The sequence below is a fragment of the Cupriavidus sp. Agwp_2 genome (genome assembly GCF_040784895.1).
Lineage (GTDB): Bacteria > Pseudomonadota > Gammaproteobacteria > Burkholderiales > Burkholderiaceae > Cupriavidus.
This window is the reverse complement of record NZ_CP088085.1, coordinates 801,960-847,469: the sequence shown is the minus strand read 5'-3', so window position 1 is coordinate 847,469 and position 45,510 is coordinate 801,960. Positions and strand designations below refer to the sequence as shown.

Annotated in this window: 32 protein-coding genes, 2 tRNA genes and 7 pseudogenes (1 of these 41 cut by a window edge); 12 read left to right on the top strand and 29 right to left on the bottom strand. The window is 61.2% G+C overall.

Annotated elements, in window-relative coordinates; translation table 11 throughout:
* Positions 1–1,685: 1,685 nt before the first annotated feature.
* Positions 1,686–3,239, bottom strand: a complete 1,554-nt coding sequence (locus LPA45_RS34215; protein WP_317924302.1) for a phage integrase family protein — start codon at positions 3,237–3,239, stop codon at positions 1,686–1,688.
* Between the two features lie 242 nt (positions 3,240–3,481).
* On the opposite strand from LPA45_RS34215, the gene LPA45_RS34210 reads away from it, so the two are divergent.
* Complete coding sequence (locus LPA45_RS34210; RefSeq protein WP_367395307.1) at positions 3,482–6,928, top strand: adenylate/guanylate cyclase domain-containing protein; 3,447 nt, start codon at positions 3,482–3,484, stop codon at positions 6,926–6,928.
* 39 nt (positions 6,929–6,967) lie between these two features.
* Here LPA45_RS34210 and LPA45_RS34205 read toward each other — a convergent pair.
* The 4 genes from LPA45_RS34205 to LPA45_RS34190 all read right to left on the bottom strand — a co-directional run bounded on the left by LPA45_RS34205 (position 6,968) and on the right by LPA45_RS34190 (position 12,672).
* Positions 6,968–7,045, bottom strand: a tRNA-Ile gene (locus LPA45_RS34205).
* A 2-nt stretch (positions 7,046–7,047) separates the two neighbouring features.
* A tRNA-Gly gene (locus LPA45_RS34200) sits at positions 7,048–7,121 on the bottom strand.
* A gap of 2,588 nt (positions 7,122–9,709) precedes the next feature.
* The gene (locus tag LPA45_RS34195; protein ID WP_367395306.1) at positions 9,710–10,699 is read right to left on the bottom strand and encodes an ATP-binding protein; all 990 of its coding nucleotides are present in this window, start codon (positions 10,697–10,699) and stop codon (positions 9,710–9,712) included.
* A gap of 41 nt (positions 10,700–10,740) precedes the next feature.
* Positions 10,741–12,672 carry a hypothetical protein gene (locus tag LPA45_RS34190; protein WP_317925895.1) on the bottom strand — a complete coding sequence of 644 codons (1,932 nt, stop codon included), beginning with the start codon at positions 12,670–12,672 and terminating at the stop codon, positions 10,741–10,743.
* Positions 12,673–13,380: 708 nt separating this feature from the next.
* On the opposite strand from LPA45_RS34190, the gene LPA45_RS34185 reads away from it, so the two are divergent.
* From LPA45_RS34185 to LPA45_RS34175, 3 genes are read left to right on the top strand one after another with little or no spacing between them, the layout of a single operon-like run.
* Positions 13,381–14,541 carry a Mu transposase C-terminal domain-containing protein gene (locus LPA45_RS34185; protein ID WP_367395305.1) on the top strand — a complete coding sequence of 387 codons (1,161 nt, stop codon included), beginning with the start codon at positions 13,381–13,383 and terminating at the stop codon, positions 14,539–14,541.
* 5 nt (positions 14,542–14,546) lie between these two features.
* On the top strand, positions 14,547–15,416 hold the full coding sequence (locus LPA45_RS34180; RefSeq protein WP_367395304.1) for a TniB family NTP-binding protein: 870 nt from the start codon (positions 14,547–14,549) through the stop codon (positions 15,414–15,416).
* Complete coding sequence (locus LPA45_RS34175; RefSeq protein ID WP_367395303.1) at positions 15,391–15,897, top strand: TniQ family protein; 507 nt, start codon at positions 15,391–15,393, stop codon at positions 15,895–15,897. The genes LPA45_RS34180 and LPA45_RS34175 overlap by 26 nt, the downstream gene beginning before the upstream one ends.
* A gap of 71 nt (positions 15,898–15,968) precedes the next feature.
* Here LPA45_RS34175 and LPA45_RS34170 read toward each other — a convergent pair.
* The 4 genes and pseudogenes from LPA45_RS34170 to LPA45_RS34155 form a co-directional block, all read right to left on the bottom strand.
* Positions 15,969–16,694: pseudogene (locus tag LPA45_RS34170) on the bottom strand (ArnT family glycosyltransferase); the annotation flags it as partial.
* A 623-nt stretch (positions 16,695–17,317) separates the two neighbouring features.
* A complete protein-coding gene (locus LPA45_RS34165; RefSeq protein WP_367395302.1) occupies positions 17,318–18,403 on the bottom strand; it encodes an IS630 family transposase in 1,086 nt (361 codons plus the stop codon).
* A 368-nt stretch (positions 18,404–18,771) separates the two neighbouring features.
* Positions 18,772–19,083 (bottom strand): hypothetical protein, encoded by a 312-nt coding sequence (locus LPA45_RS34160; protein ID WP_367395301.1) that lies wholly within the window; start codon positions 19,081–19,083, stop codon positions 18,772–18,774.
* Positions 19,084–19,537: 454 nt separating this feature from the next.
* Positions 19,538–19,753, bottom strand: a pseudogene (locus LPA45_RS34155) (tyrosine-type recombinase/integrase); the annotation flags it as partial.
* Between the two features lie 196 nt (positions 19,754–19,949).
* Between LPA45_RS34155 and LPA45_RS34150 the strand changes: the two are divergent.
* From LPA45_RS34150 to LPA45_RS34140, 3 genes and pseudogenes are all read left to right on the top strand, one after another.
* Positions 19,950–20,408 (top strand): tyrosine-type recombinase/integrase, encoded by a 459-nt coding sequence (locus LPA45_RS34150; protein WP_367395300.1) that lies wholly within the window; start codon positions 19,950–19,952, stop codon positions 20,406–20,408.
* Positions 20,399–20,665, top strand: a pseudogene (locus LPA45_RS34145) (transposase); the annotation flags it as partial. The gene LPA45_RS34150 and the pseudogene LPA45_RS34145, both read left to right, overlap by 10 nt.
* 955 nt (positions 20,666–21,620) lie before the next feature.
* Positions 21,621–22,241 (top strand): annotated as a pseudogene (locus LPA45_RS34140) (MFS transporter); the annotation flags it as partial.
* A gap of 275 nt (positions 22,242–22,516) precedes the next feature.
* Here LPA45_RS34140 and LPA45_RS34135 read toward each other — a convergent pair.
* The 7 genes from LPA45_RS34135 to LPA45_RS34105 form a co-directional block, all read right to left on the bottom strand.
* Positions 22,517–24,115 (bottom strand): TerC family protein, encoded by a 1,599-nt coding sequence (locus tag LPA45_RS34135; RefSeq protein ID WP_367395299.1) that lies wholly within the window; start codon positions 24,113–24,115, stop codon positions 22,517–22,519.
* Between the two features lie 141 nt (positions 24,116–24,256).
* Complete coding sequence (locus LPA45_RS34130; RefSeq protein WP_367395298.1) at positions 24,257–24,637, bottom strand: hypothetical protein; 381 nt, start codon at positions 24,635–24,637, stop codon at positions 24,257–24,259.
* A gap of 49 nt (positions 24,638–24,686) precedes the next feature.
* Positions 24,687–27,791 (bottom strand): efflux RND transporter permease subunit, encoded by a 3,105-nt coding sequence (locus tag LPA45_RS34125; protein ID WP_367395297.1) that lies wholly within the window; start codon positions 27,789–27,791, stop codon positions 24,687–24,689.
* A gap of 10 nt (positions 27,792–27,801) precedes the next feature.
* The gene (locus LPA45_RS34120) at positions 27,802–28,923 is read right to left on the bottom strand and encodes an efflux RND transporter periplasmic adaptor subunit (RefSeq protein ID WP_367395296.1); all 1,122 of its coding nucleotides are present in this window, start codon (positions 28,921–28,923) and stop codon (positions 27,802–27,804) included.
* Between the two features lie 2 nt (positions 28,924–28,925).
* Positions 28,926–29,489: a hypothetical protein gene (locus LPA45_RS34115; protein WP_367395295.1), complete on the bottom strand. Its 564-nt coding sequence runs from the start codon at positions 29,487–29,489 to the stop codon at positions 28,926–28,928.
* Positions 29,486–30,691, bottom strand: a complete 1,206-nt coding sequence (locus tag LPA45_RS34110) for a TolC family protein (protein ID WP_367395294.1) — start codon at positions 30,689–30,691, stop codon at positions 29,486–29,488. The genes LPA45_RS34115 and LPA45_RS34110 overlap by 4 nt, the downstream gene beginning before the upstream one ends.
* A 97-nt stretch (positions 30,692–30,788) precedes the next feature.
* Complete coding sequence (locus LPA45_RS34105; protein WP_367395293.1) at positions 30,789–31,142, bottom strand: hypothetical protein; 354 nt, start codon at positions 31,140–31,142, stop codon at positions 30,789–30,791.
* A gap of 140 nt (positions 31,143–31,282) precedes the next feature.
* Here LPA45_RS34105 and LPA45_RS34100 point away from each other — a divergent pair.
* Positions 31,283–32,375, top strand: a pseudogene (locus tag LPA45_RS34100) (DMT family transporter).
* Positions 32,376–32,659: 284 nt separating this feature from the next.
* Here the strand turns inward: LPA45_RS34100 and LPA45_RS34095 are convergent.
* Positions 32,660–33,022 (bottom strand): annotated as a pseudogene (locus LPA45_RS34095) (SPFH domain-containing protein); the annotation flags it as partial.
* 1 nt (position 33,023) lies between these two features.
* Positions 33,024–33,350: pseudogene (locus LPA45_RS34090) on the bottom strand (transposase); the annotation flags it as partial.
* A gap of 115 nt (positions 33,351–33,465) precedes the next feature.
* Between LPA45_RS34090 and LPA45_RS34085 the strand changes: the two are divergent.
* Complete coding sequence (locus LPA45_RS34085; RefSeq protein ID WP_367395292.1) at positions 33,466–33,876, top strand: CzcE family metal-binding protein; 411 nt, start codon at positions 33,466–33,468, stop codon at positions 33,874–33,876.
* 216 nt (positions 33,877–34,092) lie between these two features.
* Here LPA45_RS34085 and phbB read toward each other — a convergent pair whose 3' ends face one another.
* The 3 genes from phbB to LPA45_RS34070 form a co-directional block, all read right to left on the bottom strand.
* Complete coding sequence (gene phbB / locus LPA45_RS34080; protein ID WP_367395291.1) at positions 34,093–34,836, bottom strand: acetoacetyl-CoA reductase; 744 nt, start codon at positions 34,834–34,836, stop codon at positions 34,093–34,095.
* 163 nt (positions 34,837–34,999) lie between these two features.
* Positions 35,000–35,566: a TIGR01841 family phasin gene (phaP, locus tag LPA45_RS34075; protein ID WP_367395290.1), complete on the bottom strand. Its 567-nt coding sequence runs from the start codon at positions 35,564–35,566 to the stop codon at positions 35,000–35,002.
* A gap of 237 nt (positions 35,567–35,803) precedes the next feature.
* Positions 35,804–36,001, bottom strand: coding sequence for a hypothetical protein (locus tag LPA45_RS34070; protein WP_367395289.1), 198 nt, complete (start codon positions 35,999–36,001; stop codon positions 35,804–35,806).
* A 790-nt stretch (positions 36,002–36,791) separates the two neighbouring features.
* Between LPA45_RS34070 and LPA45_RS34065 the strand changes: the two genes are divergently transcribed.
* Positions 36,792–37,439, top strand: coding sequence for a hypothetical protein (locus tag LPA45_RS34065; protein ID WP_367395288.1), 648 nt, complete (start codon positions 36,792–36,794; stop codon positions 37,437–37,439).
* A 2-nt stretch (positions 37,440–37,441) separates the two neighbouring features.
* Here the strand turns inward: LPA45_RS34065 and LPA45_RS34060 are convergent, their stop codons facing one another.
* Positions 37,442–38,488, bottom strand: coding sequence for an IS110 family transposase (locus LPA45_RS34060; protein WP_367395287.1), 1,047 nt, complete (start codon positions 38,486–38,488; stop codon positions 37,442–37,444).
* 221 nt (positions 38,489–38,709) lie between these two features.
* On the opposite strand from LPA45_RS34060, the gene LPA45_RS34055 reads away from it, so the two are divergent.
* Positions 38,710–39,018, top strand: a complete 309-nt coding sequence (locus tag LPA45_RS34055; RefSeq protein WP_367395286.1) for a DUF4148 domain-containing protein — start codon at positions 38,710–38,712, stop codon at positions 39,016–39,018.
* 431 nt (positions 39,019–39,449) lie between these two features.
* Here the strand turns inward: LPA45_RS34055 and tnpB (LPA45_RS34050) are convergent, their stop codons facing one another.
* Complete coding sequence (gene tnpB, locus LPA45_RS34050) at positions 39,450–39,755, bottom strand: IS66 family insertion sequence element accessory protein TnpB (RefSeq protein WP_367395285.1); 306 nt, start codon at positions 39,753–39,755, stop codon at positions 39,450–39,452.
* A 103-nt stretch (positions 39,756–39,858) separates the two neighbouring features.
* Here tnpB (LPA45_RS34050) and LPA45_RS34045 point away from each other — a divergent pair, with 103 nt between their 5' ends.
* Positions 39,859–40,119: a hypothetical protein gene (locus LPA45_RS34045; RefSeq protein ID WP_022540430.1), complete on the top strand. Its 261-nt coding sequence runs from the start codon at positions 39,859–39,861 to the stop codon at positions 40,117–40,119.
* A 74-nt stretch (positions 40,120–40,193) separates the two neighbouring features.
* Here LPA45_RS34045 and LPA45_RS34040 read toward each other — a convergent pair whose 3' ends face one another.
* The 6 genes from LPA45_RS34040 to LPA45_RS34015 form a co-directional block, all read right to left on the bottom strand.
* Positions 40,194–41,786 carry an IS66 family transposase gene (locus LPA45_RS34040; RefSeq protein WP_367395284.1) on the bottom strand — a complete coding sequence of 531 codons (1,593 nt, stop codon included), beginning with the start codon at positions 41,784–41,786 and terminating at the stop codon, positions 40,194–40,196.
* A 57-nt stretch (positions 41,787–41,843) separates the two neighbouring features.
* Positions 41,844–42,197, bottom strand: coding sequence for an IS66 family insertion sequence element accessory protein TnpB (gene tnpB, locus LPA45_RS34035; protein ID WP_367395283.1), 354 nt, complete (start codon positions 42,195–42,197; stop codon positions 41,844–41,846).
* Complete coding sequence (locus LPA45_RS34030) at positions 42,197–42,673, bottom strand: transposase (protein WP_367395282.1); 477 nt, start codon at positions 42,671–42,673, stop codon at positions 42,197–42,199. Before LPA45_RS34030 ends, tnpB (LPA45_RS34035) begins: the two co-directional genes overlap by 1 nt.
* A gap of 145 nt (positions 42,674–42,818) precedes the next feature.
* Positions 42,819–43,304: a transposase gene (locus LPA45_RS34025; protein ID WP_367395281.1), complete on the bottom strand. Its 486-nt coding sequence runs from the start codon at positions 43,302–43,304 to the stop codon at positions 42,819–42,821.
* A 165-nt stretch (positions 43,305–43,469) separates the two neighbouring features.
* Positions 43,470–43,889 (bottom strand): MerR family DNA-binding protein, encoded by a 420-nt coding sequence (locus tag LPA45_RS34020; protein WP_367395280.1) that lies wholly within the window; start codon positions 43,887–43,889, stop codon positions 43,470–43,472.
* Positions 43,890–43,893: 4 nt separating this feature from the next.
* Positions 43,894–45,510 carry the 3' portion of an FTR1 family protein gene (locus LPA45_RS34015; protein WP_367395279.1) on the bottom strand. The gene runs 309 nt beyond the window's last position, so 1,617 of the gene's 1,926 nt are visible here — the last part of the coding sequence; its start codon lies off the right edge, out of view; the stop codon is at positions 43,894–43,896.

Below are 45,510 nucleotides of genomic sequence, written 5' to 3'. Positions count from 1 at the left end.
AAGGTCTCAAGCAGCATCACCCGACAAAGGCGCGTCTTCGGGGGCCGGGTTCTGACTTGGAACGCAACTGAGCTCGTCCCGTCGATACCTCAGGCGAGCGCATTATGGGCGTCGATGGAGATCGCTCACAGGGACCTTGTAGGGCAGGCACTGCAAAACGACAGCAACAATAGCTTTGCGGCGCAAGATCGCGCTGATGTCCGGGGACACGTCGCCAGAAGGAATGCGACATGATAAAGGCGGACGCCGACCGCCGGCCCTCATAGCGGGATTCGAAGTTGTGGGTGCGGCCTTCCCAACGGGACTGGTTGCCGTCAATTACCTCATTGGCTGCAAGCGGTACGCCACAGGTTCCGCGTGCCCAGCGCCAACAGCTACCAGATGTCTCCTGCTCCATGATGGATTGAGTCCATCGCTCGATGCGCTTGGCGCCTCAACCTCCAGAACCCAGAGCAGGGAGTTCGCCTTGTCCATTGCCATTTCAAAGTCCTTTACTTCCAGCTGCTGGTCGTGACAGTCGCCCATGGATCTTTCCCCTGTATCACACGTGGACGGCCAATCTAAGACGGAGCACTTGATTGGAATAGCGCCCGTCCAGGACTGGAGAGACTGCGGCCCTTCGAGCTGGACGCAACCGCCGCGAACTACGCACAATTCTGACTTGGTCCAGTCGGGGCAACGGCGTTGCCGGAAGGCTCTTGAAGTCCTAGCAATCTTTGCGCGTACGCTCGCTAACACTATCCGCGCGGGCTGCCTCCTCGAGACTGAACGACGGTCGCTATCGATAAAAATGGACCGTGACAGTGATAGCCTGCGTAGCCTGATTGACAGCGAACCACCGAGTCGAACGCGAGTGCCGGACATGGCGCAAGCTGCGGAATCGGACTATGCCACCCGCAGCCACACCTCCAAATGAGTTGCCTCACGTCACACAGAGCGTGCATGCCCCCGGCTTCGTCTCGCCGATTAGACACATACCTTCGTGCGATCCCGCGACGCGATGGCGCAAGGGCCAACAGAAAGGTCACAAAGATTGTACGAATCCTAGTTGCAAGTCTTCCCGGAAGACCTGTGCGCGGCGTGTTTAGCGCCGGACTCTCCCGCTAACGGACAATTGCCGGTGACTTTGCCTGTTGGGGAGCAACGGAGCGGAACAATATTGGTGACCTTACGAGAGGCTGCCTACCGAGCTGCATACAATTTGGTGACCTAGCTACAGCGAGAATGGGCAATGAGGGCAGGCTACAAGGCCACCTTTTCGATGGTCGCAGGCAAAACTGACGGTCGTACAATCTCGGTGACTTTGCCCTTGGCGCAGGCTTGACGTTCGGCGACTATTGGTGACATTGGCCATCTCGCCATACTCGGCGAAGCCGCATTCGGATGATGAAGGGCTGCGGAGCTGAATGCGCGAAAGCGAAGAAAAGACACTTCGGGAGGGGGCTTGGAATTGCAGCCGTCCGTTCACTAGGTAGTGGTCGGAGAGTCTCCGCTACAGCCGAGGATGAAGCAGAATCCGGTGGCGCTGAGGGCGATTATCAGCGCGATTGGGCGGCTTCTTTAAGGAAACCGTGGTGTCGAACTCAAGGGCCTTCCATCAAGGTCCCGGCCGAGCGAGAGGGAGGAACGCCGCCGCTTCGCGCAACGCTAAGGTCGGTTGGCGTTGGCGTACCGGCGTTAGCAGCTCAGGCCTGGCTGGCACGGGTGCGAAGCTGTCCGGGGGCAAAGCCGTCCGATGGCAGCCCACGCTGATCGCAGAAGCGCCGCCACAAAGCACGCAGCAGCTGATCCAGGCCGCTGGCGGAATAGCCCGCCGCCACGCCCGCAAGCTGCTTGTTACGCCCGCGCGCCGTGGCCGGCTGTGATGTCGGGGCTAATAGCGCTGCGTGTGCCGGCGGCGTCATGTTTGGCCAACCCCGGTCGGTCCAATGCGCCTTTAAGGCCTGTTGGACGGCGGTATTAAGGCTTACCAACTGTTGGCGCGAACCTTGGCGTTGCAATACCGTGCCGTCGGCGCTGGACTGCACGCTGGCGCAGCGCAGCACCGCTAGCTCGCTCAGTGGCAAGCCTGCGCTGCGCATTAGTTGGGCTGCAACCAGCGCAGCACGATGTCGCGGACCGTGCCGTGCTTCTCCCAGCCAGGCAAGGAAGGCCTCCACGTCGGGTTGGCTGGACGGTGCGCGCAGCGCAGTGGGCGCAGCGGCGGGGGCTTGCCTGGGGATGAGCGGGGCGCTCGCCAGGTGGCCGGCCTTGACCAATGCGCGAAGCAGCGCTCGAACCACCCGTAGGGCGGCCGCCACCGAGCTGGTCCCCAGCGGCCCTTCGAAAGGCCGCCAGTGCATTCTGTCGCGCGCGCCGCTGGGGCCGCACCAGAACGCCGCCGGCTGAGGATTCGCTAGAAATTCCTCATATGCCTCGAGATCGCAGGTCTCCAACGCCTTCAACCCCTTCTTGCGCGCCGCATTCCACAACAGCAGCCGCTCGGCCTCGCGCCGATAGCTGTTGCGGGTATGTGGCGCCCGGTCCCCTAGCCAGGCGCGTACGAACGCCAGATCGGCGGCGAGCGCCGGCCCTGCCGCGGTATTTGAGACTGGCACCAGCATATGCTCGAGTGGCACCGGATACGGCATCCCGGGGGCCAAGGTCAACGGCACCAGCGCGTCGCGGTGGGCATGGGCGGCAGGCGGCAGCACATAGGCATTGACCGCCGTGGCGCCCATGACTGGGCGCTGACGCACCAGCCAGTGCGTGATGACCTCGGCCGACTGCGCGCCAATGCGTGGCACCGCGCGCCACCAACTGCTGCCGCGCCGATTCGCCAAGGACGTCAGGTCCTCAATCCGCCGGATGTTGGCCGCTACCAGCCGACGTGCCAGACTCGGCTTGAACCAAAGTGACACATCGTGCTGTGGCTGGGGGTAGCTCTGTCCAAGCTGCTCAAGCGCCGACACGGCGTCTACCCGCCGGGTCATGCCGACATCCGAACGCGCGCGCAGTGCTTCGAACATGCCCGCGATCTCGGGCTGGCCATGCTGCAGGGCGAACTGCACGAGGCGGTCGCGCAAGGCCAGGATGCGCTGGACCGCCTGGGCCTCGCTCAGGTGCTCGTCCTCATCCGGGTCCACCAAGTAGCGGTTGGCGATATCCACCGGCCGCATGCCTTGCGCGTAGGCACGGACCACGGCAAATTCGGTGCGGGTGAGTTTTGTGACGGCGTGCGTAGTGGGATCCTGGGCCATGGAGACAGCGCTAAGTGCTTGACCTATAACAAAATTCAACACACTCTATCTGGAGCCGGACGGAAATGCTGACTAAAGCGCAATGTAAATTATTTTTGTGCCGGGCGCTACGCCTATTCGGATGACGTACCGAGGGCCTGTTTGGCTCAGGGGAGTCATCGGCTCACGCTGAGCCGCCTTGCCAACCTCCGCGAATGCGCCTGTAATGGCTGCGTGGCAGGCACAGGCAGTCGGGAGACGAAATGCGCTGCACGAATTGCCAGTTCGAGAATCCTTCGGGAGCCAAGTTCTGCCAGGAGTGCGGGCAAAGGCTTGTGCTAATTTGCTCGCAATGCGGCCACGCATCCAGTCCCACTGAAAAATTCTGCGGCGCGTGCGGCGCGCCGCTGGCGGACACGGCGGCAGCCTCCCCGCGCCAATCGCCCCCGGTGTCGTCTCTGCCGGCACCGATTCTCTACACACCGCCCCATCTGGCCGAACGGATCCGCGCCGAGCAGGCCGCCATGGAGGCAAAGGGCGGGGCTGCTGGCGGCGAGCGCAAGACCATCACTGCCCTGTTCGCGGACATGGCCGGCTCGACGGCATTGATCCAGGACCTGGACCCCGAGGAAGCCCGCAGCCTGATCGATCCGGTCGTGGCGCTGATGATGGAAGCTGTGCATCACTACGAAGGGTACGTGGCCAAATCTCTCGGCGACGGAATCCTTGCCTTGTTCGGCGCTCCAATCGCCCACGAGGACCATGCGTTGCGGGCGCTGTTTGCGGCACTGCGCATGCAGAAGGCCATGCGTGGCCATAGCGACAAGGTGCGGCTGGAGCAGGGTATCCCACTACAGATCCGGGTTGGGGTCCATACCGGCGAAGTGGTGGTGCGCTCGATCCGCAAGGATGACTTGCGCACGGACTACGACCCGGTGGGCCACACCATCCATATCGCGGCGCGGATGGAAGGGGTCGCGACCCCGTCATCGATCCTCGTCAGCGAATCGACCCACAAGCTGGCCGAGGGGTATTTCGAGTTCAAGGCGCTCGGTCGCACCCAGATCAAGGGGCTGCGCGAGCCTCTGGCGGTGTATGAGGTGCTCGGGCTGGGCGCCTTGCGCACGCGCCTGCAGGTGGGGGCGCAACGTGGCCTGGCCAGGTTTGTCGGTCGCGAGGCCGAACTGAAGCGCCTGGGCGAGGCGCTCGAACTGGCCCGCGCAGGGCAGGGGCAGATCGTCGGCGTGGTGGGCGAGGCGGGCGTAGGCAAGTCGCGCCTGTTCCATGAGTTCAAGGCACGTGCGCAGCAAGACTGCATGGTGCTCGAGACCTTTTCGGTGTCGCATGGCAAGGCGTTTCCTTACTTGCCGCTGATCGACCTGCTTCGCAACTATTTCCAGATCACGGCGCAGGATGACGAGCGCCGCTATCGCGAGAAGGCCACTGGCCGACTCCTGATTCTGGACCGCGCCTTGGAGGATCAACTGCCTTACTTGCTCTACCTGCTGGGTATCGTTGAGCCGGGCTCGGCATTGCCGACGATGGATCCGGCCATCCGGCGTCAGCGCACCTTCGGGGCGATCGCGCGCTTGCTGGTGCGCGAGAGCCAGAACCAGCCGCTCATGGTCCTGTTCGAGGATCTCCAATGGCTGGATAGCGAAACGGAAGCTTTCCTGAATGTGCTCATCGCCGAGGTGCCGCGCGCCAAGATCCTGCTGCTGGTCAACTACCGCCCCGAATACCGGCATGACTGGGCTCAACACACCTTCTACACCCAGTTGCATCTGGAACCACTGGGTCAGACGGAGGCGCAGGGATTGCTGACTGCGCTGCTGGGCGCAGACCCGTCCCTTGCGTCACTGAAGCAGCTGATCCTGACAAAGACCGAGGGCAACCCGTTCTTCATGGAGGAAGTTGTTCATACCCTGGCCGAGGAAAACGCGCTGCGCGGCCAGCCCGGAAACTACAGCGTCGAGAAGGCGCCGTTGGCACTTCATATTCCGACGACCGTGCAAGGCGTGTTGGCGGCGCGTATCGACCGGCTGCCACTGCCTCAGAAGGAACTGCTGCAGACGCTGGCGGTCATTGGCGCGGAGTTCCCGTCCAGTCTGATTCGGCATGTCACGGGCCAGTCCGAAGCATCGCTTCACCCGCTGCTGGCCGACCTGCAGATCGGTGATTTTATCTATGAGCGCCCTACCTTCCCTGAGGTGGAGTATTTGTTCAAGCATGCCCTGACCCAAGAGGTAGCGAGCAACTCCCTGCTCTCGGAACAGCGAAGCTTTCTGCATGAGCGTACCGCCCAAGCCATTGAGGCGCTCTTCCCCGACAGGCTGAGCGAATATTGCAGCGAGCTGGCGCACCACTACAGCCAGAGCGGCAATGTGCCGAAGGCGGTCGAGTACCTGAAGCTGGCGGGAAAGCAGGCGCTGCAGCGCTCCGCCCAGTCCGAGGCTATTACACATCTCAGCGCCGCCCTCAATCTCCTGAAAAACCAGCCCGATACCCCCGAACGCAGTCGCGAGGAACTCACGTTGCGGCTGACCCTTGGACCGGCCTGGATGGCCGTGCGAGGCTATGGTTCACCGGAAGTACAAGCGAACTATACCCGGGCCCTCGTCCTCAGCGAGCAAGGCGGGGAAACCTCGCAACTCTTCTCTGCACAACTCGGTTTGTGGTCGTTCTATCTGTTGCGCTCCGAACTCGAGACGGCGCAGACGCTGGCCGAGCGGCTGCTTGGTCTCGCGCAGGATGCACAGGATCCGGAGCAGCTTGCGGAGGCGCACCGGGTGCTTGGCACCACAGTATTCCGCCTGGGCAAGATCCGCCTGGCCCGCACTCACATGGAGCAGGCGCTGTCATTGCACCGCCCTGATCGACAGTCTTACGGGCATTTACTGCGCTATGTGCGCAATCCCGCGCCCCATATGCGTAGCAGCCTGAGTTGGAGCCTCTGGTATCTCGGCTTGCCGGACCAGTCTCTGTCCCGAAGCGAAGAGGCGCTGGAAATGGCCAGGAATGCGTCCGACCCGTTCGGCCTTGCACTCGCCCTGATTTATGCGGCAGAACTGTATCAGCGTCGCGGCGAGCCCGAAGAGACGCTGGAGTTCGCCAATGCCGCGCTCCAACTATCGAGCGAGCAGGGGTTCTCAATGTACTTGGCATGGGCAACGATCCTGCGGGGTTGGGCCGTGGCCAGGCAAGGCAACCACGCGGAGGGCATCGCACTTATCCACCAAGGTCTTGGCGCACATGAAGCGACCGGTGCCGCATTGGGACGACCATCCCTCTTAGGACTACTCGGCGATGTCTATGGCAGGGCAGGGCAGCCTGAAGCCGCGCTTCGCGTCCTGGATGACGCGCTGGCGCTAGTGGGCAAGACGGAAGAGCGCTTCGATGAAGCGACGTTGATTCGCCTACAAGGCGAATTGATGCTGCAGTTGCCTGGCCAGAATGCGGGCACTTCGGCCTCGCCCGCCGTGGATGAGGATGCCGAGGCGCGGTTCCAGAAGGCCATTGCGCTCGCGCGTAGCCACGACGCCAAGTCAATCGAGTTGCAATGCGTGCTGAGCCTCGCGCGGCTATGGCTACGCCAAGGCAAGGATGCCGCTGCGCGGCAACTACTCCTCGAGATCCGGGCAGCATTCACGGAGGGGGCAGACACCGTGGATGCGCGTCAGGCAGGAGAGTTGTTGGCGTCGTTGTCGTAGGAGGGGTCTACCAATTTCGCCATGCCGGCAAAGGAAGAGTGGTGGGCCTGGCAGGACTTGAACCGGCGACCAATCGGTTATGAGCCGACCGCTACTGGACAACTGAGCTACAGGCCGTTTGGAGCGGGTGAAGGGAATCGAACCCTCGTCGTAAGCTTGGAAGGCTTCTGCTCTACCATTGAGCTACACCCGCGAAGGCACGGATTTTCGCACAAATAAGCGACGCGCGCGGGGAGACCATCGCTGTCTAAGCCTGCTGTACGGTTCGCGGGGCACCTTGTCCCGCCTACCGTCGTTGGAGTAACCAACTCCACGGTACTTATGTGCGCAGGCTGTAGACTAGGACAGGTATAAATACAGCACGTTGTGGGAGCACCTAGATAAAATCTGGTACTACCTCAGGAACAACTCACCTACGTTGGTCAACTACGGCGCTCGGCATCGAAAAGGCCTGCCGATCACGTGAAGAGTAATAAGGATAGTACGTCAGGGGCTGAGAGCGAACATATAGAAATCAATTAGTTATGAATTACTGTGTGGACGTCCGTATTAACATTGCGACGATTTTTCGAGTAGTAATGTTGATCCTCTCCGGCGGCGAGTAGTAATGTTGGAGCTATCGCTGGTCCGTCACTTCGTGTCATCTTTACTACTTTTCGCTCTGACTAATGCGGTTTCGCACTGGTTGATTAAAAGGAGCGTTTGCGCGAAACATGCCGAAATAGGGCTGCAATCACAGTCGAGAACCGAATGCGAGGTGGCCTTGCCGCAGAGTGAGAGTAGTCGAGCAGGGGACACGATCTCTCCGAACTGCAGAAGTAAAGATGATACTTTTTGCGTGATTGAGCGCGCGGAGCAACATTACTACGAATAGGTACCGCGATTACTACTCTTCACGACATCGCTGCAGGTTGCCAAGGCTCTTTGATTCGTAAGCGAAATTCGTCCTAAAGTACGCTGCACGGCAGTTGCCGAAAAGCAACGTCAGCGCATGGATGCTCAACATCCTTGAGAATGCGCCGAAATGACCCTAATGTAGGACGAGGAAAAATCCTCCGGCGCTTGCATACCTGAAGTTGTATCTACTTTCACCTAAATTTGTGGCTTGCTAATGGGGCGGGGCAAGGAACCTCAATCGAAGAAGGGCCATTCGCAGCGCCTTGATGGCTGTCCGCGGCGACTCGCCTATCCCCTGTACGCGTCCGTCGCATAGACGCGCGACCAACGCCCCGCCCGTTTCCCGGTAAATCCAGAACATCGCGCCGGCATCCTGCTGGCCGAGTAGGCGTCGCTTGCGAATATCGGCGTTGGCGGGGGTGAAGGTGGTTGCGACTGTCCAGCCCCTCTCTCGTGAGAACGTCAATCCGGGGCCTTGGCTATGCCATTGCGCAACGATAGCTCGCCTGCGACGGTGGCGACGGCGAGCGACGCCGAAAAGGCGCGCCGCTTTGCTGGTCCTCGACATGTTCCCCCACGCCTCGCCGCAATCAATAACCGGTTCGACAAAGCGGGTGATGTCACAACGTCGCTTCGCACCCCACCACGGACGAAGCGGGCAACCGTCAATTTCGACATGCCTCAGCGCATTCCCGCGGCCAAGGAGAATCTCGTGGACAGCCTTGTCCGCGTATGCCCACACCTGGAGCAACGCGGTGGCCGCCGCATGGTATGCGATCCAGGTGTGAGTCGCGGAGAATTCCCGACTCGGGGGGCTGATGGAGGCATGTAGCATTACCTGATCGCTCAACTCCGCAGACACGCCAGCCGGTGGTGCACGATAAGGCCAACGGCGAAGGCACACATAAGGTTCAACGCTTCGTGCCCACAGGCCCTCTGTGATCACCAGCGCTGCCTGGGGATGGTGCGCCAGCGTCTCGGCGGCGATCGCGGCAGTCGGAGCCTCCAACCACTTGGTGGCCCGCCGGGCCACATGACGTCGAAAGTGTCGCGCCATGGCGCGGTAGACCGAGAAAGCTGGTGCGTCGGACCAGTAGGACGACGCTTGCTCTGTTAGATCCAAGTTCGCAAACGCCTGCTGATGGCAACTGTCATTGTGCAAAATTGTGTTCGGCCCATGCACGACGCGCAGTGCGTCCCTCGTTGGATGTGGCTGTATGCCCGGTGGGCAAGGGCGTCCCATCGCCTCACTCAGGGCCAGAATTTCCTCCGGCTCGAGTCGTTGCGTCCAAAAGCACTGGTATGCAACGGCTTCCGAATGGGCGAGACATGTCATGCCGTCGAGCCACGCGACCAATTGATCCATGGCTTGCATGCTGGCTGAAGTCATTCGCGGGCGGCGACACAGCTCTGGGGTAAAGAACCGAAGCCTATCGCACGGACAGCTACCGGGCGGGCCGTCCGGATCCGACAAGATCATCATGAACGCGCGGCCGCAGCGACAGTGCGACCGCAGCGGGACGGCGTGGACAGGGCAGGTCTGCAGGAAGCGGAGCGCAAACAAATCGGTGTGATAACCCTCTGCCAGGCAAAGTGAACAGATCCTGGTGTCGTAGCCGAAAAGCGCAGGCCGCAACCACTCCGGTGCATCGTCAACGGTTGCCCACCGAAACTTCATCGCCGGCTCGCCCAGCAATGTCGCGAGCCGTTCCCGGTCAATCCCCCCGAATGGCTGGGGTGCCTCGTGCCGATCACGGGCTTGAGTCATGGCAGCAAGCTGGCGCGGCCGGAGCCCATTGAGCTCACATGCGCGGAGCAGCGTGTGATACAAGGACGCGTAGGGAAGGACGCTGCCGCGATGCCATGTCAGACGCGGTGGCTCAGTCATGTCTGTATCGGACTGCGATCGTTGCGTTGTCGCGCTGCGGTGGCTGACACCACTGCCATTAGCCTTCTATGTCCTGATGCCTCTACTACCTGCCGCCAAGAGGTCGGCGAAGTCACCTTCTCGACGTCCGCGCCAGAAGCCAGTCGCAACAAGACGTGGCGGCACGCGTGGGTTACCGTCTTCATCGGAAAGTTGATGGGGCCTGCGTACCGCGCGGGCAGGCAATCCGTCATGGCCTGCATCAGCGTAGCCGCGAAGTCGGCGAGTCGGAATCCCTGAGCCCAGGCATTGGGCACCAGGCTCGCAGTGAATGACAGGCCTGACCCCGGAGGCCATTCACTGCCGCTGTCATAGCCGGCCATGACATAAGCGAGTTCCTGCTCACTACGAATGCCATCGAACGCCTTGGTGGCCAGCATGAAGCGAGCCGCAGCATGCGCGCCGCCGGACAAGGCCATGGTGATTGCTTCGTCAAAAAACTGGAGCGAGGCCACCGAGATTACGCATAATCGAATTCGTTGCCGCTCGAGTTGACTGTGCAACTCCACGAGCCATAACCACTCTCGCTGCGACATACCCTGGGCTTCATCAATAACTAGCACCAGAAAGCGCCCACCGCCTTGGCTGGCCAGTTCGATCCAGCGTTCCAGCAACATATGGTGGCGCGCAAGCGGACTTCTCACGAATCGCGCCAGCGAATGGGAACTGGCTTGTAGCAATTCCGCATAGAAGCTGCCGACTGAATACAAACCGCCGGGGTCGGTGTGGCTCCAAACCACCATCGGCACATAGCCACCGCAGCGCTCCGAGAGCAATCGCTGTAGCCAGTGATTGACGCCGCTGGACTTGCCAAAACGCGAGGGGCCATAAATGGTGGCGCCATCGACCTGGTCATCGATCCAACCGGCTACTGTGTTCACCATCTCCTCAATCGCGACGGTATAAAGGGAGTAATCACTTGTCACAATAGGATGGTCGCGTGGCACATGACTCGGTGCCAGGGGAGGCGGGGGATTGTATGTAGACGCTACCATAGCTGGGCCTTTCGCATCGGAGGCAGGGATGGAGGCGACGCCGGTCCGGCTGGCATGGGATCGGCGGCAACTTCACTCGGCAGCGCTTGGCGTGCCAAGGTGACCATGGATTCTCCCGCAACCAGTTCGGCATACTGCTGAAGGATCCGCCGTGCCTCCAGATAAGCGGGGTGAGGAGGGAGCCGCTTGCCGGGCGAGCCTTCTGCATATTGCAGCAAAGCCTCGACCGCGTCGCAGCCGCTGGACAGGAAGAGCAATCGCCTGCGTTCGAGGGAGCGAATAGCCTGTCTGACATAAAGGGAGTGCGGGGTGCGGTGCCACGGAGGTGAGGCACGAACGACGCCGAGAAAATGTCCCTCTCGCGTTGACACTGCGGCGAACCGGGCATCGTCCTCGTTTTCTATCGTCAGCCATAATTTCTTGCCGAGCAGATCCCCGCGCAGGCCAAGCCACTCTGCGGCGTAACGGGCATTGGCGAAGCAGAAATGGGGTCGTCTACCTGTATGGCTGCCGCCCAGTAGCGTACAGAGCTTGCGCACACCCACCATTTTGCTTACAGCAATCGGATCCGCCGTGGGTAACGGTCGATCTTCCTGATCGGCCAATAATTCAAGCTGGTCAAGCGGACTGCGATACCCAAGGCCGGAATGTGGTGTGGCGTTGTAGTTCGCGATCAGGACGTCGAGTAGTTCCTGCGCAAACTCCAATTGGAAGTTAGTGTCCGTCGCCGTCTTCTCCGGGTCGGTGCCACGCTTCTGATCTGGTGAGTTGCCGGTGGTGGTCGCCAGGCGATGGAAGCCACCCGCAGCCAGACAGCGGAAGAATGCCTCGATGAAGGGGCGGTCGTCTTTGCTACGCCGGTGGCTAAAGCTGGCGGGATCCTGAGGCTTCAATATGCGCGCACCTACGACGTCTTGCAGGGCGGCTTCAACCCGATTGCAAATGTTCGCCAGCGCCCCATCGACGCTGAATTCGTCCCAGCAAGCTCCCACGAACCGTGGAGCCCGAAATGAAGGCAGGCCGGCGCCCTTGGCATAGGCGTTGTTGCTGAACAGAATGTCTCGCGGTGTCCACAGTGTCAATGCGCAACGTATGGCACGCAAAACATCCTCGGCACCGCACTCGCGGCGCAGCGACAAGCTGTAGCCGAGAACCGCGCGTGAAGCCACTTCAATCAGCACGACGACCCAGAGACGGTGAATGACACGCGGCTCGTGACCGCCGTGGGGTGAAGGGACGAGAATCACCATCCGCGCGTCGAGCTTGTGCGCATCGCATTCAACCCGCTCGAACAGCCGCAATGCTGGACGGCGTGTCCCATCGCCTGTGCGTGTCTTGCGCAGGGCCTCCGGGCCTCCAAGTAATGCGCTACGGGTCCGTAGCGGCGCCTCCGCGATGACGTCGGCGATGAAACGGCATATGGCCTTGTAACCTTGCTTCGCAACGTTGAACGGCCATTCACCGCGCTGCTCGAAGCCTCGTTCCCGCAACGCGTTAAGGAACCAGCGGTAGAGCACTGCCCGAGGTTGTCGGGTCGACTCGAGCGTCTTTCGATGACCAAGGATCTGCTGGCGAAACTCAGCTTCCAGGCCTTGACCTGCAGCGCTTCGGAACACGGCTTGAAGCGCTCCGGCTGCACCGCCGCCCCAGGGATTCACTGCAATAGGAGCAGTACGCGTGTAAGGCCGGACGCGTGCGTGCGGCAACAATCCGCGCCAGCCGTAGATTTGTCCGTCAGGATGCGGTGCAAGGCAACGCTCAGTGATCAAGCGGTACACCTGGGCGCGGCCGATTCCCGCATTGGTCCTTATGTCCCTGCCGCTAGCGCCATCCAAATAAAGCCGCACCGCGCAAACGCGTGCGCGGAAGTTGGCACGCTGAGCCTCGGGCAAGGCTTGGTCGTCGACCGCGGGCCACGTCGCCAAGTTGATCTCGACGTCTGACGCATCGGCAGCAACGGTTCGGGCTCGCAGACGTAATCTTGCGCGCACTCTACGGCCCTCCATCCCGCTCCAACTAGACACAACATTAGGTGAAATCGCTTCCCCGGAACACAACTTTCCGTGGGAAAGGCAACGCACCTAGCGAGGTAGAGCCTTAGCAACGCCCTGATTTGATGGGACTTCCCGAGTCTCGGTGTCGATTGACCGGAGTCACAACTTTAGGTGTGCGAGCGTGCAACGAAGCGCGAACTGGCGATTGCGAGAGTCTTACGTCCGCTTGGGAGGGCTCCTCTCTCGCGTAAGCAAGCTGAGAACGCGGGCAAATTGCTTGGACTCCATTGGGCTACGGTTTATCACTTGCGCCGGCGCTTCCTCGCGGATCCTGTGGCGAGCGCGTTGATACCTTATGACCGAGGTCCCAAAGTGGGAAAGCCGCGTCTAGCAGAGACTGTCGAGGAAATCGTGAGTGAGGTGCTGACCGATTGGCTGCCGCGACAGCCTCATCTCGCTCATCCGCTCTTCGAGCTTGACTTCGAAATCCGGAAGCGATGCGCAGGGGCGAGTGTTAGTCCGCCAAGCAGATCTACCATTTCGCGACGATGGGCCGCCCATCGGAAAGAGGAGGCCCTTCGGCTCGCAACGCAGCCGGGCTCTGAGATTCCCCCAGGTCACCTTGTGGCGCGCTGTCCGATGGATATTGTGCAGATTGATCACACGCTGGCCGATCTGATCCTGGTTGATGATGCGAGCCGACGCCCAATTGGCCGGCCATGGCTAAGCATAGCCCTCGACGTTTCGACAAGATGCGTCGTCGGCGTATATGTCGGGATGGACCGCCCCAACGCAGCAACGGTCGCGTTGCTATTGACCCGCGTTGTCTTGCCCAAGGATGGCTGGCTTGCCAGTCTCGATATTAGCGTCGATTGGCCTATGCACGGCATTCCACGGCTACTTCACCTCGATAATGCGGCCGAATTCAAAAGCAGGGCATTGCGAACGGGGTGTCGGGAGTATGGTGTTGAACTGATGTATCGACCTGCGGGAAGGCCGTACTTTGGAGGACATATCGAACGCCTGATGAGGACCATCATGGAACGTGTCCACAGCCTGCCAGGATCGACCGGATCGTCGCCCAAGGGGCGCAAGGCCCGACCGCCGGAAAAGGAAGCCTCCTTAACGATCCGGGAATTCGAGCGGTGGCTAGTTCTGGAGATTGCCGAGCGCTATCACCACAACGCTCACCGCGGGTTGCAGGGAGCCACTCCTTTTTCGCAGTGGGCAACGGCAGGTAGGACGGCGCCTCCACGCTTACTTCCCAATGCGGCGCCTGAACCCTTACGCTTCCTAATCCAGTTCTTGCCGATGGCCTATCGGACCGTGCAGTCATATGGGCTGACGCTGTTCTATCTTCGATACTGGCACCCAATATTCGCAGCCTGGAGGGCGACAAAGCAGAAAGTTATTGCAAGGTACCACCCTGAGGATCTCTCCAGAATCTTTGTCAGTGTCGACGGGAAGCACTACGTTGAAGCGACATTTTCGGATTTGCGCCGTGGCCGGGTGTCATTGTGGGAGCAGCGCAGTGCGTTACGGCGCTTACGATCCCAAGGCAAGGAATTTGTCACAGAAGCAAAGGTATTTGACGCGATTGATGAGCAACGTCGGATTGTTTCCCGCGCTAGATCGCAAACGTTGGGGGCAAACCGTCAAGGCGAAGCTCTGAAGGAACTGGCACCACAGATCCTTGGCGAGGCGCCAAACTTGGTACGTGCAAACGCGTTGGACAAGCGATCTGAGCCGGCAGTGGATTACAACAAGCCGCCCCCAGTGTTCAATGTCGAGCCGCTGTAATTGCGATGCGCCCGCTGCTAACACATCTGCTCCCGGCCGCGAGAGAACTGGCTCTGTGCGACGATGGTGTCAGAATTAAAGGCTTGGCACGTAGCCATTGGATAGATTATCCGCGCGCAACCCAGGCGCTGGAGATTCTCGAGCGTCTCCTGCAAACACCTCAGCGGGAGCGTATGCCGTGTCTACTGCTGCACGGAGATTCCAACATCGGTAAGACGCAGATTGTCTCCAAATTCCAGCGTCGTCATCCACCCGAGTATGACGAAGGGAAGGGCGTCGAGTTGCGAAGAATCGTTGCCATGCAGATGCCACCGACACCCGAGCAGCCCCGGTTCTATTCCTCATTGCTTTTCGAACTGGGCGCTCCCTTCAACGCAGCGGCAAGGCTATCTGCGCTTGAGAACCTGAGTCGCGCACTGCTTCGAAAAGTTTCGGCGCGCATGCTGATCGTTGACGAGGTTTATCACTTGTTGGCAGGCAACTATCGGGAGCAGCGTGCATCCCTGAATCTGCTGAAGTTCCTCGCCAATGACTTGAAGATCGCGGTTGTCCTCGTTGGCACTCAAGACGCCGTCATGGCGCTCCAAACGGATCCCCAGATGGTCAGTCGATTCGCCCGTCTCGAGGTGCCGAGATGGCAGGAGACGGAGGCATTTCGTTCTCTTCTCGCTGCCTTCGAGATGATTTTACCGCTCCGACGTCCGTCGAATCTCGCACGCCGAGAAATGGTACATGCCATTCTGACTGCAAGTGGAGGGCTAACCGGGGAAGTGTCGCGCCTCCTGACTGTCTCCGCAGAACTCGCGATCCGGGATGGGCAGGAGGCCATCGACCTTGGTCACATAGAGAATGCAGCACAAACCTTGCTCTCCTGAGGGTGTCAGGCCTTGGCCTGTTGCTCCGCGCCCATTCGATGACGAAGCGTTTGGCGGTTGGCTCGGTCGCCTGGCCGCAAGGTATCAGATCAGTGTTGACCAGTTGTGGCAGATTGGCGACCTTGGGGCGTTTCCAGCGTTGACCAATAGTGGCTGGCTTCTATTCCCCCCGATGGACGAGCAGGCGCTGTGCCGCCTTGCGCTGCTGACTCACATTGGCATCCAAAGGCTCGAAGCACTTCAAACACCTATGGCCTGGGTGTCAGACCGAGATCAGCTCCCATACTGCTTCGACTGCCTGGTTCTGAATCCCGTCGACGTTTTCTCGCCTCGCTGGAAGCGGGATTGGCTGGATCCGCACACGGCTGTCTGCCAAGTCCCTGGCCATAGGCTGAATACGCTCCCGCCATGCACGCTACGCTTCTGCCGCAACCTCACTGCGGTCCTCCGTGCGATCAGCAAGCGACAGCGCAAGGGGTAGGTAAAAGCGTTGAGATTTCGATATTGCCGGAAATTGTGACCGCCATTGGCGGAATTAACGATCTGCAACACAGACACCAGCCAGAACCACGGCACCGTCACCACCAGCATGACGACGATGCCGGCCGTCAGATGCAGGCGGCGCCACAGCCCGAAGTCGCGCGTCACCAGTGTGTAGACCACCAGCACCAGCCCCGGCAGTGCCAGCCCGATCAGGCCCTTGACCAGCACCGCCACGCCCATCGCCGCCCAGCACGCCAGCATCCAGTTACGGCGTTGCGCTGCGCTGGCATCGGGGTGTTGGGCCAGCAGCATGAAGGCTAGTACGCAGGCCATGACGCCGGACAGCGTCATGTCCAGCGAATTGAAATGCCCGGCGACATTCCACATCGGCGCCGAGACCAGCACCAGCCCGGCCAGCAGCGCGGCGCGGTTGCCGAACCAGCGCGCCGTGGCCAGCATCGACACGCCCAGGCCCAGCAGTCCCGACAGCGCAACGCACAGCCGCGCCTGCCAGTCGCCCACGCCGAACAGCGTGTACGACAGCGTGGTTACCCACAGGTGGAAGGGCGGCTTCTCGAAGTACTTGAGCCCGTGGTAGCGGATCGTCACCCAGTCGCCGGTGACGAACATCTCGCGGGCAATCTCGGCATAGCGGCCTTCATCGGCGCGCAGCAGGTGGCGCATGTCGAGGGTGCCGAACCAGACCAGCAGGACCAGCAGGCTGACCAGGATGGCGGCCGTGGTGGTGGTCCCGGCCGATAGCCCGGCATACCGCGAGGTCGATGAACTACGCATAGAACTCCTGGAAAAGCGCGACGAACGGATGATCCTGCGTGGTGCGCGGTGACGGGAAGCCATCACAACGCATGGCGCCGCCCAACGGGGTGACACAAGGACGGAGCCCTCGGCCAATAATCACTCCAGGGCCGGCCGATGGCCGCCGCCGACGGGCAGAAGCAGCGCCTGGGACGCCAAAACTGCCTCACGGGCCCGCGAGGCGGGCAATGGTAGCACGGCCGCAGGGCAGCCCCGCTCGCTGGCGGAGTGGACGACCGGCGCCGGCCGGGGCCAATTGTGCAGCCAGTCCCAGGCTGCCCGCCATATGGGGTTCGGGTCACGCCGGACATGATGTCGTTCGTCAACCGCCGGCATCTGAGCCTTCTAATGAGGGCAAGGATGTCACCCCCTTAGTATTGGATTTCACGTAGGCATGTCGGGGTCGATACGCTTTCCATGCAAGCCATTAGCTTTCCTTCGCGTACTGACGCGGCGGCGAAACCGAGATCGGGGTGCTCAATGTCCGGGCTATTGGCCCGGACTACCTTCTATCCGTCCGACGCGGGGCCGGGGCCACAAACCACATGCGCAAAGTGCTGGGACTACCCCTGTTACCTGCGCGCCCCATCTAGTGGTGTGCGTCAAACGGATTGCATCTTATTCAGCTTTGCCCGGGCACGCGTGACTTTCGCCAAGATGTCAGAAGCTTTGGCGGTCCAGATGAACGGTTTCGGATCACGATTGTGCCTCTCCATGTATTGCTCGATGGTGCTGACCAATTCGGGTACTGAGTGAAAAGCCGAGCGCCGCAATTGGTTCTCTGAGAGGTCACGAAAGAAGCGTTCGACCATGTTCAGCCAGGAGGCGCTGGTGGGGGTGAAATGCATGTGAAATCGTGGGTGTTTGGCGAGCCACGCTTGTACATTGGGGTGCTTGTGGGTTGCATAGTTGTCAGCGATCAAATGGAGCTCGCGGTCCTTGGGCGTACTTCGATCAATCTGCCGCAAGAAGCGCAGCCACTCTTGGTGTCGATGCTTTGTCATGCACTGACCAATGACACTTCCGTCGAGGGTGTTCATCGCCGCGAACAAGGTCGTCACGCCATGACGCTTGTAGTCGTGAGTCATCGTTTGACAGCGACCTGGCTTCAACGGCAGGCCTGGCTGGGTCCGGTCAAGCGCCTGAATCTGGCACTTCTCGTCGCAAGAGAAGACCAATGCGTGTTCGGGTGGATTGAGATACAGCCCGACGATGTCTTCCAGCTTCTCGGTAAAGTGTTTATCGTTCGACACCTTGAAGCTCACCACCCGATGCGGCTTGAGTCCATGCGCCTGCCAGATGCGCCGCACGCTCGCCGCACTGACGCCGGCCTTCGCTGCCATACTTCGCGTACTCCAATGCGTCGCGTTATCCGGACGCTGTTGGGTTGTCAGTGCCACGATGGCCTTGACCTTGCGCGCGGAAATCTTCGGCTTTCGTCCCGGCCGCGCCTCATCTTGCTCGATCCCCGCGAGTCCGTTGGCTATAAATCGCGCTCGCCAGCGTGCTACTGTGCCGCGCCAGACACCGAGCTCTGCGCCGATCTCTTTATCCATTTTGCCCTGCGCTGCGAGCAAGATCATCTTGGCGCGCTCCGCAAGCCTCACCGCGATCGTCCGGCTCGTAGCCCACGTTTCTAGTTGTTTGCGCTGTGCTTCACTTACCTCAACCTGTGCCGCGATTCTCATGAGTTCGCCCTCCATATAAAGCAGACTCACTGATCGCCATTAAGTTGCATTATTTATGACGCAGATCACTAGAAGGACGGCTACCCGATGAAAACGCTTTCGACCCGTCGCTCGCACGCCGTGTACTCCTAGCCTCGGCACCTCGATCCTGGCCAGCGTCGCACAGGCTTGTACCGTCTTGTAGGCACCATCGTGCGTGAGCGCCACGTCGGCGGGTAGGCGGTACGCTCGACGGTGGCCATACAGGATCTCGGCAATCTCTGAAGGGCCAGCCAGTCTAGCCGAGGACGGTGGCAAAATTCCCAAGCACCCGCTTGGTGTCTTGGAATGCACGCTGATTCGCGTGAACACTTCGGCCTATGGCAAGGCTACTTGCATTCGACCTTTTTCACGTACTCCCCATCGCTCTTCCATTCTCGCTCGATTAGGCAAGGACCGTCCCGAAACTTCTCTTTCTGTCCATAGCCACGCGGCCCACCCTTGCATTTGTGTTCTTCCTTGAATTCTCCGTTGTGTTTGCCTTCGCGCTCGACCTGGCAGCGGCGACTGTGGAATCTCTCCTTGTATTCCTTACCGCCGGCGCGATAGTAAGAATCATCGGAAAAGGCAGGGCTGGCCCAAAGCGCGGCGGCCAGAGCCAGCCAGTACGTCTGTGTGCGTTTCGACTGCATGCTGAGCATATAGGTATCGTGATGCCTGGCGGCAGCATAGCATCGGGCCTCGGCGCGATGCTGTATCAAAGGGTTACCAGGGTGCCATGGTACGTCGCTGGGAGTGCTCTATGACCGCGCCGGGAACCACAATGTGCCGATACGCGCGGGGAACCGAGCCCGGTCATCTGAGGGTGCGGAGAAGAAGCGGGGCTGTCGTGAAGTCGTGCTGCAACGGCTCTGCGGGTGACCATCGCCGGATTTCACGCGGAAGGTGCGACTACTCATTGGCGTGACAGACCTCAACCGCATTTGTCGGATTGAGCGGCCTGCCGCTTATAACTAACGGAAATGTTTTTGGTTGTCTATATAACCGCAAGGCTTATGATAGCCGATTGGCTGTTTAGGCACAGTTGCTGGTTATGCTCAGCTGATCGGCCGACGACTGCTAATGCCGGATCGCCGGCAACGAGACTGCACATAATCAGAGCTGCTGCAGGAAGGCGAGCACGCTGTCGGAAGGCTTGAACCGGAAGGTAGCCGCCTCGGCTGGCGCTAGCTTCTCCAGAGCCCGCTCCTTGGTGGCGAGATCGGCATCAATGTAGACGTGGGTTGTTTCGATACTCTCGTGCCCAAGCCAGAGGGCGATGAGGCTGATATCGACGCCCGCCTGCAGCAGATGCATGGCCGTCGTATGTCGGCTATGTCTTGAACGACATAGCCGACATTGTACTAAACCGCTGACGCGGTAGTGGGAGGTAGGCGAACGTTGTTGCCTAGCGGTACGTCGCAGGCGACCTGAAGGTGGGACTGGCGAGAAGAAGGGGTATGGAGACCCGGGAGCAACATGGATAGGCCCAACGGGCATTCCATTCACTGCTTCCAGGAGTTCCGCCATGACACCGCTTCGCGAACGCATGCTGCACGACATGCAGATCCGGAATCTCGCAGACAACACGCAAAAATCCTATCTGCAGCAGGTTTCCAGTTTCGCCCGACACTTCCGCCGCTCGCCTGAACTCCTCGGCCCCGAAGAGATCCGCGCCTGGCAAATCTACCTGACCAACGAACGCAAGCTTGCCCCGAGCAGCGTGCAACTGGCTGTGGGCGCACTGCGCTTCCTGTACCGCGTTACGCTCAGGCGGGAATGGAGCGACGAGGACTTTCCACTGCCAAAGCGACCCGTGAAGCTGCCGGTCATCCTGAGCGCGGAGGAAGTTACCCATTTCTTCGAGTCGGTCCCCAGTCTCAAGCAGCGCACCATCCTGATGACCGCGTATGCGGCTGGCCTGCGCGTGTCAGAAGTCGTCCATCTGCAGGTCACCGATATCGCGCCGCCACAACAAAGACCATGACCCTCGCGGCCGACGAGTTCATCCGCCGCTTCCTGTTGCATATTCTGCCCAGCGGCTTCAAGCACATCCGCAGTTACGGCCTGCTCGCCAATCGTTGCCGGGCCGCCAAACTGGCTACCTGCCGCCGCCTGCTCGGCGTGGCGATGCCCGCTGCCGACGCACCCGTGGTAACCGAAGACTACCGCGACCGTTACCAGCGACTCACCGGCAAGTCGCTTCGCGATTGCCCGGCCTGTGGCAGGGGCCACATGGTCTGAACCTTCCTGCCCGGCGCACTGCCGCGTCCACCACCATGCACTCATCCCGTTCACTGATCCGCATCGGCATGATCACCGACCACGTTTCCATTCACTCCTGCTGGCAACGCGCTCGAGCTTGTGCCACCAAATCTCTCCCGCGTGCAAAGGTATCCGGAAGCTGCCTAATTCATCCTGCCATGTCGACCCTTGCACCCCTATCGCACGATAGCCATCGTCACTCCATCGCAGTCCGGTGCCCGGCTTACGCGTGTGGAGCGCGCCGGATCACCGCAGCGACGATTCAACGCCCATAGACGCACCCGCCTGCGCAGCGGTTCAGCACAAACGGTTTCTTGATGACCGGTCGCGGGCTGACCTCGCCGGGCCCCACTCACACGCCTGCGGCCGCGACCGCTAATCAAAAAACCCTCTGCTTTATGCGTTGCAGAGCATAAGGGCTCATCTTGGCATGACCCCAGATTGGTCCGTTTGGTCAAGTGTGGTGTCTGCGGTATCAGGCCTCGGCGGCGTCTGGCTGGGTGGGTGGCTCACATCCAGACGTGAGTGGACGCGGGAGGAGAAACACAAGGAGAACGAGGCCAACTACCTCGCCATTCTCGTGAGCGCGCTCATCTCGATCGCTTCGTGAGGGGCTGCATGGCTGTCGCGTTCGATGATGGCACCAGCGAAGGCCGCCCAGCCGGCGATGGCCGGAAGACGTATGAGGCGACTGTATCAACACCTACATTCGATCCGCTGGCCCTCGATGTCGATTGGAAGGTGCTGCCTCCCGATTTTGATGCGGCGTGTCCTGACGCTGCCGTATCGCGTCGACGCATTGAACATGCACATCGCCGCAGTGGGGAATTACGATGATCCGCCGGATTACGCCGATTTCTTCTGGGAACGGCAGCATGGCTACGCGGCGCTCGGGCTCGACGTCGTCCACCCGTCGCGGGAGCTTCGGACTCATGTGGGCCTTTCGGTCGAAGCGGTGGGCATTGCCCAGACGCTGGCATGGGGCTCGACGTACTACCTGCCGGCAATGCTTGCAACACCGATGGCTCGAGACCTTGGCGTTTCGACACCCACGGTCTTCGCCGCTTTCAGCGCAGCGCTCATCGCTTCCGCGCTGCTCGGGCCGACTGCCGGCACAGTGATTGATCGCCGGGGCGGCCGATCGGTATTGGTGGCCACCAGCATGATTTTCGCGCTCGGGCTGGCTGCACTGGCTTCCGCGCATGGCGTTGTCGGGCTCTTTGCTGCATGGCTGATCCTTGGCATTGGCATTGGCATTGGCATGGGCATTGGCATTGGCATTGGCATTGGCATTGGCATGGGCGCCGGTTTGTACGAGGCCGCGTTTGCGAGCCTCGTCGCGCTCTATGGCAACCGCTCGCGGGGCGCCATCACCGGCATCACGCTAATTGCCGGCTTCGCCAGCACCATCGGTTGGCCGCTGTCTTCGTTCATGGAATCGCACATCGGCTGGCGAGGTGCATGTCTTGCTTGGGCGGCGCTTCATCTCACACTCGGATTGGTTCTGAACTCAAGCTTGCCGCCGGGGCGCGATCGCGAGTGCTGCGACGAAGGCGACGGCCACGATGCCGGCGGGCGAGCAACAGGTACCCACCGATTCACCCTCGCAACAGTTTGCGCGCTGAACAGCAGTGACGAGGAAGAGAATCACGAAGACGACGGGGGGCCCAAAGGCGGATGATCATTCGCCAGAATGTTGACGTAGACGCCGGCGCGACGGCGCGGATCGAGGCAAGATGCGGTCAGTGAGACTCTACGTCTGCCATGTCTGGCCGAGGGACGCGGGGGACATATCCGATGGTTCATGGCATGGGCAATCCATGACCTGCCTCATCCGGCTCTGTCAACGTCTGGCTCGTCCGCCGAGCGGTGTGATTGATCGCCTTGGTTACCAACAAATTTCACATCGACGCGATCAATACGGCGATCGGAAACCTCCATGACCGTGAAGCGATACCCTTCAAGCTCCACGGTTCCCTGAGGCGGAGGGACCATACCGAAGTGCCTGAGCAGGAGACCGCCGAGCGTCGAGAAGCGGCCATCCGAGCCGACCCAGGCGGCGTCGATACCGAGCGCTTGCGCAACGGCGTGAAGGTCAGCCGAACCGTCCATGATCCAGCGACCCTCTCCGGCCGGGACGATTGCCAGTGTTTCGTCCTCATCTGGAAACTCTCCAGCGATGGCTTCCAGGATGTCGATGGGTGTTACAACGCCAAGGAACCCGCCATACTCGTCCGTCACCAGGACGAGCTGGCCGCGCGAGTCTCGAAGCGTATCCATCAGTCGGAGGACGCCAATGGATTCATGCACGATGATCGGTCGTCGGAGGCTGCGCTCTACGTCGATGGCGCCGTTCTTCACCAGATCCCCGATCAGATCCTTACCGCGGGCCACACCGATAACGTCATCCAATTGACCGCGGCAAACCGGGAAATAGCTATGTGGCGCTTCGAAGATCTGCTTTTGCAGGGTGTTTGCGTCGTCCTCGATATTCAGCCAGGACAGGTCGGCGCGCGGCGTCATGACCGAGCGTACCGATCGCTCCGCCAATGACAGGACGCCGCTTACCATGTTGCGTTCCTCGGGCGCAAAGGCCGGCAAGACTGCCGCTTCCTCACTGGTCTCTTCCCGCTCGTCACGTTTGCTTCCCCGGTGCGCACCGAGCAGCCCCAGCACGGCGTCGGCGGTTCGCTCGCGCAACGGAAGCCGCGCCTCATGCCGGAGGAAGTTGCGGCGCGCCACCTGATTGAAGAATTCGATGACAACGGAAAAACCAATCGCGGCGTAGAGGTAGCCCTTCGGAATATGGAAGCCCAGGCCGTCTGCAATGAGGCTCAGGCCAATCATCAGCAGGAAGCTCAGGCATAACACGACAACGGTGGGGTGCGCGTTCACGAACCGTGTTAGTGGCTTGGAGGCAACCAACATGGCGGCGATCGCGATGACCACCGCGGCCATCATCACACCCAGATGATCGACCATTCCGACCGCCGTGATCACCGCGTCGAGCGAGAACACGGCGTCAAGAATGACGATCTGCGTCACCACCATCCAGAAGCCGGCATAGACCGATTTGCCGCTCTCGGCGTGCGGCATGCCCTCGAGCCGCTCATGGAGTTCGACGGTCGCCTTGAAGAGCAAGAACAATCCGCCTAGCAACAGGATGAGATCTCGTCCTGAAATCGAAATGGGGCCGATGGAGAAGAGGGGGCTCGTCAGGGTGATGAGCCAGGACATCACGGAGAGCAGACCCAGCCGCATCAACAACGCGAGGGACAACCCGACAACGCGCGCTTTGTCTCGCTGGGATGGCGGGAGCTTATCCGCAAGGATCGCGATGAAGATCAGGTTGTCGATGCCGAGCACGATCTCGAGCACGACAAGCGTCACCAGGCCAATCCATATTGAGGGATCCGTCAGCCATTCCATTGTGGGTCTTGAGGGAGTTGAGAAGGAGCCATCTCCACGGCCAACCCGGCAGCCGCAGTTTCTAGGTCATTCTAAGGCAAGGATCCGAGCGAGCTGGAGCTGACCCGCATCGGCGAGATGCGGGTCAGCTCTACATGTGACTCACTTGACCGAAAAGCGCGCCGTCACCGATTTGCCGTCGGCAAACTTGATCACCGCCACGGCCTTGGACCCCGGCGCGACCTGAACCTTATCGGCCGCGACCAGCGCATTGCCGGTACCTGCGGCGAGGGTCGTCTCAGTTTTCTGTGCGCCGGTCAGCACCGTCAGCTTGCCACTGGCGCCGGCCACCGGCTTCTTCGCATCGTGGTCGTCCACGTAGATGGTGATGGCCCCATCCTTGTTGACGAGCTCGAACTGAAGGTCGCCGGCGGTCTGGACTACGCCGCCATACTGGGCCGGCTTAGCGCCGTGCGCCATCGCCAGGCTGGAGAACCCGAGGCTGGCTGCCATCAACATCGTTGCGATCTGCTTCTTCATCATGTACTCCAAAGATGCAGCGACTTGCGGGCGTCGCTGCAGTAGCCCTTGATCAATAGGCTTCGCGACTCTGCTGTGCCAGGATGTTCTCCAGCGGCTTGCGGCCGAACAGCCAGAACGCCAATGGTGTGAGCAGCGAATCAAGGAGGGTCGAGCTAACCAGCCCCCCAAAGATGACAACCGCCACCGGATGCAGGATTTCCTTGCCTGGAGCGTCTGCCGAGACCAGCAGCGGCGTCAGCGCGAACGCGGCAACCAGCGCCGTCATCAACACCGGCGTCAGGCGCTCCAGCGAACCGCGCACGATCATCGGCACGCCAAAGGACTCGCCCTCGAACCGGCACAGGTTGATGTAGTGGCTCACCTTCAGGATCCCGTTGCGCGTGGCGATACCCGTCAGCGTGATGAAGCCGACCATCGATGCGACGGAAAGCGTGAGCCCGCCCAGCCACATCGCGATCACGCTGCCGATCAACGCAAACGGGATATTCGCCATGATGATCAGCGTCAGCATGGCGGACCGGTAGCGCGAATAGAGCACCAGGTAGATCAGGGCGAGCGACACCATCGACAGCAGCACGATAAGTTGTGTGGCCTGTTCCTGGGCCTGGAATTGCCCCTCAATATTCACGAAATATCCGCCTGGCAATCCGGCTTGCGCGACCGCCGCCCGAACGTCGCCGATAACCCGTGCCATGTCGGCACCATCCGTGTTCGCGTAGACGACGATGCGACGGCGGCTGTTCTCACGCCCGATCTGGTTCGGCCCATCGCCATCCTCCACGCTGGCAATTGCCGACAGCGGTACCGGACCGCGCGGCGAATCGAGCATGACCCTGGCTAGGTCCTGCGGCGTGCGGCCTGCGTCTGGGAGTCGCACGACAAGATCGTAGCGGCGCACGCCCTCTATGACCTGCGTGATCCGGGTGCCGTCCGACAGCGTCTGCAACGCCTTCAGCGCTTCCCCGGCAGGGATGCCGTGCTGCGCCGCCTTGCGGTAGTCGAGACGCACGTTGACCTGCGGAATTAGCACCTGGCGCTCGACCGTGATATCCACCAGCCCAGGCACGCTCGCCAGCCTTCCGCGTACATTCTCTGCCAGGCCGCGCAGGGTATCGAGATCGTCGCCGTATATCTTCAGCGCGATCTGCGCGCGTACGCCGGAAAGCAGGTGGTCCAGCCGGTGCGAGATCGGCTGGCCGATCGCCACGGATGCCGGCAGCACCGCCAGTTGCGCGCGAATCGCCGCCATCACTTCTTCGCGGCTGCGGTCCGAGCGCTCGAGGTCCACGTCGATCTCGGATGAGTGGACGCCCTCGGCATGCTCGTCGAGCTCGGCCCGGCCCGTGCGACGCCCGACCTGCGTGACCTCGGGCACCTGGCGGATCAGCGTCTCGGCCAGGGCACCCATGCGATTGGCTTCTGCCAGCGACGTACCGGGATTGAACATCAGCGACATCACCAGCGATCCCTCGTTGAACGCCGGCAGGAAAGCGCGCGGAAAGAACGGCACGGTCGCCGCGGCCAGTGCCACAACGACGGCGGCGGTTCCCAGGATGGGCTTTGCGCGGGGAAACGACCAGTGCAGGATCCGTGTATCGACCCGTTTGAGCCACGCCACCAGGGGGCTGTCCGGATGATCCAGCCGCTTCATCTGTGGGAGCAGGTAATACGACAGCACCGGTGTTACCGTCATCGACACCAGCATCGAGGCCAGGATCGACACGATATAGGCAATGCCCAGCGGTGCGAACAGCCGCCCCTCGATGCCCGGCAGCGCGAACAGCGGCACGAACACTAGCACCACGATCAGCGTGGCATAGACGATGCCCGAGCGCACCTCGACCGAAGCCCGCCAGATCACCTCCAGCACGGACGGCGGGTCCTCCATCGACTTGCGCTGCCTGAGCCTGCGCAGGATATTCTCGACATCGACCACCGCATCGTCGACCAGCTCACCAATCCCGATGGCGAGGCCGCCCAGCGTCATGACATTGATGGACTGGCCGAGCAGGTGGAACGCCAGCGCCGTCACCGCCAACGACAACGGAATGGCGACAAGCGAGATTGCCGTCGTGCGTGCGCTCAGCAGGAAGATGAACAGGATCACAGTCACCATGATGGCGCCGTCCCGCAAGGCTTCGGCCACGTTACTGATCGAAGCCTCGATGAAGTCCGCCTGGCGGAACAGCACCTCGGGGGCCGCGATCCCTTGTGGCAAGCCTTGCTTCAGGCCGGCCAGGGCGCTCTCCAGGTCCTTCGTCAGGCGAACCGTATCCGCGGCAGGCTGCTTCTGGACACTGACGATCACCGCCGGCTTGCCGTTGAACCCGGCATCGCCGCGCTTGAACGCAGCAGCGTAGCGCACCCCGGCGACCTGTTCCAGCAGCACCGGTGTGCCGTCCTTGTATGCGACGGCCAGGCCCTGCAAGTCTTCCAGCCGATGGGTGCGGCCAAGATTGCGGATCAGGTACTCGCGGCCGTTCAGGTCGATAAAGCCGCCGCTGGTGTTGGCGGCGAATTCACGCAGGGCACGCTCGACCTGGGCGAGCGCCACGCCGAACTGCGCCATCTTCGCCGTATCGGGCTCCACCCGTAGCTGGCGCACTTCGCCGCCGATCGGAATCACCTGCGACACGCCGGGAACGGAGAGCAGGCGCGGGCGCAGGACGAAGTCCGCGTACTCGCGAGCCTGCATCGGGCTGGCCCTGGCGGGGTCGATCGGCAAGGCGATCAGCATGATCTCGCCCATGATCGAAGAGACCGGGCCCATGATCGGCAACAGCCCCCCCGACAACTGCTCCCTGACCAGGGCCAGCCGCTCCGACACCAGTTGCCGGTTGCGGTAGACGTCGCTGCCCCAGTCGAATTCGGCATAGACGATAGACAAGCCTACGCCCGAGACAGACCTGACACGGGTAACGCCGGGCATGCCGTTGAGGGCGGTCTCAATGGGAAACGAGACCAGCAACTCGACCTCCTGCGGCGCCATTCCACCAGCCTCAGTGATGACCGTAACAAGCGGCTTGTTGAGGTCGGGGAAGACATCCACAGGCGTGCGCCACGCGGTCATCGCGCCGTAGGCCATCAGGATGGCGGCGACGGCGAGCACCAGCAGGCGATTGCCCAGGCTGGCGCGAACGATCCAGTTAAACATGCCCGTGCCCCTAGCGGATCTGGTTCACAAGTGCCGCGCCGGACACCACCACGCGATTCTCGGGCGATAGCCCTTTCACCACGACCACGGTGCGCGCGTCCAACACACGCGCCTCGACCGGCTGGGCGATGAAGCGCTGCGTGCCGGATTTGATCCACACCACAGGTTCATTGTTTGCGTTACGCACCAGCGCCTCGCTCGGCAGCGCGATACCTTTGACGGTATCTGACAGCCGGGCCACGACCGTCACCGGCTGGCCGACGGCCAGCGGCGAAGCATTGCCCGTGAGCCGGAACACCAATGGCACGGCACCGTTCTTCAGGCTCCGACCGGCGCCAACAAAACCCAGCTTGCCACCGTCCACCCGCCCGAGCGTACCGTCCTGGATGCGCGTGGCCAGCGTGGCGTCGGCAGTGTTCGCCTCGATCAGCATACGGCTGGGGTCCACGACCTCGTACAACACATCCGTCGCCGCCACGACCTGACCCGCCAGCACGTTCGCAGTCGCAATGACCCCGGTAGCCGGCGCGCGCAGCATCACGGTCTGATGCAGGCTGTTGCCGACCGCCAGGCGTTGGCCGGACAGGCTTTGCACTTCCGCGCGCGCGGCCTCGATCTCCTTGCGCGGAATGCTGTCCTGCAACGACTCCAGGCGCTGGAGCCGTTGTTGCGCCAGTTTCAGATTGGCGCTCAGGCTGGCAAGCTGTGCCTGCTGGTTGCCGATATCGAATGGCTCATTCTTGTGTCGTAGCATGGCGAGCACCTGCCCCTTGCTTACGCTTTGGCCAAGTGCGGGGAATCCGCCCGGCGGCGGTTCGATCCAGCCAGGATGCCCGGCCTGCAGGCGCCCACCTGCATTCGGATCGATGGTAACCACGGCGTTGAGTTCCACCGTGACGGGGTGCTCGGCCAACTGGGGCATGATCGTACGTATGGCCATCCTGCGCTGTGCCAACTTGGGGATCTGCACACTCCCGTCGGGCAGGCGCGCCAGGCCCCCACCGGTGGCAGCGGCCGGGCCGTCCAGATGTTCCCCGTTCGGGCCATGGGCGCCGGGCGCCGCCATGGCTGCAGTAACTGCAGCCATCGTCAGGGCCGCGGCGATCATCACAATCTTTGTCGTCTTCCTCATGCTCACCCCCTCGCCCTTTGCAGTGCGTTGCGGCGACGCAGGCGCCAGAATGCCGCGGCGAGCGCGGCTGCGACAAACAAGCCAGCCCACAGCCATGGTGATCGGAAAAACTCCCATTGCCCGTGTGCGTGCTGGTTCGCAGCGACGTTGAGGGTGCCTTCGATCAGGTCGGTGTCGTTACCGGCAATCAAGGTAAAGACCAATGGGTGAGAGCCTGGCTGCTGCAGCGCCTTGAGCAGCTTCTCGTCGGTGAACGAGTAGTCGCCGAAATCGGCATGCAGCTTGCCCTGAGCCTTGATGCCACTGAGTTCCACTTCAAGCGTGCCGTTCAGGACCGGCTCGTTGGTTTCGTAGCGGTCCACCAGGACCGAAAGCTCCTCCGCGGCAAGCGTGCCCACCAGTTCGAATGCCTCGGTGTGCGCCTCGATGGTGGGTTGCGCACTGCTCGTGCTGCCGGACGATGAGGGAGCATCCAGGTGCTCGCCGCTGGGTCCATGGGCGCCGGGCGCGGCATGTGCCACACAGGCAAGGAAGAGTAGGAAGGTAGCAAGTAGCTGGCGCATCATGGCAGGACTCCGAGAGCCTGGTTAAGGGTGGCAGCGGCAAGGCCGCGCCTGGCGCGCTGGCGGACCAGATCCGCTTCAGCTTCAAGCGCCTGGTTCTGGGCGCGCAGCACCTCGGGCAGGCCGATTTCGCCGAGATCGAACGTCTTGCGCAGCAACGCCGCGCGTTCGGACAGCGTGGCGCTGCGCTGTTCTGTCAGCGCGAGCTGCTGTTCCGCGAGGGCTAGCGCCGTCCTGACTGCGTCGATGTCCGACCGGATCACGCGTTCGGCTCGCTCAAGCTCGGCGCGCGCCGTCATCAACTCGGTCTGGGCCGCGGTTTCGCGCGGCAGATTGCGGGCGTCGGTGGCAAACGGAATCCTGACGAAGACACCGATAGTCTGATCATTCGGCAGGCCTCCACCGGCGCGGTCAGCCCGGTATGACACGCCGACCTCAGGCGGGTCGCGGCGTGACTTCTGCAGATAGCCAAGCTGGCGCTCATTGCGCATCACGATGCGCTGTGCGGCCTCCAGCCTTGGATGTGCGGAAGGAGCACTCGCCTGCGCTACCGGTTCGTCGTATCGCAGGGGCAGCGCGGATATCCCGGTCGATTGCAGGAGCCGGGCTCGGGCGTCAACCAGACGCGCCTCGCCCTCCGCGAGCAGGGTCTGCGTCGCCAGGTGGTCTTGCTGTGCCAGCAGCAGGTCGGTCCTGGCGAGATCGCCCGCTTTGACCCGCCGTTGTACGTCGTCGCGTAGCGAAGCGGAGACGTCCACGCGCCGGCGCAGGACATCGCGCTCCCCCTCTGCGGCGGCGAGTTGCCAGACGCGTTCGCGAACTTCGGCGGCAACATTGAGCTTCGCCAATCCGGCGCTGGCTTCCGCCTCTGCCGCCTGGGCGTCGGCAAGATCTCCCCGGGCCGAGCGCTGGCCCGGCATCCAGATCGGCACCCCAATCGTGACTTCGCTCTCGCGCATACCGCGCCGGTCGGTCCAGCGATCATCGCGATGGAAGAGGCCCAGGGATGGCGGCCCGGCAATGAGTGAGTCTGCCTGGACCCGGCTGGCGGCAGCTTCCTGCCGCCGCCCTTCGCTGGTCTGGAGCGCAACCGAACGCTCCCACGCGGCATTGAACAAGGCGTGGATATCCGGCGCCGGCGCCTGGCCATAGGCCCCCGACGACAGCACGATGGACGCAACAATGAATATGACTGACTTCTGCATGGAATCCCCAGCGCAATAGGCTCGAACAAGCAATGCGGCGGGGTCGCTGCACGATCAGGCGCGCAGCGGCAAGAAATCAAAGGACAAAGCCCCGCCGTCAGGCGGGCGCGTGAGGTGGGCGTAGGGGAGGACTGCCGGCAGGATTCGGCAGGGTACTGCTATGGAAGCCGGGTGCGGGGTAGGCATGCGGCAGCAAAGGAGCCAGCAGCGGCATCAGTACGATCGCCTGGAAATTCGAGCCATAGTCGAAGTCCAGTTGGTGCAAGGCTGAAGAGGCTGAGTCATCTGCCTGCATGTCCCCATCGTCGTCATGATGATGGGGAACGTGCTCGGCGTGGACGACCATATGGTCCAGCAGGGCCCCGGAAGCATGCGCGAGTTGTCGCTCCACTGCGGCAAAGGCCTGCAGCGGCAGCAAAAGCATCAGGAGGATGGCAACGACGCGCGACATAGTCGGCAATTCTACATGAGAGCGAGACCGCGGATCGTCCACGAAATCCCGCCCCAATCGCCTCGCCAGAATTATCAGGGTCGGCGGTGGCATGGGATTGCGGTGACAATATCGGATCGGTTTCCCGTCTTCGCTGCCCCATGTCCCTCCGCACGGCTTCTCCAGCCCTGGTCGCCGCCCTGCTTTTTGGGGCGAGTACATCACTTGCCAAAGCCCTCACGGGCTCGATGGCCACTGCTGCTCGCAGGCCTGCTTTATCTTGGCAGCGGGGTCGGGCTTGGTCTCGTCCTGGCCGCCCGCCGGGCTTTCAGCGGCCGCGCGCAAACCAGCGTCGGTGGCGCGCCGGCAATCCCCCGCCAGGAGGTCCCGTGGCTCCTTGCCGCCATCCTTGCCGGTGGCGTAGCCGGCCCGGCGCTGTTGATGACCGGCCTGGCAACTACCAGCGCAGCCTCGGCGTCGCTGCTGCTCAATGTCGAGGGCGTGTTTACTGCAGTGATTGCGTGGGTCGTCTTCAAGGAGAACGCCGATCGCCAGATTGTGCTGGGGATGATCGCCATTGTGGCAGGGGGACTCTTGCTGTCCTGGCAGCCGGACAGCACACGGCTGTCGGTCGGTGCGCTGCTGATCATTGGCGCGTGCCTGTGCTGGGCCATCGACAACAACCTGACGCGCAAGGTTTCCAGCAACGACGCTATCCTGATCGCCTGCCTTAAAGGCCTGGTGGCCGGCCTCTGCAATACGGGCTTAGCACTCGCTGCCGGCGCGCAAATGCCCACGCTGGCGACGGCCGGGGCAGCAATGATAGTGGGCTTCGCCGGATACGGCGTCAGCCTTGCTCTGTTCGTGGTCGGGCTGCGGCTGCTCGGCACGGCGCGCACCGGTGCGTATTTCTCCGTGGCGCCGCTGTTTGGCGTGATCCTCTCATTTGTCCTGTGGCCGGAAGCGCCCGGCATCCTGTTCTGGATTGCAGGGGCATTGATGGCACTTGGCGTCTGGTTTCACCTTCGGGAACATCACGAGCACGAGCACACCCACGAGGCCATGGAGCATGCACACGTCCATCGGCACGATGCCCATCACCAGCACGACCACGATTTCCCCTGGGATGGCAGCGAGCCGCATCGCCACTGGCATCGGCATGAGCCGCTGGTTCACAAACATCCTCATTACCCGGATATTCATCACCGGCACTTACATCCGTCCAATCCAAACTCCAACGCGGATAGCTGTTGAAGCCGCAAGCGATGGCACCGTGCAGTGGCGACCTGGAAACTGCCAGGAAAGCGGGCACGTGACTGGCCAGCGCAGCCTGGCCCGGCATAGGTATCGCGGCGAGTTGGCTGATCTGTTTGGAATCGCGGCGACCGAGCCAGCGAAGGGCAGGGCGGCCGACTACGCGATCGAGCTACTGCGCGGGCTCCCGACGCCGGCGACTGGCTCGGCGGCGACATCGAGCCGGCCCGACCCGTGAGCTTGGTTCTGGCCCTCGATGGGGTTCTTGCTCCCAACGTTGTACCCAACGCCAGGGTGTTGCGGATGTCGATCGGAAGCGGGAAGACGGTGGTGGACTCCCGGTCGCCCGCGATCTGCGTCAGGGTCAGGGTCTGCATGAGCCGCAGTTGCATCGCGGCTGGCTCTTTTGCGAGCATCTGCGCCGCCGCCAACAGCTTGAGCGACGCTTGCAGTTCGCCTTCCGCGTGGATCACCTTCGCGCGCCGCTCGCGCTCCCCTTCGGCTTGTCGGGAAATTGCACGCATCATGGACTCATCGAGGTCAACGCGCTTGATCTCCACGCTTGAGACCTTGATGCCACAGGCATCGGCCTGGAGGTCAAGCACTGCCTGGAGATCAAAATTGATCCGTTCGCGCTCGGCCAGCATTCCGACCGTCAAGAATCACGGCGCTGGGCTGGCCACGACGACCCTGTGCAACACGCAGTATCGAACGCAAGTCGCTCACCATTGCTTCAAAGCACCCCGCGCGCAACCAGCGCTGCGTTTGCTGATAGACCGCCTCCCACGGCGGGAAATTAGTCGGTAGCAGTCGCCAGGCAGCTCCCGCACGTGCTATCCAGCGCAGCGCATTGAACAATTCGCGCAACTCATGCTTGCGCTGTGGAGCGACCTCGTCCATCAGCGTCAAATACGGCGCTACAAAGCTCCATTCCTCGTCCGACACGTCCGTCGGGTACGGTCTGCGTTTCGTCATCTCCCTATGACATGAGCCGTGACGAAAAGTGCATAACACTCTCTAACGATATTGTCGGCGTGGGCGCATTAGAGTGGATTCAGGCAAGAATCTTTTCATCGTCCTGCAGCCAATCATGGGCACGAAGAAGATTATCGCCGCTACCGCGCTCTTACTGGCCGGCATCTCGTTGGCATGGAGCGCTGACAAGTGGCTGGGTGATGGTGACGACAATTGGCTCGAACATGTTCGTGAGCAGAAATCTGCCTCGATGATGCCGGCGAACCAGACGCCCGCACTATTTGGAAGCCCAGCTTCCCTCGACACAGCTACCCGAGCCATTACGCTGACAGCAGATATGAAGTATCTCCGGGTCGGCTCAGGAGAAACCGTTGCATTTCGCGCGGGTAACAAGACGGTAGCGTGGACGTTCCTGGAGGCGATCGGCGGCCGGTCGGTTGACATGAGCTTTATCGTCCCGGACCTCCCGGAAGCGAAGGGCATCAGGGTCATCATCGCGCCAAGCCCGCTCTATAGGGGCAGTTGATCTGCCTGCGACGAAGGCGAGGGGGCGACGTGTAGTTGAGCCGTCGATGTCGTGATCCTTTGCTAGCCGGGCCGATATTGCCTGATGCAGGTAGTCGAACGCCCATGGAACATGCTTCCTTCACGCAATCCAGGAGGGGCTGGTAGCCCCTCCCGTTTTTCCCCGCGACCGACCGGGTTGGCGCCGGTCGGCCGCGTGCTGGCGGGGCGAGCGCTCTCACTGCAGGTGTTGACCGCCGTTGATGGCAAGATTCGCCCCGGTCATGAAGCCCGCCTCGCGCGAGCACAGGTACAGCACGAGTGCAGCCACCTCATCCGGTTGCCCGAGGCGGCCCACCGGGATTTGCGGAATGATCTTGCTATCCAGAATCTCCTGTGGCACCGCCGTGACCATCTTCGTCGCGATATAGCCGGGCGAGATGGTGTTGACAGTCACGCCTCGCCTAGCCACTTCGAGCGCCAGCGCCTTGGTGAAGCCATGCATGCCGGCTTTCGCGGCGGCGTAGTTGGTGTGGCCGAACCCACCTTTGGGGCCAATGATGGACGAGATGTTGATGATCCGTCCCCACCCTCGCTCGGCCATGCCGTCGCACACCGGCTTGGTCATATTGAACACCGAGTCAAGATTGGTCCGGATGACCGCATCCCAGTTGACCTGGTCCAACTTCTTGAAGCTCGCGTCGCGCGTAATGCCCGCATTGTTGATCAGGATGTCAATGGGACCGACCTCGGCCTGAATCTTCCCTATACATTCCTGGCACGAATCATAGTCAGCAACGTCGACGGCGTAAGCCGGGAACACGCGGCCTTGGGCGGCCATGCGGCCCAGCCAGTCGCCAACACCCGCATTGTTCGGGGAATGGGTGACTGCCACCGTGTAGTGCGCATCCTGGAGCCTGATGCTGATGGCTTCGCCCAATCCGCCCATCCCGCCCGTGACGACTGCGATCTGCGTGGTCATGATTTCACTCTCCTCCTCAGGATTTCCCATGGCCGCTACTGCTCGATGACACGCGCCCACCACTTGCGCCAAGCGCAGTAGGCAGGGCCAGGGCGAGCGGTCCGAAAGACAACCTACTCGTTCGATAGCTTCGCCTTGGCGAAGCTGCCGCTGACATTGCACACTATCGCTTGGCGGCGCGCGCGGCCTGGGCAGTTGCTTGCTGCGCCGCCTTCGATGCCGCGTTGGCGGCAGTATTCAGATTGCTTTCGGCGACCTCAGCCGAGCGCGTAGCGGTTTGCTGCATCGCTTCGAACAGGCCGGTGGTGGCGGCCAGCGCTGATTTCCACGCGGCCATGGCGGCCTCCGAACCGGCGGGTGCGTCCCTCGTGGCGCCGTCGACGAGCGCCTGCATCAGCCGCTTGTTCTCTGCGTACTGGGCTTCGGCAACCTTCGCAAAGTCGGCCCGCGTAGCCTCGGCGATCTCGAACAATTGACGGCCGTACGCCTGCGCCTTCTCGGCCGCCGGCTGCATCAGGCTGGCTTGCAGCGCCAAACGCTCGTCCGGATCTGTGGCGGCAAATACTTTCCGCGTGCAGTCCTGAGCTTCTGCCAACGTCGATTTCATCGTCTGCAAGTTCAGTTCCGCAACCTTCTGGAGACCGTCGAGAGCTTTACTGGTGAGGCCGGCGAGGATGTCGAAGCTCGCGGCTCGCGCCGCCGCAAACTGTTCGGGGGGTGACATAGGCATGACGAAGCTCCTGAAAATGGGCCCGTGGCGTCTTCGCGGCATCGCCGCCAGACAACAAACTTCAAGGCCGTTGGGAATCGATCAACGTCGCATGGCCGCGGGCGAGACAAACTCACCCGGGATGCGCGTGCAACTGCCGCACATGCCTGGCGAGCCGACGCGCGCGGCCTGCCGACGGCACGCAGTCGGCGGAACTACAAAAAACAGGGAAGCAGTACGATGCGGAGGGGCGGTGCCTTAGTGGCGCAGCCCGACAGCTTTCAGAATGGAGTGCCCACGATGGGTGATGCGAGGGCATGCCTGGCCGGCAGGACGTTTTTCCAGCGCCACGAGTTCGTGCACCAGTAGCGTGTCGAGATCCGCTGGGTCTAATTCCCGAAGATCCTGAGCACCCTCGACGAGGATGAGCGTAGCGATTTCGTGATGACTCAGCATGAGTGTCTCCTCCGTTTTTATATGTCTGCTGGGTAATGAAGTATTACAACGGCAGCGCCGACGAGCGGAGAACTTGGAGGGTGGACTTACCCGGTTCGAACTCCGATTTCGTAGCTGCAAAGCTGCCTAGACTAGAGCACGGACCCGCACAGCACCGGCAACGGGTTGGTTGCTTATTGCCGGTGCTCGATTCTAAGTGCAAGGAAGCATGCTCAAGCGCCATCGCAGAAGGAATCTCGCGGTCCCGTGATTGGCCCGTGCGCGGGGCCGGCCGCTGAGCTGACCGCCGAAGGGGTCACGTGCGCATTGGGGAAAGCGAAAGTGGCATAAGCTGTCAGTGACAGTGAAATGGCAGTAACCAAGCGGGCGAGGTTCTTCATCTTTAACTCCTTGAATGCGTGGCCTTCTAACCAAGCTTCATCCAGCATGCGCCGAGCGGAATTGCGATGAGATTGCTGGTTGGTTACGGGCGCGTAATCTTCGGTACCATGGCCTACCCAAGGACGCCGGGCAACCTAACTGTACTTGCCTTCGGCGATGCCAATCGTATTATGGAGAACGTCAAGGCGTCGCTGTTGCGAATGCATGAGCTTCCCGAGCAGGACCGGCGTTCCTTGGAGTTCGGTCTTGAGCGCAGTCAGCAGCCATTCGCGATTCGGCAGTCCAGGTGCGAGCAGCACCTGAGGCTTTTCGCGCCCTCACCGTTTCCGGAGCGTAGCAAGGACCATATTTTGTCTGAATCATACGACCTGTGGGCTGAGTGCGCCTCGCTTCGGTAGGGAGAAGAAAAATGAATTATGAAGACCTTGTCGATGATTTAAACGCATCGCTGCAGGTAATGTCCGATAGCGGGCGCACAGCGATTTCTCCCACTGGCATCAGGACGTTCTTAGCTGAAGAAAGGGGATTGATAACGAGCGTGACGGCCCAAGAAGCGCAGCTTCGAGAACAAAACAGGAAGAACCTCATCCTAACGGCCGAGGCCACCGATCCTGCTGACAGTTACAGAGCAGCAATAGAGGCTGCCCAGACAGCAATTACTAACGTTCTCGAAAGTATTGTCACGCCGCGGTGTGACAATACTTTCGAGAACGTTAGTAACAGGGGCGCCGCCCAGACTGTTGCGCGTAAACGTCAGAACGCCGCGCGCGCCCTGGATATATGCAACATGTATGGACGCCCCCGGTTTGTCAAACGATGCATTCAGCAATGGATAGGAGGTCGAGATTGCAGTCATGTATCCGGACTTGATGTCAGGCTCATGCCTGCCGTCCCTGATGGAATCCGCTGGTCGGCGCCTTATCAACGCTGCGAGCCTTGTGCTCGTGTTGCATATCAGGCTTCTGCCAACCACGGTCTGACCGTCTTGCCATCACTGTTTGATCGCCTGAGCAATCGGTGGTCTGGAGATTTCTCTTGCGTGCGTTTGTATCGTTGAGTTCAGGCCTGCGCAGGCTGCCGCGCTGCGATAGGGGCATAGTCAGGACAGAAGTCCCGGTTCTGTGTCAGCAGCGCCCAGATGATTCTTGCATTCTTGTTCGCCAGCGCCACGGCAGCTACATTGACATTGCGTCGCAAGAGCAATGTTTGGAGCCAACTGCTCGTTGCACCTTTGAGCTTGGCCCTGTAGATCACCGCGCGGGCGCCATGGATAAGCAGCGTTCGCAAATACGTATCCCCTCGCTTACTGATGCCGAGCAAGACGTTTTTGCCTCCGCTGGAGTTTTGTCGAGGCACAAGGCCAAGCCACGCCGCCAATTGACGGCCGCTGGTGAAGTTCCGCGCGTTGCCTACGGTCGCCACCAGTGCACTGGCGGTAATTGGGCCGATTCCTGGAACTTGCGCCAGCTTGCGGCTCAATTCGGTATCCCGATGCCATGCCTCGACCTGCGCGCCAATTTCGTCGACCTGACGGTCCAGCTCCTTCAGATGCTCCAGCAGCCGCTGGATGAGCAGACGGAACGAGCCTGGCAACTCATTGGTCGCATCCTCGATCAGCTCCGGCACCTGCCTGGCAATGTTCCCGATACCCTGGGGAACTACCAATCCAAACTCGGCCAGCAAACCACGAATCTGGTTGGCCTGCGAGGTGCGCGCTTTCACGAAGCCCTGACGCGCACGATGCAGCGCCAACACTGCCTGCTGCTCAACGTTCTTGATCGGCACAAACCTCATGTTCGGCCGTGCTACCGCTTCGCAGATCGCCTCGGCATCGGCCGCATCGTTCTTGTTCGTCTTGACATACGGCTTGACGAACTGCGGCGCCATCAGCCGCACCGTGTGGCCGAAGCTCTGCAGCTTGCGAGCCCAGTGGTGCGCGCTGCCACACGCCTCCATCCCAATCACACCCGGCGGCAGAGTCGCAAAGAACTCGGCCACCTGGGCACGCTTGAGCTGCTTTCTCAACGTCGCTTTGCCCAGCTCATTCACACCGTGGATCTGAAACACATTCTTCGCCAAGTCGATGCCGATCGTCGTGACCTTCATGAGGGATGCTCCTGTTTGAGAGGTTGCCATGCTCACCAGTTTGGCACTCATGTACCTTCACGGGGAGGGGGCGTCCATCCCATTAACGCCCATTAAAATGACCATATCGGTCCGATGACAAAATTGTCACGTGCCGTCAATTTACATGTAACGAACGTTTTCGAAAATAATAGAAGAGTCTCTGAAAATGTAACAGGGACCGCAATCTGGAGTCGATGGCTATGAAAGAAATTGCTTTAAGTGTCCTGGTGATGACTTTGGTGTCTGGCCCGGTATTTGCACAAGCGTCCAAGGAGGCACCGCAAGGACGTACTCGAGCCGAGGTCAAGGAAGATCTATCGAAATCTAAGCATGACGGTACGCTCACGATAAAGAACAGTGAGTATCCGCCAAGCGAGCAAACTGTCCAACGTGCTCAATCGGAGCACGCGGCGTCTAAGCACCCTAAGGAAGGTCCTAAGCCTGCCTTTGATAGTCACGACGAGAAGGGAAAGGCGCATAGCCACGACGAGAAGGGAAAGGCGCGATAAGTTCGCGAGTGACATTTCGAAGTCCTTCCGACCACCGTATGTGGGGTGGTCGGCGGGGGCAATGCAGCGGACTCTGCGGAGGCCCCCGCCGAGTGGGAGTACGCGTCGCCCCACATCGCGCGATTAGAGAGCTGACGATTCTGCGGTGAGCAATACGACAGGATCTTCGGATCAGCAGCGTGGCTGACGAACCGGAGGCAAAGACGACTTCGTTCAGAAGCCTCGGGTTAGCGCCATCCTTGACCGCGGCGATCCGCGCCGCCGGTGTCATGGCGGAGCTCGAGATCCTCAAGGATGGTGGCCATCCTTGAGGACATTCTCGAGAGTTTGTGGCCGAGGGCCTTTCACCCCGTGGCCACACGAAGCGGTCTTCCTCCAAGCGCGCGGGCACATTCAACTCCAGACAATCACGTGTAATCAAATTATGCCGCTCAGAACCCTTGTGGCGCGCCTGCGCAGGCAATCAGAGATCCCGGTCGGATGTAAGGAGAATTTCGCCGCTCATGTAAAGTAATTGATGCCGCAAAGACGCTTGGTGCTAGCGATGCGTACTCATATTTGCAGACATATCGACGAAGTTGAGCAGCACATTTTGTCTTGACAAGGTCGAGCAGCAACCAGAACCCGTTGCGGTCCCACAACAACAGCTTGATGCGGTTGCGCCGACGGTTATGAAAGGCGTAGACGGCGCGGGCAAACGGATCAAGCTGCATCGACTGCTCGACCAGGGCAACCAACCGTAAGCGCTAAATTCAGCACACCTTGTTGAGTCGAACCGTTTCCCGGTAACGTATGCAAGACGGGAACGTTACCGGGTAACCATGACGAGGGGAGTGCAGGATGGCGCAGACGACAGCTCAGCGGCAGGCGGCCTATCGGGCAAGGCGCGCGACGGCGGGCAAGGACGGCAACGGAGAACGTCGGCTGGACATGTGGGTAAGTAGCGAAGCGGATCTCGCGCTCGCGCGGCTGGCACGCCGTTACGCCGTAACGAAGCGAGAGATGCTGGAGCGGCTGATCGCGCGAGCCGACGACGCCATCGTGCGTCGGCTCGATCCGGATTCGGAGCAATGGGATCACTATTTCAAGGCGAGCCGGTAGGCTTGCCAGTTACCGGGTAACGGGCGAGTGCTCCCATATGGCCGATCGGCGCCTCGGGTGCGGTCGGTCGTCGTTCAGGCGGCAGACGCTGCGACGAAGCTGAACGGCAGCAGGTCGATGACGTCCGCGTCCGGGGCGCGCTGCGGCAATTCGGTTAGTACGTGCAGCAGATAGGCGTACGGCTCAACGCCGCAGGCCCGGCACGTGAGCATCAGGCTATAGACCATCGCGCTGGCCTTCGCGCCGGCGACCGTGTCGCTGAACAGCCAGGACCTTCTCGCGGTTGCAAACGGCCTAACGTCTCGTTCGATGACGTTGTTGTCCACGGGCGCACGCCCATCGACAACATAGCGGCTCAAGTATTCCCACTGGTTCCGCGCGTAGGCGATGGCCTTGCCCAGCAGGCTTTCCGGCAGTACCTGCGGCGCCTGCTCATCCAGCCATGTCTTGAAGGCTTTCAGCAGCGGCGCGCTGTGCTGTTGACGCAGCCGGTACCTGTAGTTGACGCGCGTTTCGCCTTCGGGCAGCTCTGCCTTGGCGAGCGCCTCGACCTGATACAGAGCTTTGAAGTACTCGAGCGCCTTTAGTACTCGCGCGCCGGGCTTTTTCTGCCCCTTTTGCGCATCAACGAACAGCCTTCTGGCATGAGCAACACAACCGAAGTGCGTGACGCCTTCGAGTGTGCGCCAGGCGCTGTAGCCGTCGGTCATTAGCATGCCCTCGTAGCCGGCGAGAAACGCCTGCGGATACTCCTGCCCGCGCCCCGGCTGATAGTCGAACAGTACTACCGGATGCTCGCAGTCCTCCGCGCTGCGGTAGACCCACATGTACGATTTGCTCTGCGCGGCCCTGCCTTCCTCCTTGAGGACTTGCACCGTTGTCTCGTCGGCATGGATCAGTGGTTGCGACAGCAGCGTGCGACGCAGCGCCTCGTACAGCCGGCTGTAGTGCAGTTGCGCGGGCCGAATGATCCAGTTGGCCAGTGTGCCACGGCCAACTGCAATGCCGGCGCGCCCGAGCGCGTCTTCCATCCGATAGAGCGGCGTGCCGTCCGCGTACTTGCCGGTGGTCACCGTCGCCAGCATTGCCGGGCTTGCGTTGCTGCCCGGCAGTGGTTGCGTCGGCATTGGCGCGATCACCACCGGCGTGCGTTCGGCCTTGCGCTCGCAGTGCCGGCACGCGTATTTGAAGCGAACATGCTGCAGCACAGAGACTTTTGTTTCGATGTGCAACTGCTCGCTGACCTCCTCGCCCAAGCGGTGCATCGCGCCTTGGCAGCACGTGCAGATCTTCTGGTCTTCGGTCAGGTCGTACTCGATGCGCTGGCGTGGCAACTCCGCCGGCAGCGGCTTGCGGCCACGTTTGCGGCCTGCGGGCGTATCAGGCTCTGGCAGTCCCGTGTCCAGCGGCGCGAGCGCGCCTTCCTCATCGTCGTCGGCCAGCGCCGCGGTAGCCATCTGCTCCGCCTCATCGAACACGCGGTCCTTGAGCTTCTCGCTGCTTGGTGCGAAGCGGTTGGACTGCGCGAGGCGGAATTGTTCCTCAAGGAGCTTGATGCGCTCGGTCAGCTCGGCGATGTGCTGGGCGTTGGTGGCAGCCTGCGCTTCGAGTTCGCGGATATAGGCCTGGGCGGCCGGCGGCAATCGGGAGAAGTCGTGTTCGTTCATGCTGAACACGATAGTGCAGCCACGGCGCAATTAGGTATACGTCACACCGAACGACAATCAAGCCGTGTGCTGATATTTGCGCGACGGGTGCCGCTGCATGGCGTCCACGTCGATACCGTCCAGCAGCCAGTGCAACTGCTCGGTCGTCAGCTCGACCACCGTCTGCTGACGCCGTGGCCACACGAAGCGGTCTTCCTCGAGGCGCTTGAGCAGCAACCAGAACCCGTTGCGGTCCCATAGCAACAGCTTGATGCGGTTGCGCCGACGGTTATGAAAGGCGTAGACGGCGCGGGCAAACGGATCAAGCTGCATCGACTGCTCGACCAGGGCGACCAACCCATTGATCCCGAGGCGGAAATCCACCGCATTGCGGTGCAGGTAGACCTGCAGGTCAGTGTCGAGCCGGAACATCAACGCGCTCCCAACGCTTCGATCATCGCCTTTACCAGCGCAACATCCTGCCCGCCGCATTCGAGCTCGACCGTCACGCCGTTGGGCAACCGCGCCGTCAGCAGCGCCGGCGCCAGTGGCGGACGCGATGATGGCTGAGGGACAGCAGGCGCTTGGTTCCGCAGACATTCCAGCGCCACCGCCGACTCCGGGACGCGCGTTACGCCGCTAATCTCGACGACCGGTGCAAACGCGGGCAACGCAGCTTCCGCACTGTCGGCCGCAGCGGCTTCATTTGCCACTTGGTGCAGCCGAATCCACTTGCGCAACTGGTTCGTATTGATGCCGACCTTGAGCGCCATGCCTGACACCGATACCCCTGGCCGTAGACACGCCTCGACCAGTTGGCGCTTATCCCTGGCGTCAAAGTCGCGTTTTCCGTTGGAGCGAACACGGATCACCCTCAGCGGCAGAACTTCACATTCGGCTTCGATCATGCTTGCGTCCGCAAATAGTGGTTGCGGACGCAAGCTTGCCCACTCTCAGCCGCAAACGCTAGGTGCGGCTAATTTCGCGCTTACAACCAACCCATTGATCCCAAGGCGGAAATCCACCGCATTGCGGTGCAGGTAGACTTGCAGGTCAGCGTCGAGCCGGAACATGACAGCGGCTCAGTGTTTCGATCATCGCCCTCACCAGCGCCGCATCCTGTCCCGAGCATTCGAGCTCAATGCTCACGCCGTTTGGCAACTGCGCCACCAGCCGCGACGGCAATGGCGCCGGCGGTTGCAACGCACGCACAGGCACTGGCCCAGGCATAGTTGGCCGCTTGGGCTCGGCCTGCGAGCTGGCACCGTCAACTTCGACCACCGGAATGAACGCCGGCGCACTTTCGATGACGTCCATCGTGCCAGCAGCAACCTTTTGTTCCGCCTTGTGTTGCTCGATCCAGCGGCGCAACTGGTTCGCGTTCACCCCGGCCTTGATTGCCATGCTGGCTACCGATACCCCCGGCTGCAGGCAAGCTTCAACCAACCGCCGCTTATCGCCCTTGTCAAAGCTGCGATTGCCGTTGGCGCCGACGTTGATCACCCGCAGCGGCAAGAAGTCCAAATCGCTCTGGCCCATGAGTTGTGTCCACTAAAAGTAGTGGACCCAATCCTGCGCCGTCTGGGTTTCAGACGCTATGTGCAGAGAATTTCGCGCTTACATTGAGACGGCGCATGTGAGGCCGGCTGCGACGAAGCGGCAGAACAGAAGCCGGAACGAGCCGTGGCAGCGTAGCCGCGTCCACTACGCCCTTTGGCGCACTTTTCCCGCTTGCAGCGATGCGATCAGCGGGCAGGATACGTTGCCCTGGCGGGCATGGCAGGCGCACACCAGTTCGGACAGCACGGCCTCCATGCGTCTCAGGTCGGCAAGCTTTGCGCGCACGTCGTTGAGCTTGCGTTCGGCCAGGCTGCTGGCTTCCTCGCAATGGATGCCGTCCTCCAGGCGAAGCAGTTCTCCAATTTCTTCCAGACTGAATCCGAGCCGCTGGGCCGATTTCATGAAGCGCACCCGGACCACATCAGTTTCGCCATAGCGACGAATCCCGCCGGCGGGCTTGTCTGGCTCTGGCAGCAGCACTTTGCGCCGATGGAGGTACGGGATTCGTAGGCCGAGGAAGGGCTGCCTTCCTCGTCGGCGAACAAAGGCTTTCGCGCCTGACATGGGCTCACACCTTCGCCGTATGTTGCGATCGCAAATTATAGGTCACGCTGGCAACGATGATGAGGAGAATAGCCCCTTGCGCGGCAATAGTCTGCACAGAGGGGTAGAGCCCCAAAACATCGATGCGCGGCATTGAGAGCGGCGTCACCTGCAACAAGCCAACTTTCTGTAGTGCTGCGACGCCCTTGCCGATCAGGACGACGGCAAGCACGCCCACCAAGGCGGAGCTGAACGAAAAAAACTGGCGAATCGGCAAACGCGCTGTGGATCGCAGGAGAACTGTCGCAATCACTGCCAGCACGGCAATACCCGAACCGAGTCCGGCGAGCATGTAGGCACCATTGCCATCGGACCACAGGGCAGCATAGAAGAGCACAGTTTCAAATACTTCCCGGTAGACCGTGACGAACGACAGCAAGAAGAGCATAAACGCCGATTTCCTGTTCAATGCCGAAGAAAGCTTCTCCTTCACATACGATTGCCAGCGTCCCGCCAGACTTTTCTGGTGCATCCACATTCCGACTCCGAGCAGGGCGATTGCCGCGAAGACTGCGGAGAAGCCTTCGGTCATTTCACGGCTCGCTCCGCTCAGATCGACAACATAAGTAGCTACGGCCCACGTCAATCCACCGGCTCCCAGCGCAGTGACCCAACCCGCGTGAACGTAAGGCAGGACGTCGGTGCGCTTGGCCTTCTTCAGAAACGCCAGCATCGCCACGACTACCAACAGCGCCTCAAGCCCTTCACGAAGCAGGATGGTAAAGGCACCCAGGAAGGTTGAGACGGCGTCATTGGCGCCGGCAAGGGCTTCCTGTGCCTCGTCGAGCTTTGACTGCAACTGCGTTGCGATGCCATGCGCGCGCTCCGCCTGGCCATTCGTCACTGCATTGCGATAGAGTCCCATTATCTTCTCGATCTCCAGGAAGAGACTCTGGTTCTTGGCAGCCAACGCAGGCTCAACGGGTTCGAAACCATCGAGATACGCGGACAAAGCCAGTTGTGATGCGGCTCGCGTGTCACCCTTGTCCATCGCAGCGATACTCTCCTTCAGCTTGTCCTTGGCGATTGAGAGGCTGTCTGTGGTCGATGCGGCCAGTACATCGGGTGAGCTACGCAGGTATGCCAAGGCATCACGAGCGGTCTGTGCTCCAACCGATTTTGCAAGAGCCGCCTCCGAGGTTTGACTAAGCTTGTCGAGCGTGGGGATCGTTCCGCGTAGGTTGGAATCAGCTGTCCAAACCTTGGCGCCCGCCTGGCGCTCAGCATCTGAATAGGACATCGTCGAAGCAAAATAGGCAAGGGCCCATCGGTCATCTTCGGAGAGATGGGCAAAGCCGGGCATGGATGTTCCCTCCACGCCGCGCGTGATGATCTGTTGCAGGGCAAAGATACTGCGTTCCTGCGCGCGCGCGTGGTCGGCCAGCGCAATCGGGGGCGGATTGAGTTTTGCTGCGAGGGGTCCGTCTGCGTTACCGGATACCCCGTGGCAGGACGCACACTGGCTTTGATAGAGCTTGGCGCCCTTCTGCAAATCAGGCGCCTTGCTTGGCGCCATAGGAACCGGGTAGGCTGTGAGGACTCCGCTGGCCAACTTCCGAGCCAGTTCGGCAACAGTTTCTGG

Bases quoted from the DNA above. Each gene is read 5' to 3' on its own strand.
- LPA45_RS34030 (WP_367395282.1), bottom strand. From the start codon at position 42,673: ATGATCGAAGCCGAATGTGAAGTTCTGCCGCTGAGGGTGATCCGTGTT.
- LPA45_RS34060 (WP_367395287.1), bottom strand. From the start codon at position 38,488: ATGAAGGTCACGACGATCGGCATCGACTTGGCGAAGAATGTGTTTCAG.
- LPA45_RS34110 (WP_367395294.1), bottom strand. From the start codon at position 30,691: ATGCAGAAGTCAGTCATATTCATTGTTGCGTCCATCGTGCTGTCGTCG.
- LPA45_RS34125 (WP_367395297.1), bottom strand. From the start codon at position 27,791: ATGTTTAACTGGATCGTTCGCGCCAGCCTGGGCAATCGCCTGCTGGTG.
- LPA45_RS34150 (WP_367395300.1), top strand. From the start codon at position 19,950: ATGACACCGCTTCGCGAACGCATGCTGCACGACATGCAGATCCGGAAT.
- LPA45_RS34070 (WP_367395289.1), bottom strand. From the start codon at position 36,001: ATGCTGAGTCATCACGAAATCGCTACGCTCATCCTCGTCGAGGGTGCT.
- LPA45_RS34020 (WP_367395280.1), bottom strand. From the start codon at position 43,889: ATGTCAGGCGCGAAAGCCTTTGTTCGCCGACGAGGAAGGCAGCCCTTC.
- tnpB (WP_367395283.1), bottom strand. From the start codon at position 42,197: ATGTTCCGGCTCGACACTGACCTGCAGGTCTACCTGCACCGCAATGCG.
- LPA45_RS34115 (WP_367395295.1), bottom strand. From the start codon at position 29,489: ATGATGCGCCAGCTACTTGCTACCTTCCTACTCTTCCTTGCCTGTGTG.
- LPA45_RS34045 (WP_022540430.1), top strand. From the start codon at position 39,859: ATGGCGCAGACGACAGCTCAGCGGCAGGCGGCCTATCGGGCAAGGCGC.
- phbB (WP_367395291.1), bottom strand. From the start codon at position 34,836: ATGACCACGCAGATCGCAGTCGTCACGGGCGGGATGGGCGGATTGGGC.
- LPA45_RS34160 (WP_367395301.1), bottom strand. From the start codon at position 19,083: ATGCTCAGCATGCAGTCGAAACGCACACAGACGTACTGGCTGGCTCTG.
- LPA45_RS34025 (WP_367395281.1), bottom strand. From the start codon at position 43,304: ATGGGCCAGAGCGATTTGGACTTCTTGCCGCTGCGGGTGATCAACGTC.
- LPA45_RS34105 (WP_367395293.1), bottom strand. From the start codon at position 31,142: ATGTCGCGCGTCGTTGCCATCCTCCTGATGCTTTTGCTGCCGCTGCAG.
- LPA45_RS34130 (WP_367395298.1), bottom strand. From the start codon at position 24,637: ATGATGAAGAAGCAGATCGCAACGATGTTGATGGCAGCCAGCCTCGGG.
- LPA45_RS34120 (WP_367395296.1), bottom strand. From the start codon at position 28,923: ATGAGGAAGACGACAAAGATTGTGATGATCGCCGCGGCCCTGACGATG.
- LPA45_RS34085 (WP_367395292.1), top strand. From the start codon at position 33,466: ATGGGCACGAAGAAGATTATCGCCGCTACCGCGCTCTTACTGGCCGGC.
- LPA45_RS34135 (WP_367395299.1), bottom strand. From the start codon at position 24,115: ATGGAATGGCTGACGGATCCCTCAATATGGATTGGCCTGGTGACGCTT.
- LPA45_RS34215 (WP_317924302.1), bottom strand. From the start codon at position 3,239: ATGGCCCAGGATCCCACTACGCACGCCGTCACAAAACTCACCCGCACC.
- phaP (WP_367395290.1), bottom strand. From the start codon at position 35,566: ATGCCTATGTCACCCCCCGAACAGTTTGCGGCGGCGCGAGCCGCGAGC.
- LPA45_RS34175 (WP_367395303.1), top strand. From the start codon at position 15,391: ATGCAGCACAAACCTTGCTCTCCTGAGGGTGTCAGGCCTTGGCCTGTT.
- LPA45_RS34180 (WP_367395304.1), top strand. From the start codon at position 14,547: ATGCGCCCGCTGCTAACACATCTGCTCCCGGCCGCGAGAGAACTGGCT.
- LPA45_RS34040 (WP_367395284.1), bottom strand. From the start codon at position 41,786: ATGAACGAACACGACTTCTCCCGATTGCCGCCGGCCGCCCAGGCCTAT.
- LPA45_RS34065 (WP_367395288.1), top strand. From the start codon at position 36,792: ATGAATTATGAAGACCTTGTCGATGATTTAAACGCATCGCTGCAGGTA.
- LPA45_RS34165 (WP_367395302.1), bottom strand. From the start codon at position 18,403: ATGAGAATCGCGGCACAGGTTGAGGTAAGTGAAGCACAGCGCAAACAA.
- LPA45_RS34185 (WP_367395305.1), top strand. From the start codon at position 13,381: ATGGATATTGTGCAGATTGATCACACGCTGGCCGATCTGATCCTGGTT.
- LPA45_RS34055 (WP_367395286.1), top strand. From the start codon at position 38,710: ATGAAAGAAATTGCTTTAAGTGTCCTGGTGATGACTTTGGTGTCTGGC.
- LPA45_RS34210 (WP_367395307.1), top strand. From the start codon at position 3,482: ATGCGCTGCACGAATTGCCAGTTCGAGAATCCTTCGGGAGCCAAGTTC.